56 protein-coding genes and 4 pseudogenes are annotated in these 55,485 nt (G+C 62.6%); 28 read left to right on the top strand and 32 right to left on the bottom strand.

Annotated features, from left to right (window positions below):
* Positions 1-206 precede the first annotated feature (206 nt).
* Genes AB433_RS00275 through glnE form a run of 3 tightly spaced genes read right to left on the bottom strand, consistent with a single transcriptional unit; the run spans position 207 to position 4,225 of the window.
* Entirely contained in the window at positions 207-1,007 is an 801-nt protein-coding gene (locus AB433_RS00275; protein ID WP_047819479.1) for a ferritin-like domain-containing protein, read from the bottom strand.
* 12 nt (positions 1,008-1,019) lie between these two features.
* Positions 1,020-1,499, bottom strand: coding sequence for a thioredoxin-dependent thiol peroxidase (gene bcp, locus AB433_RS00270; RefSeq protein ID WP_047819478.1), 480 nt, complete (start codon positions 1,497-1,499; stop codon positions 1,020-1,022).
* The gene (glnE, locus tag AB433_RS00265; protein WP_179944989.1) at positions 1,496-4,225 is read right to left on the bottom strand and encodes a bifunctional [glutamate--ammonia ligase]-adenylyl-L-tyrosine phosphorylase/[glutamate--ammonia-ligase] adenylyltransferase; all 2,730 of its coding nucleotides are present in this window, start codon (positions 4,223-4,225) and stop codon (positions 1,496-1,498) included. The genes bcp and glnE overlap by 4 nt, the downstream gene beginning before the upstream one ends.
* Positions 4,226-4,362: 137 nt before the next feature.
* Here glnE and AB433_RS00260 point away from each other — a divergent pair, with 137 nt between their 5' ends.
* The 4 genes from AB433_RS00260 to AB433_RS00245 are packed head-to-tail and all read left to right on the top strand — an operon-like array spanning position 4,363 to position 7,086.
* Entirely contained in the window at positions 4,363-5,070 is a 708-nt protein-coding gene (locus AB433_RS00260) for a CoA transferase subunit A (protein ID WP_047819477.1), read from the top strand.
* 5 nt (positions 5,071-5,075) lie between these two features.
* Complete coding sequence (locus AB433_RS19225) at positions 5,076-5,873, top strand: hypothetical protein (protein WP_053058903.1); 798 nt, start codon at positions 5,076-5,078, stop codon at positions 5,871-5,873.
* A 14-nt stretch (positions 5,874-5,887) separates the two neighbouring features.
* Positions 5,888-6,523: a CoA transferase subunit B gene (locus AB433_RS00250; protein ID WP_082134715.1), complete on the top strand. Its 636-nt coding sequence runs from the start codon at positions 5,888-5,890 to the stop codon at positions 6,521-6,523.
* A gap of 26 nt (positions 6,524-6,549) precedes the next feature.
* Positions 6,550-7,086, top strand: coding sequence for a glutathione peroxidase (locus AB433_RS00245; protein WP_047819475.1), 537 nt, complete (start codon positions 6,550-6,552; stop codon positions 7,084-7,086).
* A gap of 1 nt (position 7,087) precedes the next feature.
* On the opposite strand, the gene AB433_RS00240 is transcribed toward AB433_RS00245, so the two are convergent.
* The 8 genes from AB433_RS00240 to hisS form a co-directional block, all read right to left on the bottom strand.
* Positions 7,088-8,830: a bifunctional metallophosphatase/5'-nucleotidase gene (locus tag AB433_RS00240; protein ID WP_179944948.1), complete on the bottom strand. Its 1,743-nt coding sequence runs from the start codon at positions 8,828-8,830 to the stop codon at positions 7,088-7,090.
* Between the two features lie 33 nt (positions 8,831-8,863).
* Entirely contained in the window at positions 8,864-9,541 is a 678-nt protein-coding gene (locus AB433_RS19220; RefSeq protein ID WP_053058902.1) for a lysozyme, read from the bottom strand.
* A gap of 88 nt (positions 9,542-9,629) precedes the next feature.
* Complete coding sequence (gene metK / locus AB433_RS00230) at positions 9,630-10,877, bottom strand: methionine adenosyltransferase (RefSeq protein WP_047819474.1); 1,248 nt, start codon at positions 10,875-10,877, stop codon at positions 9,630-9,632.
* Between the two features lie 70 nt (positions 10,878-10,947).
* Positions 10,948-12,567, bottom strand: a complete 1,620-nt coding sequence (gene lnt, locus AB433_RS00225; protein ID WP_082134714.1) for an apolipoprotein N-acyltransferase — start codon at positions 12,565-12,567, stop codon at positions 10,948-10,950.
* A gap of 32 nt (positions 12,568-12,599) precedes the next feature.
* Complete coding sequence (locus tag AB433_RS00220) at positions 12,600-13,340, bottom strand: DUF4167 domain-containing protein (RefSeq protein ID WP_082134713.1); 741 nt, start codon at positions 13,338-13,340, stop codon at positions 12,600-12,602.
* 283 nt (positions 13,341-13,623) lie between these two features.
* On the bottom strand, positions 13,624-14,466 hold the full coding sequence (prmC, locus tag AB433_RS00215) for a peptide chain release factor N(5)-glutamine methyltransferase (protein WP_047822896.1): 843 nt from the start codon (positions 14,464-14,466) through the stop codon (positions 13,624-13,626).
* 6 nt (positions 14,467-14,472) lie between these two features.
* Positions 14,473-15,561, bottom strand: a complete 1,089-nt coding sequence (prfA, locus tag AB433_RS00210; RefSeq protein WP_053058901.1) for a peptide chain release factor 1 — start codon at positions 15,559-15,561, stop codon at positions 14,473-14,475.
* A gap of 3 nt (positions 15,562-15,564) precedes the next feature.
* On the bottom strand, positions 15,565-16,821 hold the full coding sequence (hisS, locus tag AB433_RS00205; RefSeq protein ID WP_245626536.1) for a histidine--tRNA ligase: 1,257 nt from the start codon (positions 16,819-16,821) through the stop codon (positions 15,565-15,567).
* Between the two features lie 146 nt (positions 16,822-16,967).
* Between hisS and ppa the strand changes: the two genes are divergently transcribed.
* Positions 16,968-17,507: an inorganic diphosphatase gene (gene ppa, locus AB433_RS00200; protein WP_047819473.1), complete on the top strand. Its 540-nt coding sequence runs from the start codon at positions 16,968-16,970 to the stop codon at positions 17,505-17,507.
* A 15-nt stretch (positions 17,508-17,522) separates the two neighbouring features.
* Here the strand turns inward: ppa and AB433_RS00195 are convergent, their stop codons facing one another.
* The 3 genes from AB433_RS00195 to AB433_RS00185 form a co-directional block, all read right to left on the bottom strand.
* Entirely contained in the window at positions 17,523-18,917 is a 1,395-nt protein-coding gene (locus AB433_RS00195; RefSeq protein WP_047819472.1) for a mechanosensitive ion channel family protein, read from the bottom strand.
* Positions 18,911-20,254, bottom strand: coding sequence for a TldD/PmbA family protein (locus tag AB433_RS00190; protein ID WP_047819471.1), 1,344 nt, complete (start codon positions 20,252-20,254; stop codon positions 18,911-18,913). Before AB433_RS00190 ends, AB433_RS00195 begins: the two co-directional genes overlap by 7 nt.
* 101 nt (positions 20,255-20,355) lie before the next feature.
* On the bottom strand, positions 20,356-20,754 hold the full coding sequence (locus AB433_RS00185; RefSeq protein WP_047822886.1) for a hypothetical protein: 399 nt from the start codon (positions 20,752-20,754) through the stop codon (positions 20,356-20,358).
* A gap of 207 nt (positions 20,755-20,961) precedes the next feature.
* Between AB433_RS00185 and lptB the strand changes: the two genes are divergently transcribed.
* The 5 genes from lptB (at position 20,962) to AB433_RS00155 (ending at position 24,838) form a co-directional block, all read left to right on the top strand.
* Positions 20,962-21,825 (top strand): LPS export ABC transporter ATP-binding protein, encoded by an 864-nt coding sequence (lptB, locus tag AB433_RS00180; protein ID WP_245626535.1) that lies wholly within the window; start codon positions 20,962-20,964, stop codon positions 21,823-21,825.
* Positions 21,826-21,857: 32 nt separating this feature from the next.
* Entirely contained in the window at positions 21,858-23,300 is a 1,443-nt protein-coding gene (gene rpoN / locus AB433_RS00175) for an RNA polymerase factor sigma-54 (protein WP_047819470.1), read from the top strand.
* Positions 23,301-23,311: 11 nt separating this feature from the next.
* Entirely contained in the window at positions 23,312-23,737 is a 426-nt protein-coding gene (locus AB433_RS00170; protein ID WP_053058900.1) for a class I SAM-dependent methyltransferase, read from the top strand.
* A 50-nt stretch (positions 23,738-23,787) separates the two neighbouring features.
* Positions 23,788-24,560 (top strand): IS5 family transposase gene (locus AB433_RS19745; RefSeq protein WP_156170621.1). Its coding sequence is split into 2 segments (ribosomal slippage): positions 23,788-24,106 and positions 24,106-24,560, totalling 774 coding nucleotides; the frame shifts between segments, so codons are not numbered across the junction.
* A 113-nt stretch (positions 24,561-24,673) separates the two neighbouring features.
* The gene (locus AB433_RS00155; RefSeq protein WP_156170620.1) at positions 24,674-24,838 is read left to right on the top strand and encodes a hypothetical protein; all 165 of its coding nucleotides are present in this window, start codon (positions 24,674-24,676) and stop codon (positions 24,836-24,838) included.
* Here the strand turns inward: AB433_RS00155 and AB433_RS00150 are convergent, their stop codons facing one another.
* From AB433_RS00150 to AB433_RS00135, 4 genes are read right to left on the bottom strand one after another with little or no spacing between them, the layout of a single operon-like run.
* Positions 24,839-25,690 carry a metallophosphoesterase gene (locus AB433_RS00150; protein WP_047822879.1) on the bottom strand — a complete coding sequence of 284 codons (852 nt, stop codon included), beginning with the start codon at positions 25,688-25,690 and terminating at the stop codon, positions 24,839-24,841.
* 5 nt (positions 25,691-25,695) lie between these two features.
* Positions 25,696-27,540, bottom strand: a complete 1,845-nt coding sequence (locus AB433_RS00145) for a cytochrome c3 family protein (protein WP_047819467.1) — start codon at positions 27,538-27,540, stop codon at positions 25,696-25,698.
* A 10-nt stretch (positions 27,541-27,550) separates the two neighbouring features.
* The gene (locus AB433_RS00140; RefSeq protein WP_245626534.1) at positions 27,551-28,519 is read right to left on the bottom strand and encodes a hypothetical protein; all 969 of its coding nucleotides are present in this window, start codon (positions 28,517-28,519) and stop codon (positions 27,551-27,553) included.
* A complete protein-coding gene (locus AB433_RS00135; protein WP_156170619.1) occupies positions 28,519-31,101 on the bottom strand; it encodes a cyclic nucleotide-binding domain-containing protein in 2,583 nt (860 codons plus the stop codon). Before AB433_RS00135 ends, AB433_RS00140 begins: the two co-directional genes overlap by 1 nt.
* A gap of 154 nt (positions 31,102-31,255) precedes the next feature.
* On the opposite strand from AB433_RS00135, the gene AB433_RS00130 reads away from it, so the two are divergent.
* From AB433_RS00130 to AB433_RS21125, 8 genes and pseudogenes are all read left to right on the top strand, one after another.
* The gene (locus tag AB433_RS00130) at positions 31,256-32,200 is read left to right on the top strand and encodes a tetratricopeptide repeat protein (protein ID WP_245626533.1); all 945 of its coding nucleotides are present in this window, start codon (positions 31,256-31,258) and stop codon (positions 32,198-32,200) included.
* A 216-nt stretch (positions 32,201-32,416) separates the two neighbouring features.
* Positions 32,417-33,112 (top strand): response regulator transcription factor CtrA, encoded by a 696-nt coding sequence (gene ctrA, locus AB433_RS00125; protein ID WP_047819465.1) that lies wholly within the window; start codon positions 32,417-32,419, stop codon positions 33,110-33,112.
* 392 nt (positions 33,113-33,504) lie between these two features.
* Entirely contained in the window at positions 33,505-33,798 is a 294-nt protein-coding gene (locus tag AB433_RS00120; protein WP_053058898.1) for a cold-shock protein, read from the top strand.
* The gene (locus AB433_RS00115) at positions 33,795-34,031 is read left to right on the top strand and encodes a hypothetical protein (RefSeq protein ID WP_156170618.1); all 237 of its coding nucleotides are present in this window, start codon (positions 33,795-33,797) and stop codon (positions 34,029-34,031) included. Before AB433_RS00120 ends, AB433_RS00115 begins: the two co-directional genes overlap by 4 nt.
* Before the next feature lie 202 nt (positions 34,032-34,233).
* Complete coding sequence (locus tag AB433_RS00110; RefSeq protein WP_218916899.1) at positions 34,234-34,404, top strand: hypothetical protein; 171 nt, start codon at positions 34,234-34,236, stop codon at positions 34,402-34,404.
* 86 nt (positions 34,405-34,490) lie between these two features.
* Positions 34,491-35,189, top strand: a pseudogene (gene trmB, locus AB433_RS00105) (tRNA (guanosine(46)-N7)-methyltransferase TrmB).
* A 127-nt stretch (positions 35,190-35,316) separates the two neighbouring features.
* On the top strand, positions 35,317-35,583 hold the full coding sequence (locus AB433_RS21130) for an integrase arm-type DNA-binding domain-containing protein (protein ID WP_245626532.1): 267 nt from the start codon (positions 35,317-35,319) through the stop codon (positions 35,581-35,583).
* Between the two features lie 745 nt (positions 35,584-36,328).
* Positions 36,329-36,541, top strand: a complete 213-nt coding sequence (locus AB433_RS21125) for a site-specific integrase (RefSeq protein ID WP_245626531.1) — start codon at positions 36,329-36,331, stop codon at positions 36,539-36,541.
* Between the two features lie 14 nt (positions 36,542-36,555).
* Here AB433_RS21125 and AB433_RS19215 read toward each other — a convergent pair.
* The 3 genes and pseudogenes from AB433_RS19215 to AB433_RS00085 all read right to left on the bottom strand — a co-directional run.
* Positions 36,556-37,122: pseudogene (locus AB433_RS19215) on the bottom strand (GntR family transcriptional regulator); the annotation flags it as partial.
* A gap of 33 nt (positions 37,123-37,155) precedes the next feature.
* A pseudogene (locus AB433_RS21720) lies at positions 37,156-38,018 on the bottom strand (phytanoyl-CoA dioxygenase family protein).
* Positions 38,015-38,671 carry an acyl-homoserine-lactone synthase gene (locus AB433_RS00085; RefSeq protein ID WP_245626530.1) on the bottom strand — a complete coding sequence of 219 codons (657 nt, stop codon included), beginning with the start codon at positions 38,669-38,671 and terminating at the stop codon, positions 38,015-38,017. The pseudogene AB433_RS21720 and the gene AB433_RS00085 overlap by 4 nt, the downstream one beginning before the upstream one ends.
* A gap of 608 nt (positions 38,672-39,279) precedes the next feature.
* Here AB433_RS00085 and AB433_RS21715 point away from each other — a divergent pair.
* Both AB433_RS21715 and AB433_RS19735 read left to right on the top strand, forming a co-directional pair.
* Positions 39,280-39,522 carry a sensor histidine kinase gene (locus tag AB433_RS21715; protein ID WP_169749279.1) on the top strand — a complete coding sequence of 81 codons (243 nt, stop codon included), beginning with the start codon at positions 39,280-39,282 and terminating at the stop codon, positions 39,520-39,522.
* On the top strand, positions 39,519-39,929 hold the full coding sequence (locus AB433_RS19735; protein WP_082134710.1) for a sensor histidine kinase: 411 nt from the start codon (positions 39,519-39,521) through the stop codon (positions 39,927-39,929). The genes AB433_RS21715 and AB433_RS19735 overlap by 4 nt, the downstream gene beginning before the upstream one ends.
* Before the next feature lie 82 nt (positions 39,930-40,011).
* Here AB433_RS19735 and AB433_RS20260 read toward each other — a convergent pair whose 3' ends face one another.
* Both AB433_RS20260 and AB433_RS21120 read right to left on the bottom strand, forming a co-directional pair.
* The gene (locus tag AB433_RS20260) at positions 40,012-40,323 is read right to left on the bottom strand and encodes a hypothetical protein (protein ID WP_156170616.1); all 312 of its coding nucleotides are present in this window, start codon (positions 40,321-40,323) and stop codon (positions 40,012-40,014) included.
* 288 nt (positions 40,324-40,611) lie between these two features.
* Positions 40,612-40,878: a MerR family DNA-binding transcriptional regulator gene (locus tag AB433_RS21120; protein ID WP_245626529.1), complete on the bottom strand. Its 267-nt coding sequence runs from the start codon at positions 40,876-40,878 to the stop codon at positions 40,612-40,614.
* On the opposite strand from AB433_RS21120, the gene AB433_RS19730 reads away from it, so the two are divergent.
* Positions 40,877-41,311 carry a mercuric transporter MerT family protein gene (locus tag AB433_RS19730; protein WP_245626528.1) on the top strand — a complete coding sequence of 145 codons (435 nt, stop codon included), beginning with the start codon at positions 40,877-40,879 and terminating at the stop codon, positions 41,309-41,311. The genes AB433_RS21120 and AB433_RS19730 overlap by 2 nt on opposite strands.
* Before the next feature lie 77 nt (positions 41,312-41,388).
* Here AB433_RS19730 and AB433_RS00065 read toward each other — a convergent pair.
* Positions 41,389-42,676: pseudogene (locus tag AB433_RS00065) on the bottom strand (IS1380 family transposase).
* Positions 42,677-42,945: 269 nt separating this feature from the next.
* Here AB433_RS00065 and AB433_RS00060 point away from each other — a divergent pair.
* The 3 genes from AB433_RS00060 to AB433_RS00055 are packed head-to-tail and all read left to right on the top strand — an operon-like array spanning position 42,946 to position 44,874.
* Complete coding sequence (locus tag AB433_RS00060) at positions 42,946-43,287, top strand: heavy-metal-associated domain-containing protein (RefSeq protein ID WP_047819462.1); 342 nt, start codon at positions 42,946-42,948, stop codon at positions 43,285-43,287.
* Positions 43,284-43,514 carry a GDCCVxC domain-containing (seleno)protein gene (locus AB433_RS21490; protein WP_082134709.1) on the top strand — a complete coding sequence of 77 codons (231 nt, stop codon included), beginning with the start codon at positions 43,284-43,286 and terminating at the stop codon, positions 43,512-43,514. Before AB433_RS00060 ends, AB433_RS21490 begins: the two co-directional genes overlap by 4 nt.
* A 1-nt stretch (position 43,515) precedes the next feature.
* Positions 43,516-44,874 (top strand): dihydrolipoyl dehydrogenase family protein, encoded by a 1,359-nt coding sequence (locus tag AB433_RS00055; RefSeq protein ID WP_047819461.1) that lies wholly within the window; start codon positions 43,516-43,518, stop codon positions 44,872-44,874.
* Between the two features lie 147 nt (positions 44,875-45,021).
* Here AB433_RS00055 and AB433_RS00050 read toward each other — a convergent pair whose 3' ends face one another.
* The 3 genes from AB433_RS00050 to AB433_RS20255 form a co-directional block, all read right to left on the bottom strand.
* A complete protein-coding gene (locus AB433_RS00050) occupies positions 45,022-45,774 on the bottom strand; it encodes a LuxR family transcriptional regulator (RefSeq protein WP_047819460.1) in 753 nt (250 codons plus the stop codon).
* 184 nt (positions 45,775-45,958) lie between these two features.
* Entirely contained in the window at positions 45,959-46,567 is a 609-nt protein-coding gene (locus AB433_RS19720; RefSeq protein WP_156170615.1) for a DUF2285 domain-containing protein, read from the bottom strand.
* Positions 46,551-46,742 (bottom strand): transcriptional regulator domain-containing protein, encoded by a 192-nt coding sequence (locus AB433_RS20255; RefSeq protein ID WP_047819459.1) that lies wholly within the window; start codon positions 46,740-46,742, stop codon positions 46,551-46,553. Before AB433_RS20255 ends, AB433_RS19720 begins: the two co-directional genes overlap by 17 nt.
* 368 nt (positions 46,743-47,110) lie before the next feature.
* On the opposite strand from AB433_RS20255, the gene AB433_RS00040 reads away from it, so the two are divergent.
* From AB433_RS00040 to AB433_RS00025, 4 genes are all read left to right on the top strand, one after another.
* A complete protein-coding gene (locus AB433_RS00040; RefSeq protein WP_082134707.1) occupies positions 47,111-47,731 on the top strand; it encodes a sigma-70 family RNA polymerase sigma factor in 621 nt (206 codons plus the stop codon).
* Between the two features lie 255 nt (positions 47,732-47,986).
* Positions 47,987-50,209 (top strand): TonB-dependent receptor domain-containing protein, encoded by a 2,223-nt coding sequence (locus AB433_RS00035; RefSeq protein WP_053058892.1) that lies wholly within the window; start codon positions 47,987-47,989, stop codon positions 50,207-50,209.
* On the top strand, positions 50,209-51,552 hold the full coding sequence (locus tag AB433_RS00030; protein WP_047819458.1) for a hypothetical protein: 1,344 nt from the start codon (positions 50,209-50,211) through the stop codon (positions 51,550-51,552). Before AB433_RS00035 ends, AB433_RS00030 begins: the two co-directional genes overlap by 1 nt.
* Before the next feature lie 5 nt (positions 51,553-51,557).
* Positions 51,558-52,397: a prolyl oligopeptidase family serine peptidase gene (locus tag AB433_RS00025; protein ID WP_047819457.1), complete on the top strand. Its 840-nt coding sequence runs from the start codon at positions 51,558-51,560 to the stop codon at positions 52,395-52,397.
* A 99-nt stretch (positions 52,398-52,496) separates the two neighbouring features.
* Here AB433_RS00025 and AB433_RS20250 read toward each other — a convergent pair whose 3' ends face one another.
* From AB433_RS20250 to AB433_RS21705, 5 genes are all read right to left on the bottom strand, one after another.
* Positions 52,497-52,847, bottom strand: coding sequence for an asparagine synthase-related protein (locus AB433_RS20250; RefSeq protein WP_218916898.1), 351 nt, complete (start codon positions 52,845-52,847; stop codon positions 52,497-52,499).
* Positions 52,813-54,060 (bottom strand): asparagine synthase-related protein, encoded by a 1,248-nt coding sequence (locus tag AB433_RS00015; protein ID WP_047819455.1) that lies wholly within the window; start codon positions 54,058-54,060, stop codon positions 52,813-52,815. The genes AB433_RS20250 and AB433_RS00015 overlap by 35 nt, the downstream gene beginning before the upstream one ends.
* Entirely contained in the window at positions 54,057-54,863 is an 807-nt protein-coding gene (locus AB433_RS19715; protein ID WP_082134705.1) for a lasso peptide biosynthesis B2 protein, read from the bottom strand. The genes AB433_RS00015 and AB433_RS19715 overlap by 4 nt, the downstream gene beginning before the upstream one ends.
* 331 nt (positions 54,864-55,194) lie before the next feature.
* Positions 55,195-55,272 carry a hypothetical protein gene (locus AB433_RS21710; RefSeq protein WP_425389115.1) on the bottom strand — a complete coding sequence of 26 codons (78 nt, stop codon included), beginning with the start codon at positions 55,270-55,272 and terminating at the stop codon, positions 55,195-55,197.
* An 8-nt stretch (positions 55,273-55,280) separates the two neighbouring features.
* Positions 55,281-55,430, bottom strand: a complete 150-nt coding sequence (locus tag AB433_RS21705) for a DUF2274 domain-containing protein (protein ID WP_425389105.1) — start codon at positions 55,428-55,430, stop codon at positions 55,281-55,283.
* Positions 55,431-55,485: the final 55 nt, after the last annotated feature.

Raw genomic sequence — 55,485 nt, 5'->3', positions numbered from 1 at the left:
AGAAACCCTTGCGAAACCCGTCATATTGCCAAGTACCTCGTTTCTCGGCGCCCTCGACCCCCCAAAAAGGTCCGATGAAACGCCGGGTGATCCCCCTCGGCACGGTGGTGGTGATGTCCGTCACACACCGCCGCTTCAATTTTTCGTAGAGATCGTCGGAACCCCCCGTCGCTCTCGTGAGTTATGGGTAAGGGCGAAAAGGTTAATCAGACAATACCGGCGCGGTAGTCCCGCGACAAACCGGCTGCCTCGCGCGCTGAGTCGTTGAATGGCGGCTTCAAACGCCCCCCGAAATGTTTTTTCAGCAATAAACGCCACGTTTCCTGCGGGATTTCGTCTCTGCCACGGCACAGTTCGTCGAAGTGTTTGGTGCCGAACGCGACATGGCGAATCTCGTCGTCAAGGATTCGTTGCAGGATTCGCGCCCCGTTGTGGTCGCCCTGCGCCGTAACGCGTTCCAGCATTGCTGGCGTCACATCCAGCCCGCGCGCCTCCAGCACCATCGGCACGATCCCGAGCCTTGCCGCCACGTCATGCCGCGTTTCATGCGCCGCTTCCCACAGGCCAGCGTGGGCGGGAAGGGCGCCGTAATGGCTGCCCAAGGTGCGCAATTTGCGGTCCAGAAGGGCGAAATGCATCGCCTCGTCCGCGGCGACCGACAGAAAATCGCTAACGAATCGCTTGCCCATCTCCGCGCCGAATCGACCTGCCATGTCCAGCGCGAGGTCGATGGCGACGAACTCGATATGCGCCAGCGCATGCCATAGCGCGATGCGACCGCGTTCGGACCCGCCTTTGCCGCGTTTCGGCATCCGGTTCGGTGGCAGCAGTTCGGGCCAGGTAGGCCGCGCCGGTTCGTCAGGCATTGCGCAATCGAAAACGAACGCCAGCCGCCCAAGCCGCCAGTCGCGCGCGATCTGCCGCGTTGCCATGACCTTGGCCTGAGCATCGCCCGTCAGCAGCGCGGAGCGGATCGCCGAGGCGACCGAAGGTTGGGCGTCAGGCATCGATGCGGGCGTTCAGAGGGCCTTTGCGGCTTCCAGCACTTTCGCCGCATGGTCCTTTACCCGGACCTTGCGCCAGACTTGCGCGATCTTGCCATCGGCGTCGATCAGAAAGGTCGACCGCTCGATCCCCATATAGGTGCGACCATAGTTCTTCTTCTCGGTCCAGACGCCCAGCGCGTCGGTCAGGCCGTCTTCCTCTGCGTCCGACGCGATGGGGACGGTCAGTTCCTGCTTGTCGATGAAGTTCTGCTGCCGCTTCAGCGAATCCTTGCTTGCCCCCAGCACTGCCACGCCTGCCTTTGCAAATTCGGGCAGCAGGGCGGAAAAGTCCTTCGCCTCGGTCGTGCAGCCCGGCGTGCTGGCTTTGGGGTAGAAAAACACGACGGCCTTTTGGCCCTTGAAGTCGGCGATGGACACGTTCTCGCCATCCGATCGGGTCATCGCAATATCGGGGAAGGCGTCGCCGACGTCGGGGCGATTGTCTGCGCTCATGGGGTTAGCTCCAGCGTTTCGTCGAATGTTTGGCTCCAAGCCCCTGCCACTTCGCCGCGCGCCTTGTCGAGGGCCGTGATCAGCGCGTCCCAGTCCGGCTGGCGGCAGCCACGCGCCAATACATCGCGCGCAGCGGGCGTTGGCTCCTCCGCATCGGGGGCGACCAGCCGCAGCAGAACCAGCAGGCGGGTCATCAGTTCGTAGGCCTGGAGCAGGGACGGCGGCACTTTGCCGCGATCGGCAAGGCATCGGATCGCAACGCTCAGATCGGGGGCGAGACAATCGCCGTCGCGCAGTTGCAGGAAATGGACGAGGAATTCGATATCGACCAGCCCGCCGCGTGCCAGCTTGATGTCCAGCGGGCTCTTCGCGGGTTTGTGCCGCGCCACGTCGCCGCGCATTTTCAGCACATCCTCACGCAGTTTCGCGGCGTCGCGCGGGGTGGATAGGGTGCGTTCGAAAATGCCGTCCACCGTGTCGCGCGCCGCCGGATGCGGCGACCGCAGCACCCGCGCGCGGGCGAGGGCCATGTGCTCCCACGTCCAGGCCGACTCCGCCTGATACTTGGCAAAACTGTCGACGTTGACGGCAAGGAGGCCCTGCGTGCCGGAAGGGCGCAGGCGGGTGTCGACTTCGTAAAGCGCGCCCTCTGCCGTCGGGACCGAAAGCGCGGCGCTGACCCTTTGAGCGAGACGGTTGAAATACTGCGTCGCGCCCAACGGACGCTCGCCATCGCTCTCCGCATCGAAAGGTCCGCTGAACAGGTAGACAAGGTCGAGATCGGACGCGTGGGTAAGCACCCCGCCGCCTAACCGCCCAAGGCCGAGGACGACCAGCCCCTCATCAGCGATCCTGCCATGCTTGCGCGCGAATTCGCCTGCGGCCGCATCGCAGGCGACGCGGATCGCCGCCTCTGCCACGCGCGACAGCCCCGCAGCGATTGCCAGCGGATCGTGCGCGTTATCTAGCAGTTGCACCCCAGCCGCAAAGCGCAAGTCGCCGACCTTGCGGCGCAAGCGGTCCAGCGTTTCTTCGTAATCCAGACCTTCTCCGGCGAAGTCGCGGACCAGTGCGTCGGTGTCGGGCGGCAGGTCGAAAGCAGTTCGATCGATCAGCGTGTCGAGCAGGTCCCCCCGTCGCCCCAGCGCATCGGCCAAGGCGGGCGAAAGGGCCAGCACCTGCGCCAGCGTATCCAGCAGCGCCGGGCGCGCCTCCAGCAAGTGGAAGATGTTGATCGCCGACGGAAGCCGCGCCAGCATCTGCTCCCACCGCGTGATCGCCCGTTCCGGCTCCGGCGCGTGGGCGAGCGCCTCCAGCAATTGCGGGCGGATCGCACCGAACGCCCTGCGTGCCGCATCGGACCGCAAGCATTTTACCCGCCCGGAATCCCATCCGGCAATGCGTTGAGCGAGTTCGGCGGGATCGGCGAAGCCCAGCTTTTCCAGCCGCTGTTCGGGGATCGGCGCGGGGATGGACGGTTTGCCGCCGTGCGCCTCGACCAGCTTGTCGAACCGGGCGCTGACCCTGCCGCAGATACCTTCCAGCTCCGCGATCAACGCATCCCCGTCGGCCAGCCCATCCAGCCGCGCAACATTGTCCAGCGCTTCGCCCGAAGGCAGTTCGTGCGTCTGCCGGTCGTTCACCATCTGCAAGCGGTGCTCGATCACGCGCAGCCGGTCATAGGCCTCGCCCATTTCGTGCGCATCGACCGCCCCGATGACCCCGGCGGCAGCCAGTGCATCCAGCGCGGCGCGTGTGCCCGATACCCGGAGCGATGGATTGCGCCCCCCGTGGATCAACTGATGCGTCTGGGCAAAGAACTCGACTTCGCGAATGCCGCCGCGCCCTTTCTTTACGTCAAAGCGCGGGCCGGGCAATTGCGGGCCGGAGTGATCGTCGCGGATGCGGTGGACCAAGCGGCCCACTTCGGAGATCGCGCCGAAATCCAGAGACTTGCGCCAGACGAAGGCTTCGATCGCGTCGAGGAACTTCTCGCCCGCTGCAACGTCACCGGCTACTGCCTTGGCGCGGATGAACGCTGCCCGTTCCCACGCCAGTGCCGAGCTTTCGTAATGCGTCAGAGCACCGTCGAAACTGATCGCCAGCGGGCTAACCTCGCTCGCCGGGCGCAGGCGAAGATCGATGCGGAAGACGTAACCCTCGGCGGTCTTCGCACTCATCGTCTGGACGACGCGGCGGGCGGCGATCTGCGCGGCCTCGCCCGGTTCGTCGCGTTCGCGCCGGGGCAGGGTGGCGGGGTCGAACAGCAAGATCGGGTCGATGTCCGACGAATAGTTCAACTCGCCCGCGCCGTGCTTGCCCAGCGCCAGCGCGGTCATGCCCCGGCTCTCGGCATCCTTCACCCGGTGGCTCAGCGCCTCGCCTATGGCGGCGTCCAGTGCGCGGCTGGCGAAATCGGACAGTTCGCGCGTCACCATCAGCAGCGGGAACGCCCCCGCCAGATCGCCGATGGCCAGCACCAGCGCCAGCGCCCGCTTTTCGCGCCGCAACGCGCTCGCCACATCGGGTGCGCCCTCGCCAGCCGATCGAGTCAGGGCGAGCGCCGCTTCTCCCTCGCCACGCGCCAACATGGCGGTCAGCTCCGGTTCGCGATCCAGCAAATCCGCCAGATAAGGGGCATAGGCTCGCGCGCGGTCTATCGCGCCTTGCCAATCCGCATTGGATCGAACGGCGGACGCCGTTGGGGTAATGCCATCGCTATCCATCCCATAGGCATGGGGCCGGGCGAAGGGCATGACAAGAGGTGCCTGCGTCGGCTCGAACATGCAGGTGACAGGCCGGAAAGTCGCGGCTAAGAGCGGCCCAATTCCCGACGCATTGCAGCATTGGAGTCCGCAAAGACATGAAAAAGCTCTACCCCGACGCCAAGACCGCCCTGGAAGATATCATCAAGGACGACATGCTGATCGCCAGCGGCGGATTCGGCCTTTGCGGCATCCCCGAACGCCTGATCGATGCAGTGGTGGAGAGTGGGGCCAAGGGCCTGACGGTCGCGTCCAACAACGCGGGCATCGATAACGAAGGGCTGGGCAAGCTGCTGCGGACCAAGCAGATCAAGAAGATGATCAGCAGCTACGTCGGCGAGAACAAGGAATTTGAACGTCAGTTCCTTGCCGGAGAGCTTGAAGTCGAATTCTGTCCGCAGGGCACGCTGGCCGAGCGCATGCGCGCCGGTGGCGCGGGCATTCCCGGTTTCTACACCAAGACCGGCGTCGGCACGCAGGTGGCCGAGGGTAAGGAAGTGAAAAACTTCGACGGTCAGGATTACATTCTGGAACAGGGCATTTTTGCCGATCTTGCGCTGGTAAAGGCGTGGAAGGCGGATGAAAGCGGCAACCTTGTCTTCCGCAAGACCGCTCGCAACTTCAACCTGCCTGCCGCGACCTGCGGCAAGGTTTGCGTTGTCGAAGTGGAAGAGATCGTGCCGACCGGATCGCTCGATGCCGACTGCATTCACCTGCCCGGCGTCTATGTTCAGCGCATGATCCTTGGCGCGCCCTATGACAAAAAGATCGAGTTTCGCACCGTTCGCGAGCGCGAGGCGGCCTGAACCCGATGCGGGCCATCCGCCTGCTCTTGCTGATACCCGCCGTCGCCGCCTTGTCCGGCTGCGTCGCAGCGGCTTTGCCGGTTCTCGCCACGACGGTGATGACCGGCGATGCCGTGCGCGATGGCAAGGTGACAGTACAGAAGGATGCGGTGGCCCCGGCGGCAGATGCTGCAACGCCGCCAGCAGCGCCGAATTATACCGAGCAGTTCGTGGCCGCCGCGATGTTTGCCGCAGACCGGGCGGGCACGGGCCAGTCGGTCGTGCCCGATCCGGCGGCGGAAGACGCGGATACGCTGGTGCGCGGTTGTAGCGAATCGCAGCAGCCTGCGCTTCTGGTCGATCTCGATCCGGGGGCTGCTGCCTTGCGCCCTCAGGTCGCCACACTTTCCGCTCCGCAAGGGCTGGCCCCCGCGCTGGCCGTGGCGCGCGGCAAGGGGCTGACCATCGCGTGGACCAGTGTGCTGGACGAGGCGGAGGCACCGCTGGTCCGCAATGCGCTGGCGGCCAGCGGGCTTGACCCGGCGGGCCGAGACGTCCTGTTGCTGACCCGCGATCCGGCGGAATCGAAGACGGACAGGCGCGATGCCGCCCTGTCCGAATATTGCTTCGTCGCGATGATCGGCGACCAACGCGGCGATTTCGACGAATTGATGGATTATCTGCGCGATTCCGACGGGCCCAGCCCGTTCGATCCGCTGTTCGGCAACGGCTGGTTCGAATTGCCGCCGCCCCTGATTGCGCGGGCCGATGTGCCCACAACCCAACCCGTCGCCCCGATGGCGACGCCCGAAGAAAACCCCTGAAGAGGAGATCGACCATGCCCTGGACTCGTGACGAAATGGCCGCCCGCGCCGCGCAGGAACTGGAAGACGGATTCTACGTCAACCTTGGCATCGGCATCCCGACGCTGGTCGCGAATCACATCCCCGATGGGATGGACGTGACGCTACAGTCGGAAAACGGCATGCTGGGGATCGGCCCGTTCCCCTTTTCTGGCGAAGAAGACGCCGACCTGATCAACGCGGGCAAGCAGACGATCAGCGAACTGGACAAGAGCGCCTATTTCGACAGCGCGGCCAGTTTTGCGATGATCCGTGGCGGGCACATCGATCTGACCGTGCTGGGCGCGATGGAAGTCGACCAGAATGGCGACATCGCCAACTGGATGATCCCGGGCAAGATGATCAAGGGCATGGGCGGCGCGATGGACCTTGTCGCGGGCGTCAAGAAGATCATCGTGGTGATGGAACACAACAGCAAGGCGGGCGCGCCGAAGTTCATCCCCGAGTGCACCCTGCCGCTGACCGGCAAGAACGTCGTCGACATGATCGTCACCGACCTTGCCGTGTTCCAGCGCCCCGATCACGACAGCCCTTTCAAGCTGATCGAACTGGCACCCGGCGTGACGGCAGACGAAGTTGCGGCCAAGACGACCGCGCACTACGTTTCCTGATTTAAGGCAACCACGGGAGAGGATGCATGGCCATTTCGGATATCGCACTGACACGCGGTGACGGTTCTGCCGACAGCTTTGCCGCGCACAAGGGCAAGGTTTTGCTGATCGTCAACGTCGCCTCGCAATGCGGGCTGACCCCGCAATATTCGGGGCTTCAGGCGCTGTACGACAAGTACAAGGATCGGGGCTTTGAAGTGCTGGGCTTTCCCGCGAACGACTTTGGCGCACAGGAACCGGGGACCGATGCCGAAATCGCCACGTTCTGTGAAACCAGCTTTAACGTAACCTTCCCGATTTTCGCCAAGGCGAGCGTCGTCGGGGCCGAGAAGCAGCCGCTTTATGCCGAGCTGGTCGAGGCCGCGCCGACAAAACAGGGTGATGCCGAGGGTTTTCGCGAAAAGCTGCGCGGTTTCGGAATGACGCCCAATCCCGACCCGGAAGTGCTGTGGAATTTCGAAAAATTCCTGATTGGCCGTGATGGCGAGGTGATCGCGCGCTTTGCACCGACGACCGCGCCCGACGATGCCGACCTGATCAAGGCGATAGAAGCCGCGCTTTGACCTAGCGCGGTGTCAGGTTCGTCACGCGGTCCGGTTCGGGCAGCTGGCGAAGCGGCACCGCCTTCAGCCACGCCTCGAACGCGTCAAGGTCGTTGCCGCCCGTCGTCGTCTGCGTCCCTTCGGTCAGAACGGTGAACCCGTCGCCGCCCGCGGCAAGGAAGCTGTTCATCGTCAGGCGATAGGATTTTAGCGGATTGATAGGGTCGCCGTTCAGCGTGGCGCTGACGATCCGGTCGCCCTTTGGCCGCGATCGGTCGTAGGCGAAGGCGAAGCCTGCGCTGGGGGCAAGGATCTGTTTCTTCGCGGCATCGTCGAATTGCTGTTCCAGCAAAGCCAGCACCTGATCGCCGGTAAAGGTCCGTGTGATCAGCGTATTGCCGAAGGGCTGCACCGCATAAATGTCGCCAAAGGTGAGGCTACCGTCATCGGCGGGCACGAGGCTGGCCCGCACGCCCGCGTTGTTCATCAGCGCGATCTGCGCCCCGGCTTCGCGCGTGGCGGCCAGTTGCGCATCGGCGATCATGTCGCCCAGCGCGGTCTCGACCTCGTCATCGTCGGTGATGATAGCCTGCCCTGAAATCTTGCCTGCGGGGCGCTTCGCCACCTCGGCCACGGCATCGACATAGCGCGCGACATAGGCCGCGATGGCGGGATCGGGCGTGATCTCGGGCAGCGCATCGCTGGTCTGCAGGGCGGAGCCATCCTTGGCCTTGCCCTCGCTTTGCACCGTGACGTTGTGCGCGGTCTTTGCGGTCACTTCGTTCCGTGCCGGATCGATGATCAGCGCGATGTCGGTCACCTGCGATGCGCCGTAACCAGCGCTGGTGACCAGGAATGGGCGTGTCGCGTCGATTGTGGCGTAATCGCAGACGTAGGCGCGGTGCGTATGACCCGAGACGACGAGATCGACCCGCGGGTCGAGACGGCCGAGGATCGGCAGCAACTCGCCCTCGACATTGCCGCAGCCGTTCGTGTCGGATTGCGGTTCGTTGTAAAGCCCCTGATGGATCGCGACGACGATGGCGTCCGCGCCCTGAGAGGCCAGTTCCTGCACGTAGACGTTGATCGCATCGGACTCGTCCCCGAACGTCAGATCCGCGACGCCGCTTGGCGTGACGAGATTGGGCACGTCGCGCAGCGGCAGGCCGATGACGCCGATAGTTACTGCGTTCTCGCCCTCTCCGAACGTTTTCAGGCCATAGGCGGGGAACAGCGTCTCGCCATTGTCGGTGACGACATTCGCTGACAGGAACGGGAAGTTCGCGCCGCCAAAGTCCGGCTCTACCGCGCAAGGCTGGCGAAGGGTGTGCTTCTCGCACCCGCCTTCGGCGATGCGCTTCAACTCGTGCCAGCCCTTGTCGAATTCGTGGTTGCCGACCGCGTTGAAGTCCACGCCAATGCGGTTCATCACGCCGATTGCCGGTTCGTCGAGGAAAGCGGCAGAGGCGAGCGGACTGGCCCCGATCATGTCGCCGGCCGAAATCACCATCGAATATTCGTTCTGTGCGCGGATGCCCGCGATGGCGCCGGCCAGCCACGCCGCGCCGCCAACGGGAACGCTGACGCCCTGCCCGTCGGGCGTCTGCACCTCTCGCGGGGAGGATAGCGGCATAAGGTTGCCGTGAAAGTCGTTGATCCCTGCGATCCGCACCGTGACGGGTGCTGGCGGCGGCGAGGCCTGCGGCACGGTTGCGCAGGCGGAAAGGAAGGTCAGGGCGGTGAGGGTGGGAAAGCGGCGAATCATGGTTTCCGCTGTTACCGCCCCCGCCGCCATTCGTCAGCAGGCGAAGAGGCGGGTAAACCAGTTGTCGCGTTGGCGGGTGGTTTGCGGCCGAACAGGCTGCAACGCTCCCGCTTCGGCCAAAGGCTCTCGCGCCGGACCCCCGCCCAGCAGCAGGGTCAGTGTGTCTATGATCGGCACGCGGCGGCCCTTCTTGGGGCGATAGGATGGTTTGGCGACTGAATAGATCAGCGCCGTCCCGTCGTTTGCCCAGCGCCCGTCGAAAAACAGCGCCTGTTCCCGCTTGCGGCGCAGGGCAAGGCTGGCCGGGCGGCACCAGTTGAGCATCGCGCGCTTGGCGCAATCACGGTCGCCCTCACGAAGCAGGCGCATCCAGTCGGCCCGGCGGATTGCGCCGGTGTTCCAGTGAAACGACAGCGCGGCGGCCAGCTCATGCTCCTCGGGCTGAACCGTTCCGAACGCCTCCAACACGGCGGGCAGGTATCGGTTCTGCAAGGCCCAGAGATAGATTTCGAGGCAGCGCGACAACGGCTGCGGCTGGTCGCGATAGCGGCTCACGCGGTGGCCGGAGGCATCGGTGATGCCAACGCTCCACGTCCAGACGCCCACCGAATCGCGATAGGCTTCGGGCACGATGCCCTCGTGATGGATCAGTTCGGCGGCGATGCGCGGGGTAATCGTGGGGCGCGCGGGATCGTAGGGCAGGGCGGGCATGGCGGGCGGGTCTCCGTTCGAAGGGAAACCGCCCCCATGATCGCGCCGCCGACCTGTAGGAAAATAAAAACCCGAGCTGACGGGCGCCTTACTTGGCGAGCGCGGCCTTCAATTCGTCCACCAGATCGGTCGCTTCCCACGGGAAGTAGCCGTCGTTCGCCGGACGCCCGAAATGGCCGTAGGCAGCGCTGGGGCGATAGATCGGGCGGTTCAGGTTGAGCCGGGTGCGAATGCCGCGCGGGGTCAACCCACCAAGGCTGTCGATGGACCGGATCGCGTTCTCCAGCCCCTCGTCGGTCACGCCATCGGCACAGGTGCCGTGGGTATCGACATAGAGCGAGAGAGGGTGCGACACGCCGATGGCGTAGGAGAGCTGTATCGTGCAGCGCTTGGCAAAGCCGCCCGCGACGATGTTCTTCGCCAAATAGCGCGCAATATAGGCGGCCGAACGGTCCACCTTCGTCGGGTCCTTGCCGCTGAACGCGCCGCCGCCGTGCGGGGCCGCACCGCCATAGGTGTCGACGATGATCTTGCGCCCGGTCAGGCCCGCATCCCCGTCCGGGCCGCCGATCTCGAAGCTGCCGGTCGGGTTGATGTGATACTCGGTCTCATCCGACAGCAGGTTGTGCGGCAAGATGTCGGCGATCACGCCTTTGACATAGCTCTTCAGCTCGGCATCGCGCTCACCCGTGTCGTATCCCGGCTTGTGCTGTGTGGAAACGACGATGGCGGTGCACGCTTCGGGTTGGCCGTCGCGGAAGCGCAGCGTGACCTGGCTTTTGGCGTCGGGTTCAAGGAACGGTGCCTTGCCCGAATGGCGGTCGTCCGACAGACGGTGCAGGATCTTGTGGCTGTAATCCAGCGTTGCGGGCATCAGGTCGGGCGTTTCGTCGCAGGCAAAACCGAACATGATGCCCTGATCGCCCGCGCCTTCATCCTTGGCGCTGGCTTCGTCCGAATCGACGCCCTGCGCGATGTGGGCCGACTGGCCGTGGAGGAAATTCTCGAACCGCAGGCGTTCCCAGTGGAAGCCGTCCTGCTCATACCCGATTTCGCGCACGACGTTGCGGACCGTGTCCTCGATCTCTTCCTTCGCGCCGGGGGCCCAGTATCCGTTTTCGGCCCAGTCCTCGCGGCTTTCGTCGTACATCGGCTTGCACCGGATTTCGCCCGACAGGACGACAAGCTGCGTTGTCGTCATCGTTTCGCAGGCGACGCGCGCTTCGGCATCTTTCGACAGCATCAGGTCGACGATGGCGTCCGAAATCTGGTCCGAGACCTTGTCTGGATGCCCCTCCGACACCGATTCGGAGGTGAAGAGATAGTTTGAGCGCATGGATCAGGCCTGTGCGATTGAGCCATCCGCCGGGTGGCGGATCAGGTATAAAGCTTTCTTTATATGTGCTCTAACCCCGGCGGCGGCGGCTGGCAACCATTGCTGCGACAAGCAGCAGCAGAGCCCAGCCCATCGCCAGCCAGTTGCCCATCCGTGCGAAGGGCGTGGGGGCCAGCGCAGGAGGTATCTTGCCGCTGATCGAGGCGGCTTCGTACTTCGGGATAGAGGCGCGAACCACGCCGCCCGCATCGATCAACGCGCTGATCCCGGTGGTGGTGGAGCGCAGGACCGGCAAACCCTCTTCGATTGCGCGCAGCCGGGCCTGCGCCAGATGCTGCGGCGGGCCCCACGCACCGAACCAGCCATCGTTCGAGGGGTTGAAGATATAGTCGGGCCGCACATCGGGATCGACGACCTGCCCAGAGAACACGATCTCGTAGCAGATCTGTACCCCTGCCTTGCCCCAGCGGCCAAGATCGATCGTGCGCGGCCCCGGACCGGGTCGGAAGTCCAGCGTGCCCGCCACCAGCCGCGACAGGCCGATGGGCTCAAGCAGGCTGCGCATCGGCAGGTACTCGCCATAGGGGACGAGGTGCGCCTTGGCATACCCACCCGCGATTTCGCCATCGGGTCCGACGGCGGTCACCACGTTCTCCGCCGCGATCGCGCGCTTGGCGGCGGGATCGATGACGAGGTCGACCGTGCCCGTCAGCAGCATCCCGCCCGGCCCGATGACGTCGGCAATCCGCTCTCGCGCCAGATCGGGATCGGCGGCAAAGGTCGTCGCGATGTAATAGCGGCTGGGATAGCCGCCGCGTAGATAGTCCGGCACCCCCGATTCGGGCCAGAGCACCAATTTGCGTTCGTTCGCGGGTGTTGGTTGGCCACTCAAGCGTGCGGTCTTGATGAAGTTCGGTTCGAAATGGCGCGGGTTGTTCAGGTCGTCCTGACGCACGTCGGGCTGAACCAGCGTGAAGTCGAGCGCGCCCTCGCGCTGGCCCGGCGGCGGGAAGGGCGCGAGCATCAGCGCGACCGGCAAGATCAGCACCACCCCGCCCGCTATGTACCGCCGCGCCGGGATCAGCACGGCGGCGGCAAGCCAGCATCCGGCCAGCAGCACGACGAGTCCCGACAAGGCATAAGTACCCAGAAACTGCGAAACCAGCGCCAGCCCGGGCCGGTCGAACCCGCCCAGTGTCACGATGCCCAGCGGGTTCCACGCGAAACCGGTGAACACCCAGCCGCGCATCCACTCGGTGACGATCCACGTCGCCGCAAAAGTCAGCACGAACGGCACTGGCCCCGGCAAACGCCGCCCGATGGCCCATGCGGCAAGTCCCGCCAGCATCGGATAGACCGCGAGATAGAGCGAAAGCAGGAAGATCGCGACCCAGCCCAGCCATGCCGGCATTTCCGCCTGATAGGTAAAGGCGGTGGCAATCCAGTTGTTGCCCAGCCAGAAATGCCCGACACCGAACAGCCAGCCGATCAGCGCCGCCCGCTTCGGCCCACTGGCCCCGCAAAGCAAGTGCATCAGCAGCGCGAACGCCGCCAAGGTCAGCGGCCAGAGCGCAAGCGGCTGGAACCCGGTGGCCGCGACGGCCCCGGCCAGAAACGCCGCAAGCGGCGCGGGCACCCTTGCAAGAAAGGTGCCCGGCCGCTTGCCGGAAATGCTGAGTGCGGTTGTCATGCGGGCGCGCTTACCCGCTCACCAACGTGATGTCAGCCGTTGACCGCCTGGGGCATGTCTTCGTCCGATGCCATTTCGTCCTCGGCCTTCACCTTGCGGGGGCGACCGCGACGCTTGGGGGCTTCTTCCTCACCCTCGGCCTCTACCTTGCGGGGGCGGCCACGGCGTTTCGGAGCTTCCTCTTCGCCGCTGGCTTCGGTATCTGCCTTACGAGGGCGGCCGCGACGCTTGGGCTTTTCCTCGGTATCGCCGATGGAAGGCGGCAGCGCCTGTGGATCGAGCCCGCCATCGTTGCCGACGGCCTTCTCCGTCTCTTCCCGGTCATCGCCGGAACGGTCGTCGTCATCGCGGCGCTGGTTGCGCTGGCGACGCTGGCGATTGTCGCGGGTAAAGGGATTTTCCTCCGACGCTTCGTTATGGCGGCGACGGCGGTTGCCCGAATTGTCGCTATCCTGCGAATCATCGGAATCGTTCTCGGACCCGCCGCGGTCGTCGTTGCGCTCATCATCGCGCTTTTGCCGTTGCTCGTCCTGACGGGCTTTGCCGTCGGCGATCACGCGAAAATAGTGGTCGGCAAACTGCAGGTAGTATTCCGCCTGCACCCGATCGCCGTTGCGATGTGCGTCTTCGGCCAGCTTTTTATACTTGTCGAGAAGCTGGGGCGCATTGCCGCGCGCCCGGCTGTCGATCCGGTTGAGATGCTGACCGCCACCCTGCTGCCGGTTGTTGTTGTTCCGGCCGCGACGGCGATTGTTGCCACGATTGTTGTTCAAGTCAGACTGTTCCCTATGTCCGGCGCCGGTCAAACTTCCTTCGCGCCACTCAGTCGGAACGCCCGGGCCACAATGGCTACGGGCCGCCTAGTTCAGGCTACCCCCCTAAAATCCAAATGCGGGCGATAGACCTTCCTGACCGTCCAGCATCGGCCCTGCCTTTGGCAGGCCACGAAAATTCGGGACGGGAGGATCGACAGGCTTGCGGGAATCTACGTCCGCCCCCCTGTCTGATTACAGGCCTATCGGCAAAAAACGCTGCTGCCAACCCCTTTTGCTGCGGTTATTCGGCGATATCTCGCAATAAAAGCGCGCGGGGGTTGTTTGCGAGGTCGTGCTTCAGTTCGACCGAAAGGCCCGTTGCGCGGGCAATTGCGGAGACCGTATCGGCTTGTCGTGAGCCTATTTCGATGATCACGATGCCGTCTTTTGCGAGAAGATCAGGAAATGCCGGGACCAGCTGGCGATAGTCGTCAAGCCCGTCTGCCCCGGCGAACAGCGCCTCTGGCGGTTCATAGGCGCGAACGTCGGGGGCAAGGTCGGGGTCGTCGGTCTCGACATAAGGCGGGTTCGACAGGATCAGGTCGAACGGGCCGAGATCGTCCGTCCATCCGGGCGCAGTCCAGTCGCCGGGTTGCATTGCAGCGCGGTCCGCCATGCCAAGTTCTGCCGCGTTTTCCTGTGCCACGGCAAGGGCGGCGGGGCTGCGTTCGATCCCGATGCCAGTTGATTCGGGCCAGATCGAGAGCGCGGCCAGCAACAACGCCCCCGTGCCAGTGCCGCAATCGAGGATACGCGTCGGGGCGCGATCGCCAAACGCCTGCTGCGCCGCGTCGATCAGCGTTTCGGTATCGGGGCGCGGAATCAGGACGGCGGGCGTGACCTTGAACGACAGGCCGTAGAATTCCTGATGCCCGATGATCTGCGCGACCGGCTGGCCTGCCATGCGCTTCTCCAGCAGGGGAGCGAAGACCTCGGGCACGTCGTCACGTCCATGGCGTAGCAACATTTCGGAACGGCCGGTGCCCAACGCATCCGCCATCAGCAGTTCGGCATCGAGCCGGGGCGATGGACTCACCCCTTCCAGCGCGCGGGCGGCGTTGCGCAGCGTATCGGCTACGCTCACCAAGGCTCAGGCCGCTTCGTTCTGGGCTGCAAGACGCGCGGCCTGATCTTCGGAAATCAGCGCATCGACCAGTTCGCCAAGGCCGGTGCCTTCGAGAATTTCGGGCAGCTTGTGCAGTGTCAGGCCGATGCGGTGATCGGTCACGCGGCCTTGCGGAAAGTTATAGGTGCGGATGCGTTCGGACCGGTCGCCGCTGCCGACCATCGCCTTGCGCGCCTCGGCCTCGGCCCCATGCGCCTCGTCGCGCATCTTTTCGTATAGGCGCGCGCGCAGGACCTGCATCGCCTTGGCCTTGTTCTTGTGCTGGCTGCGTTCGTCCTGCTGCGTCACCACGATGCCGCTGGGCAGGTGGGTGATGCGGACGGCGGAGTCGGTTGTATTGACGTGCTGCCCCCCCGCGCCTGACGCGCGGTAGATGTCGATTTTCAGGTCGTTGTCAGCGATCTGCACGTCGACCTCGTCCGGTTCGGGCAGGACGGCGACGGTGGCGGCGCTGGTGTGAATGCGGCCGCCCGATTCGGTGACCGGTACGCGCTGAACGCGGTGGACGCCGCTTTCGAACTTCAGCTTGGCGAACACGCCCGTGCCGGAAACGTTGGCGACCACTTCCTTGAAACCGCCGATGTCGCTGGCGTTGACGCTGATCGTCTCGACCTTCCAGCCCTGTTCGGCGGCAAAGCGTTCGTACATGCGAAACAGGTCGGCGGCGAACAGGGCGGCCTCGTCCCCGCCGGTCCCAGCGCGGATTTCCAGCATCGCGGGCCGCGCATCGGCGGAATCGCGTGGAAGCAGCGCAATGGCGAGCCGCTGTTCGGCATCGGGCAGGTCGGCTTCGATCCGCGCGATGTCTTCGGCGGCCATCGCCTTCATTTCGGGATCGGCCAGCATCTCCTGCAAGCCGGCCAGTTCGGCGCGCATGGCGGCAACGTCTGCCGCTTCGCGCGCGACACGCTCCAGTTCCGCATAGTCGCGGCTGGCCTGGATGAAGGCATCGCCCTCCAGCGTGCCCGATGCGAGCCGCGCTTCCAGTTCGGAAAAGCGCTGCGCGATCTGGGCGAGGCGTTCGTCGGAAATCTTGGTGGCGGAAACCTGCACGGATCAGTCGGCCAGTGCCGTCTCGATCATGGCGGCCATGTTATCCTCGGCCTTGATGCGGGTGGCCACCTGACCGTCGCGGATCGAGAGCGCATAGATCGCCTTCGCACCTTGTTTTACCGCCTTGTCGAAGCGTTTGCGCGGGGAACCGCTCGCGAACAGTTCGGCGCTGGTTCCGCTGCGGCGGAGGCGCGACACGGCGGCAACACCTTCGCCCATCGCGGCATCGTCTTCGACCACGACGATCACATCGGTGACATCTATTTCGCGTTCGCCCACCAGCATCGCCAGACGCTCGATCCCGGCAGCCCAGCCGACCGCCGGTGTCTCGGGCCCGCCCAGCGCCTCGATCAACCCGTCATAGCGCCCGCCGCCCAGCACGGTACCCTGCGCGCCCAGCCGGTCGGTTACGAACTCGAATGCGGTGTGGCGATAATAGTCGAGCCCGCGCACCAGCGAATCCATCCGCGTCCAAGCCACGCCAGCCGCGTCCAGCCCGCCGGTCACCGCGCCGAAAAAGTCCTGGGCCTCTCCCGAAAGGTAGTCGTCGATCTTCGGCCCATCGGCCACGAACGGCCGGTCGCGCGGATCTTTCGAATCGAGGATGCGCAGCGGATTGCGCTCCAGCCGATCCTGCGAATCCTCGGACAGCGACGATGCGTGATCGCGGAAATACTCGACCAACGCCGCGCGCCACGCCTCTCGGCTGTCGCCATCGCCCAGCGTGTTCATTTGCAAGGTCACGCCCTCTGCGATGCCCAGTTCGTGCAAAAGCTGATCCGCCATCACCAGTAGTTCGACATCCGCTTGCGGTTCGGCTGCGCCGATCACTTCGGCGTCGATCTGGTGGAACTGGCGATAGCGCCCTTTTTGCGGACGTTCGTACCGGAACAGCGGGCCGTGGGTCGCGATCTTGAGCGGTGCGTACTGTTTCCAGCCGTCGGTCAGGTAGGCGCGCGCCAACCCGGCGGTGAATTCGGGCCGCAGGGTCAGCGATTCCCCGCCGCGATCCTCGAACGAATACATCTCTTTCGACACGACATCGGTCGTCTCGCCAAGGCTGCGACTGAAAACGCTGGTCTTTTCGAACACCGGCATTTCAACCCGGCGAAAGCGATAGAGGCGGCGCACACGCTCGAACGTTTCGACGACGTGCGCGAACGCCTCGGCATCGGGGCCGAAGATGTCTTGCGTGCCGCGGATGGCCTGCGGGGTTTCGATGCGCTGTCCTGTCATGGCGCGCGCCTTAGCGTTGTTCATGGGCGCTGAAAAGCGGGCCGCCCGTCCAATGCGGGCCAATAATACCAAAGCGGGCCTTGGCGCGGTGCGCCGCCCGCGCTAATGGCCCACGCACAACCCACGTGCTGCAATGCGGCATAGCCAGAAGATACAGGACATAAAATTCGATGCGCATCGACCTGATCCCCACCGGGGACAATCCGCCCGAAAGCCTCAACGTCATCATCGAAGTGCCCGTCGGCGGTGAGCCGGTGAAGTACGAATTCGACAAGGCATCGGGCGCCTTGTTCGTCGACCGCATCCTGCACACGCCGATGCGCTATCCGGCGAACTATGGCTTTGTCCCGCATACGCTTTCGCCCGATGGCGACCCGCTGGACGCCCTGGTGGTCGCGCGCAGCCCGTTTGTGCCCGGATCGGTTGTGCGGGCCCGCCCGATTGCGGTGCTGAACCTGGAAGACGAACACGGGGGCGACGAAAAGCTGGTCTGCGTGCCGGTGGATTCGACCTTCCCGTACTATACCAACGTTTCGGAAAAGCATCACCTACCCGAAATCGTGATGCAGCAGATCGAGCACTTCTTCACCCACTACAAGGACCTTGAGACCGAGAAGTGGGTCCGCATCGGTAATTGGGGCGGGGCCGAGGAAGCTAAGCAGATCGTGCTGGAAGCGATCGAGCGCGCGAAGAACGACAAGGCGGCCTGATCCGGCCGGCCCACCCTATTCGATAGGGCGGTTCGAATCGAGCAGGTCGCGCTCGCCGCTCTGGCGGCGTTCCTGATCGACAAGGTCGGCGATGTGCCGTTCGGGCCGGGTGTCCGGTGTGGCGGGATCGCTGGCCTTTGGTCGTTGCAGCGCGGCGGCAGGCGGCGTCGATGCGGGGAGGGCAGTCGGCATCGGCGCGCTGCGCGGATCGATGCGCAGGCGGTAGATCGGTTCCGGCAGGGCGAATCCTTTTGCCTCCAGGGCGGTCTTAGCCGCCTGGATCGCGAGCGACCGCGCCTTGTAGAAATCCGTCTCCGACTGGTCGATCCAGCCGAGGAACTGCAGGACGATGTTCGAATCGCCGACCTGCTCGATCCGGGCGGCGGGTTCCGGGTCATTCAGCACGAAATCCAGCGCGGCCATCGCGGCAAGGCCCACGGCCATGCCCTCTACCGGATCGTCATCGGCATCGACCCCCAGTTCGAAGGCGAAGCGGCGCTGCGGGTTGCGGGTGTAGTTGAGGATGACGGATTTGAAGACGGTGGCGTTGGGAATGCGCAAGTGGTTGCCGTCGAGCGTCATCAGCACGGTCGCGCGGCTGGTCAGGCGAATGACGCGGCCTTCGTTTCCTTCGATCACGATATGGTCGTTGGCGCGGAACGGCTGACGCAGCGAAAGCATGACCGACGAGATGTAGTTGTCGATCGTATCGCGCACGGCAAAGCCGATAGCGATGCCGATCACCCCGCCAATACCCAGCAGCGCACCCAGCAAGGCGGTCGCGCCAAGGATCTTGAGCATCAGGTAAAGGCCCAGCAGCACCCCGATAAACCGCAGCGCGCTGGCGACCAGTTCGGCGATGAAGGGATTGGGCGTCAGCCTCTGCCACAATCCGCTTGCCCCGGCGAGGAGGCGGGCCAGGATGATGGCCACGGCGGCAATCGCCAAGGCGACAGCCAGCAAGGGCAGCGAACGCCAGAGGCGCGTGGCCTCGCCCGTGATCGTGTTCACTGTGGGCGCAAGGTTGCTGCCGACGTCGAGGTCGCGTTCTATCGAATTGTTGACCGTGACCACGCCTGCCACGCGCGAGGCAATAGTCTCGGCCTGATCGGCGGCAGAGGCGGAGGCGACGCTACCCGAGAGACTGACGACGCCCTCGCGGACATCGACTTCTACTGTGCGCAATCCTTCGATGGCGGCAAAAATTGCGCGGATGCGATTCGCGATGCGCTTGTCGGCCCCGGCATCGCGGTCGGTCTCTATCGCGGCCCCAGTTGCTGGGTCTTCGGTCGGTTCGGTGCTCTCCGGCGCGGTGGTCAGTGGGACCGCCGCCATCGCGCCGCCTGCCGGAAACAGGCAGGCGAACAGGATCGGAAACAGGATGCGGGGAAGACGTGTCAGCCTTAGCATCCCGCAACGGTCATCCCGTCCACCCGCAGCGTCGGTACGTTGACGGCGTGGGTCATCTCAAGGTCGTTGGCCGGACGCAGGTGCGCGAACATTTGCAGCAGGTTGCCCGCGATAGTGATGCCCGAAACCGGCCCGGCAATCTCTCCGCCCACGATGCGAAAGCCCGATGCACCACGGCTGTAATCGCCGGTCACGCCGTTGACCCCCTGTCCGATCAGGTCGGTGATATACACGCCATCGGCAATATCGGCGATCAGGTCCGAAACGCTTTCCGCCCCCGCTTGCAATACGACGTTCGATGTCGAAACGCTGGGCGCCGCCCCGCCTGAGCGCACCGCGTGGCCGGTGGGGCGGCGGCCCAGCTTGCGTGCGGAGGCAGCATCGAGCAGCCAGCCGGTCAGCACGCCATCGGCGATCAGCGTGGTCGGCGCGGTGGGCAGGCCCTCTCCGTCAAAGGGGTGCGAGGCCAGACCCTGCGGGCGCAATGGCTCGTCGATAATGGTTATGCCGGTATCGAAGACGGGCTTGCCTTCGTGATCCTGAAGAAAGCTGGCGCCGCGCGCGATCGCGGGGCCGGCCATTGCGCCGATCAGGTGGCCAATCAGGCTGCGCCCGACCAGCGGATCGAACACGACCGGCATCGGCCCGCTGCGCATGGATTCGGGATTGAGCCGCGCCACGGCCCGTTCCGCCGCACGGCGGCCCACGGCCGCGCCATCGGGCAATAGGCGGCTATGCCGCGCGACGCGCCATTCCGAGCCGCGCTCCATCTTGTTGCCCGTTCCGGCGACGACCGCCGCAGATCGGCTGTGCTGCGACTGGCGATATGCGCCCGCAAAGCCGTGGCTGGTGACCAGCGCGATTGTGCTGCGGCCGGTTCCGGCCCCAGCGCCCTCGCTATTGGTGATGCCGCCAACGGCACGCGCCGCGTCTTCGATCGCCAGCGCGGTTTCGCGCAACATTTCGGTCGGCGTCGGGTCTGACACGAGGTCCAGGTCCGGCAATTCGCCGCGCATCAACATGTCTTCGGGGGCCAGCCCCGCAGAGCTGTCCTCCGGCGCGATTGCGGCCATGGCACAGGCGCGCGAGGCCAGTTCGTCAAGGCTCGCGCTGTCGATGGCGCTGGACCCGATGGTCGCGCTGCGCTGCCCGATGAATACGCGCAGGCCGAAATGTTCGGATTCGGAGCGGTCGACCGCTTCCAGATTGCCGAGCCGGACGTTCACGTTCTCGCTCTGCGATCCGACGAAGACCGCGTCGGCGGCATCCGCGCCAAGGGAGCGCGCGTGTTTGACGAGGGCGTTGCAGCGATCGAGCGCCTCTGCCTGGTTCAGCATGGATTGGCCTGCGGCAAAGGGGGACTTTCGTTATATTTGTAACCAGTCCGGCAGGAATAGGCGATCGGTGTACGGCGGGCAAGCACCCGCCGGTTTTGGTTTCAGGTTAAGGAATGTAGCGCCTTGGCGATCAGTGCGAGCAAAAAGGGCAACCCGATCGCGGCGGCCCAGATAATGGCCCGGTCGCGCGCGAAACGGGGCGCTTCGGCCGGATCGAAGGCGTGAATGTCGTCCAGCTTGTCCCAATGGCGTTCCAGCATGCGCGCGGCGGGAATGATGCCGCCGACCAGCACGATCAGCGCCATGTAGGGCAGCATCGTGCCGCTCAATTCCTTAAGCTGCTTCATCGTCACGAAAATTTGCAGACCGGTGTAGACCAGCAATCCATAGGCGAGGTTGTCGCTGATCCGTTTGCGCCAGTCGCGCGGCTGCGCTGCCCTGCGCGGCGCGGGGTGAAGCGCGGTTCCAGTCCGTCCGTGGCGATTGCCGTTGGGGGTCATCGGCATTCCTCTGTCTGCTTTCTTTTTTCAGAGTAAATACCAAGGGCGAACCGGCGTCAAGCGGTCGGAATCCTCGGGATTGTGCCGTTCGCGAACAAGCCCACTCCGCGCTTTGGCCGATATTTCGCCGCGCGCCATGCACGAATCCTGCCAATTCATCGAACGAGGGGCTTCATCCTGCCCTCACAGATGCTATGTGCATGCGCAATGAGTGCGGTCGCCAAAGGCGGGGTTCCAGGCCCGGTCCTTGCGCGTTATCGCCAACATGCAGGAGCAAGCGTCATCGATATCGAGACGACCATCGATCCCGCCGTCGACCCGGCGGAGACCGCGTCGCCCCCCATTCCGCAGGGAGGGCTGGAAGTGGTCTCTATCGCGAAAAGCTATGACAAGCGCGCGATCCTGACTGACATTTCTCTATCGGTGGCCAAGGGCGAAGTGCTGGGTCTGCTTGGCCCCAACGGCGCGGGCAAGACGACCTGTTTCTATTCGATCATGGGGTTGGTGAAGCCCGATTCGGGTCGCATCCTGATGGACGGCACCGACGTGACCAAGCTGCCGATGTATCGCCGTGCGATTCTTGGTCTTGGCTATTTGCCGCAGGAAACCAGCATCTTTCGCGGCATGACCGTCGAACAGAACATCAACTGCGTGCTCGAACTGGTCGAACCCGATGCCGAAGTGCGCGAGCGGGAACTGAACCGCTTGCTCGACGAATTCGGCCTGACCCGGCTGCGCGAAAGTCCGGCGATGGCCCTGTCGGGCGGTGAACGTCGGCGCTGCGAAATCGCGCGGGCGCTGGCGGCGAGCCCGTCCATCATGCTGTTGGACGAGCCTTTCGCGGGCATCGATCCACTGTCCATCGGCGATATTCGCGATCTTGTGATCGACCTGAAGAATCGCGGTATCGGCGTGCTGATCACCGATCACAATGTGCGTGAAACGTTGGATATCGTGGATCGCGCCTGCATCATCTATGGTGGGCAAGTGCTGTTCGCGGGTAGCCCGGCGGACCTTGTTGCGAACGAGGATGTGCGGCGGCTCTATCTGGGTGAGGGCTTTACGCTCTGATCCATATGTGCGCGTTCTTCCGCATCTGACCGATGGCACTGGGTCCCCGTCTCGACCTGCGGCAGTCGCAATCGCTGGTGATGACGCCGCAGTTGCAGCAGGCGATCCGCCTGCTCGCGCTGTCGAACCTGGAACTGGAAGCCGCGATTGCCGAGGCGGTGGCGGACAATCCGCTAGTCGATCTTGCCCGTGAAGAGGGCGAGGCGGCAGCGCCCGCCGTATCGGAAGCGCCCGACGAAGCCGTTCCGGGCGAGGGCGGCGATGGTGAGGCCGCATTGGATATCGCGGGTGAGATGCTGGACCGCGATTACGACACCGGCTCCGGCAGCGTGGCGGGATCGGGCGACGAGCTGCCCGACATCGGCGAGCGTGCGGCTGGCGAAATGACGCTGGCCGAATACCTGCACGACCAGATCGGCGCGGCTGGCGGGACAGCGTCGCAGCAATTCGCAGCCCGCTGGATCATCGACCAGTTGGACGAAGCCGGATATCTGACCATCCCGCTGGGCGAGGTAGCCGAAACACTGGGCATCTCTCTGGCCGAGGCGGAGGCGGCGTTGCGTCTTGTGCAGTCGCTCGACCCGACCGGCGTGGGCGCGCGGGACTTGGCCGAATGCCTTGCGCTGCAGGCGATCGAGACTGACCGTTACGATCCGTGCATGAAGGCGTTGATCGCCAACCTCGATCTGCTTGCGCGCGGCAACCTGCCGCAACTGCGCCGCCTTTGCCGCGTCGATGACGAGGATCTGGCCGACATGATCGCCGAACTGCGCAGCTATGACCCCAAACCGGGTTGTCGCATCGGCGGCGGGGCGGCTGCCCCGGTCGTGCCCGATGTCTTCGTCGGCGGTGACGGCAGCGGCGGCTGGGCGATTTCATTGAACCGCCAGACCCTGCCGCGACTGGTGATCGATCGCGCCTATTACACCACGCTGAAAGCCGGGTGCGGCAAGGACAAGAGCGCGGCGGGCTGGCTGGGCGAGAAGCTCGCAGACGCGAACTGGCTGTTGAAGGCGCTGGACCAGCGGCAGAAGACCATCCTGAAAGTCTCGCGAGAGATCGTGCGGCGGCAGGAAGGGTTCTTCCGCCGCGGCGTCAGCGCGCTGATCCCGCTGACCCTGCGCGAGGTGGCAGAGGCGGTGGACTTGCACGAATCGACGGTCAGCCGCGTGACCAGCAACAAGTTCCTCAACTGCGGGCGCGGGACCTTCGAGCTAAAGTACTTTTTCTCGTCCGGTGTTGCAGCCAGCGGGGAGGCGGGAGCGGCCAGCGCAGAGGCGGTCAAGGCTGCGATCAAAGCGCTGATCGACGCGGAAAAGCCCGATGCGATCCTGTCGGACGACACGTTGGTCGACCTCTTGAAGGAAAAGGGCTTCGCCCTCGCGCGGCGGACCGTGGCGAAGTACCGCGAGGCGATCGGGCTGGGCAGTTCGGTTCAGCGGCGGCGGACGAAAAAGCTGGCCGGGGCGCGTTAGAAAGGCAAACTGTGGCAGCATTCGAAGGCCCCGAGTACGGCGAGATCGAGCACACTATCCCGACCGACGACGCGCGCGTGGCCCGCCTTTCCGACATGTTTCGCAAGGGAGTGTCCGGGGGCGTTGTCCTCGACCTTGGATGCGGCGACGGGCGTGCGGTCGACCTGATCCGCTCGACCGGGGCTTCATACGTCGGCATCGACATCGAACAATCGCCCGAAGTCGCATCGCGGACAAGAAGCGACGAACATTTTCTGACCTACGATGGTATCGAATTGCCTTTCGACCAGGGGCATTTCGATGCGATCTACAGCAATCAGGTGTTCGAACACGTCCGCCATCCCGACAGCTTGTTGCAGGAAATCTATCGCGTCCTGAAACCCGGCGGCACGTTCGTGGCGGCGCTGTCTTATCTAGGCCGTAAACTCATAAACTGACTTGCGCGGCGCGGGCGCGGTTGATTCAAGGCTTCGGGAAGGAGCTTTGGATGACGCGTCGTAGATTTGAACTGACCGATGATGAGTGGCTGGTGATCGAGCCGTTGTTGCCGAACAAGCCTCGCGGGGTTCCGCGTGTGGATGACCGGCGGGTCATCGACGGGATATTGTGGCGCTTTCGCACGGGCAGTCCTTGGGCTGATATTCCCGAGCGCTATGGCCCACATACCACCTGCTACAACCGTTTCGTGCGCTGGCGCAAAGCCGGTGTGTGGGACCGCCTTCTCGAAGCGGTGAGCCAAGCCTTCGACGGCGAGTTGGTCATGATCGACAGTTCTTCCATCCGGGTCCACCAGCACGGTGCGACCCTAAAAAGGGGGACCCAAATCGCTGCATGGGACGTTCCCGGGGCGGTTTGACAACCAAGATCCATGCCCTGGTTGATGGTCGCGGCCTGCCGATCCAACTGCATCTGTCCGAAGGCCAGGCGAGCGATTGCCGTGAGGCCGAGAGGCTGCTGGCCGCCGTGCCGAACGCCACCACCTTTCTCGCCGATAAGGCTTATGACAGCGATGCCATTCGCAGTCAGATCACCGCGCAGGGTGGCTTCGCCAACATCCCAGTCAAGCGCAATCGTCGCAAAGGCTTCGCGTTCAGCAGCTTCCTGTATCGCTACCGTAATCTGGTCGAGCGTTTCTTCGGGAAACTCAAAAACGCCAGAGGCTTGGCCACCAGATACGACAAACGAAGCGATAACTTCCTCGCTGCCATCAAGCTCTTCTGCACACGCCTATGGATCGCCGCTAATGAGTCTACGCCCTAGAGCCCTATCATTCCTATTCGATTTTCAACTACACCCCTTATGGCGTTTATCGGGTGCTGACCGACAATGGGTTCGCCCTTGAAGAAATGCGGCCCGGGCCGGAAGGATTGGGGATGATCGTACGGCAGATCACCGGGCGTCGGATCGCGGGGATGCGGTTCGTATATCCCGCCATCGATATCGCGCTGAAGTTGCGGAAGATCGATGTGCGCAAGGCCAATTACCTGAAGCTGCGCTTTGCCGGGCACATACTCTTCACGGCCAGAAAACCCGCTTGATTACCGCGGCGGGCGTTCCCCGAACATATGCGCGATCATCGGTTGAAGGTTCGCGTCGTAACGGGCGAGGACCGTGCGATGCTCCGCCGTATCCCAGTGCGTGACCAGTTCGCGCCCGTTCCAGAAGTGTAGTGCATAGGCGGGCGGATCGGCGACGATCAGAGGGCGCTGGTCCGGGGCGTCGGTATCGATAGCGGCAAATTCCAGCGCGACTTGCGGCGCGGTGGAGGGGGTGGTCACGACTTCCAGCCCGTTCCACGCGCTGGCCGAAGCGCGGTGGATGTGGCCGCAGACCATCGTGTGGACGTTGTCCCGTCCGGCCAGACAGGCGGCCAGGCGCTGGACCCACGGTTCTTCAGGGACGGTGTTCATCCACGGGATGCCGCATTCGAAGGGCGGGTGGTGCTGGACGATGATCGTCGGCGTGTCAGCGTCTTCGTCAAGCCGCGCATTCAACCACGCGGCGCGGGTATTGCAAAACCCGCCGCCGTGACGCCCGACTTCCAGCGTATCCAGCACCAACAACCGCATTGGGTTCGACGTGATCTCGTACTGCAGAAATCCTTCGGTGAAGGTATGCTCTGGGAAAACTTCCGCAAAGTTGGCGCGGTCGTCGTGGTTGCCCAACGCCATGTGCCACGGCACCGGAAAACCTTCCAGCGCTTCGCGCAGGCGGCGATAGGAATCGACGTCGCCCCGGTCGATCAGGTCGCCGGTCAGCAGCAGAAGCGAGGGCAGCGGGTCGAGGCTGGCCAACCGGTCCAGCGTGCGATCCAGCCGCTGGCGATTGAACTCGCCCGGCGAATCCGGTTCGAAGCCAAGGTGGATATCGGTGATCTGGGCTATCAGCACGGGCGTCACCTCACCGTTGCCCGGCTAGCAATCGTCTTCGGCTTTGTAGCCTTGAACGGCGGGCCGTCGTCGGCGTGATAGCTGTGACACATCGCGCAGTCGCTCTCGACCGGATGCTCCACCGGTATCAGCGCATTGCCGGTGCCGCCGACGTGGCAGGAGCGGCAGCCGCCATCGCCGCCAATGCCGGGGACCAGTACGCGGCTGGCGTCATTGCTCTTCAGCGCGTTTACGTGACAATCGGCGCATTCGTACTTCGCGTGGGCATCGTGCGTGAACCAGCCCTTGCGGAAATAGCGCGGGTTTTGCGACGCGGGCACAATGTTGAACCCGTTGGTGATCGCCGGGCCGTCGCGGGTCACGGTGTGGCAGTCGAAACAGGCCCCGCCCTTCGAGAAAACGCGCGTAACGGCCCCATCGGCGCGGGACGGATAAAACTGCACGGCGCGGGCGAAATCGCGCGCGGTCGCCTGTGCGGGGCCGTCGCCGGGCGCGCGGCGGGCCACGCCCGAGAGACTGGCGGGGCGCGGCGGATTGCCCGACCGAAAGTAGGCGCGCAGGTCGGCGGCGACCAGTTCGGGTTCGCCGTGGCGCAATGTGCGGGTCGTGCCGTCGATCATCTCCAGCCCCAACGCGTGGCAGGACTGGCAATCATTCTCCATCTCGACCGGCGCGAACCGGGTCTTCGTGGCATCGAGGCGATGACAGTCGGCGCATTCCATCGCGTCGCGACCGTCGTATTCGGCGGGGCGGCGGCGGACCATCTGCGCAACCCCGCCGGTCTTAGCCATATGCTCTGCGTGGGTGAACTTAAGGCCGTTGTTCTCATGCGCATCGGCGGTCAGCGCCATGCGGCGCAGCACCGGTTTCTCGGAAGTCCGATTGCCGGGCTTTACGATCAGGGCCGGGCGGAATTCGGGGTGTCCAGTCCCGAAATCGCTGGCGTCAGGAAGCTTGGTGTCCGGCAATCGCGCTTTCATCCCGTCGTGGCAATCGGTGCAGAATTTCTGGGGGGTGTCCTGCATAGCACCGGCGCCGGTATGCTCGATGTGACATTCGACACACCTGCCTTCGGGCCGGTTGAATCCGTCGGCCACCGCGCGCTCGAACTGTCCGAACAGGCCGGGCTCGCCGCGTGCCGCGACAAGGCGCTGCGTCGCATCGTTGGCGGCAAGGCCGGTGATGTGCGAATGCGCGTCGTCCTGATGACAGGTCAGGCAGGCCTGATCGCGCACCGCGACGAAGGCATCGACGTGGCAGGCTTGGCAATCGTCCTTCAGACCCTTGTGCGCCAGGGTCAGGTCGCCGGAGGACCAGATTTCATCCCCGTGATAGCCACCGCCGCGCTTTTCATCGTCCCTGTGGGTCAGATAGGCCCCGATTGGCCATGCAAGGCATGCGACGATGACCAATGCGGCGAAGATCCACGCAGACATCCGCTTTCCGGGAAGCAGGCCCTTCAACGTGTAAACGGTACCAAGGTCTTTCTCCTCGGCCACGTCGGAGATCGCCTCGACCCGGCGGACGGTGAAAGTCGGTCCGCCATCGCCGCGTTCGATATTTATGCGGTGGCCGCCGAAGGTCAGCTCCGCCCCGCGCGACAGGTCGATCGCCCGCCGCGTGACGCTGCGCCCGTTCACCTCGAACGGTTGCTGGCCGATGGATTCGACGAACAGTTCGCCATTCCGCATCACGGCCTGCGCATGGCGCGGATCGACGGCGAGGTCAGGCAGGTGAATATCGCAGGCGGCGTTGCGCCCGATGGTTAGGGTGTCGCCCTCTACGTTCGTGGAGCGGACGATTTCCTCGCCATTGGCCTTGAGCGAGATCTGGCGGACGATGAAGGTCATGCTGCCCGCCTCACCAGTAAAAGAACACGGAAACGATGTGCGCCGACAGCGCCGCAAGCAGCGCGAAAGTCGTCGGCACGTGGACGTAGAGCCATACCTGCAACAGCGATTTCAGCCGCAGGTGACGGCGCAGGCGGGCCAGCATCGCCTCTTTCCGCGAGAGCAGTGCATCGACCCGGTCGAGCGGGTCGTCGGCAACGCGGGGGCGGAAGGCACGGGCCTCGCGCAAGGTCGCGGCGGCGCGGCGGGTTTCGCAATTGGCATAGCGGCCCGTCATTCGGTTCCAAACCGATCCGTCGAACGGGTCCTGCTCTAGGCTGCGGTCGACCACAGCGGCGTCCTCGGGCGAGAGAGGCTGGGCCGCGTCGTGGATCTGGCGGTCGATCGAGCGCAATTGCTCGATCATCTGCTTTTCGGTGACCGCGCCATCCTCGTCATATCGGTTCTGCGACATCGCCTGCGGCAATGCCCAGTAGAACCAGATGCCGACCATGCCCGATGCGATGACGAGCATCATCAGACCCCACGCCAGCGTATGGACGTTCCAGCCAAGATCGAACCCGGTGTGGAGCGTGGCGACGACGATCAGCGACAGGCCGAGATAAACATGCGCGCTGGTCCAGGCCTTCAGACTCCACGTACCCGGTGTCATCGCGCGTTTGCGCACGCCCAGCAGCGTCAGCCACACGATCAGGCCCGCGCCGATGGTGCCCAGCGTATAGCCGAGCCACGTCCCGCCGAAATGCTGCGCGGGCAGAGGCGCGAATATATAGGCGAGCAGGCTGACAAGGCAGAGCAGCCCCGCAATCTTCCACCAACGTCCGCCCTTGTAGGACAGGAAACTGTCGTGGCTCGTCACCTTGTTGCGGCGCGTCTTGCGCCGAAAACGCCTGGACCGGGCTTTCGGCTTGTCGGTCGTGGTGGTGTGATCGGCGGTCGCCGCCGTTTCTGTTTGTTCGAGACCCGGAACGCTTGCCATCACAGCCCCTCCGTCTCGGAATCAAGCCGGGCGACGGTCAGGAATTCGTCGGGCGCGACGCGGATTGCGGCGCCGGTCGGGCAGGCGCGGACGCAGGCGGGGCCGCCGTCGATCCCGGCGCACATGTCGCACTTGATCGCCTTCTTGCGGTCCAGCGCCTCGTCATGCACTTGGTCGCCGTTATAGGGCATGTTCTTTTTCGACCACTTGGTCGGCGGCTCGCCGGGGCCGGGGCCTTTGCCAAAGAACAGCCACGACAGCAGCGAGGGTTTCTTCGGCGGCACCTTGTCCATGCGGATCACGCCATAGGGGCAGTTGCGCTGGCAATTGCCGCAGCCGATGCAGGTGTCGTCGATGAACACTTCGCCATCCGGCCCGCGATGGATCGCATTGGGTGGGCAGTCGGCCATGCAATGCGGATGCTCGCAGTGGCGGCACGAGGTCGGGACGTGGAGGCTGGCGAAGCTCTTTCCCGCCTCACGGTCGAGGCGGCTCAAGCCTTCATGCGCATCGGCACACGCTTTTTCGCAGTTGTCGCAGCCGACGCAGAGCTTTTCGTCAATCAGCAGCACGTCGGTCGCTTCGCCAAGCCCTTGCGCGACAAGGAACTTGGCCTGTTCGGAATAGAGATCGACGACGCCGGAAAAGCTGTCCTTCTTGGATTCGATCAGCGCGTTCGTCCGGCGGCGCACATCCATTTCGGCGCGGGCCTTCTCCATCAGCTGCGGCTTGGCGGAAAGGACGCGTTCGAACGCCTCGCCGTCGATCTCGATCACCTCGCTCTTGATCGCGGCGCGTACCGTGGCGGTGCGCTGACCACCGTCGATCAGGGCCATTTCACCGACATAGGAACCGGCGGGAAGGTAGGAGAGGAAGACCGGCTTTCCGCCGACCTCTTTCTCCACCACCATCGATCCGACGCGGATGACGAAGATGTTCTTGCCCTCTTCGCCCTCGGTGATGATTGCGGTGCCTGCGGGCACCGTGCGGATCTTGGCGGTGTCGACAACCTCGGCAATGTCGGCGGGCATCAGGCCCGAACCGAACATCTGCAGCAACTGCCGCTCTGTGCTGATCCGCTCGATCTCCCGCTTGGCGGGCGGGACCTGGCTCATCAGTTTCAGCGCGGCATTGCGGCTGATCTCGACGCAGATCGTGGGCTCTGCCGCGACGATGGTGGCCCCGCGTCGACGACCGGAAATCAGGCCGACTTCGCCGAAGATGGTGCCGGCATCGATGGGCACGATCTTCGATGGATCGTTCGCATCGACCTGCACGTGGACCTTGCCCTCGGCAATCGCGAAGAGCGACGATCCCGGCGCGTTCTTCTCGAACACGACTTCGCGTGGCGAATAGCTGCGCACATCGCTGTCGAGCATGAACTCGCGCATTTGCAGCGGGCTCATCTCTTTCAGGATCGAGATGTTGGTGCGCAGGAACTCAAGCCAGTCGTCCACGCTGCGCCCGCCGGGCAGGCCGGCGAACTTTTCGGCCAGCAACGGCTCGTCGGCGGGCTTAAGCTCGGTATTGCCGTTGATGAACTCGACGACGTCGTAGCCCTGATTCATGCAATGCTTGATCAGCGGGTATCCCGCCAAAGCGCCAATTACGAAGATACCGGGCGCGGTCGTTTCGAATACCGGCGACAATTGCGGAAACGCCAGCCGGTCCTCGCTGGTAAAGGCGATGCCGCACTGTTCGACAAAAGCGCGCGGTGGGGCCGATCCGATGCGGGCGATGATCCGGTCGCAGCGGATGCGTTCTTCACCGTCGCGGGTGGTCAGCGTGGCCCACTCGGGCTCGATTTCCTTGATCTCGGTCTCGTACCGGATCGTCAGTTTGCCCTCGGCATCGTCCTCGACCAGCGCCTTGGCGTTGGGTTCCTTGGCGTTGGCGAAACTTTCGCGGACGTTCGTGCTCTTTGGCTTGCGGTTGAGGATGGTGACGACGTTGCCTTGCGCCGCATCTTCGGCAAGGCCGCGCGCATTTTCGATCCCCGCGTCGCCCACGCCGACGACAATCACGTGTTCGTCCAGCACCTCGGTCGGATCGTCCAGCTGATAGGTCACATGCGGCAGGTTGCCGCCGGGACTGCGCACAAGGTTCGGGTTGCCCTGCGTGCCGATGGCGACGATCACGGTTTCGGCCATGACCTTTTCGCCACTGGTCAGCTCGATTTCGTACGGGCCCTCATGGCGCTGGATTTCCTTGACGTCTTTGGTGCCGTCGCGATTGCGCTTCACGATCTGCTGCACACTGCCGGGGATGGCCGGGCCGGTGCCGCGGATCGCTTTTACCTCGGCATTGTACTTGACGTTGATGCCCAGTTCGGCGGTGCGTGCGTTCCACTTGCCAAGGATGTCCTCGCGCTTGCCCGCGTCGAATTCTTGGTCGGAGCGAAGGATCAGCTGTGACGGCGTGGCCATCACGTGCTTGCCCTTCTGGTACTTGAAGATCGTGTCAGACAGGTGGTCGGTCTTTTCCAGCAGGACGTGATCCATGCCCAGCGCGGCCGCGCGGCTGGCCGCGCTCATTCCCGCAGGGCCGGAACCCACAATCGCTACCCGAAAGGTATCGGCCACCCCTGATTGTCCCCCATTGCCCGATCCGCGCAAAGCCTACAGACGGTTTCCATTCAGATAAAGCGCGGCTCGTGAAAAAATCCCCGTCAGCCCTTTGCCTGTGCAACGGGGCCGGTAAAGGAAATGCTGACATGGGATTAGCGGAAGGGCTGGCGTGAAAGAGCAATCGGGCAACAGGGCCGCGCGACTGACGTTGATGGGCGCGGTGGTTCTCGCCGGGGCGGCGGTCGGCTGGTCGGTGATGAACAAGGACAGCGCGCCCGCGACCGAACAGGCCGCCGATGCCGGGCAACCCCCGGTCGGCGAGGTGATCGCCCAGCTCGAGGCGAAGCTGGCCGACAACCCCGACGATGCGCAGGGCTGGCAGATGCTGGGCTGGTCGTACTTCCAGACCGGCCGTTTTGCCGAGGCCGCGACCGCGTTCAAGCGCGCCACCACGCTGGAGCCGGACAACGCCGAGTACCACTCTATGCTGGGCGAGGCGCTGGTGCTGGCCAGCAAGGATGGCGAAGGCCTGCCCGCAGACGCCCGCACCGCGTTCGACAAGGCGCTCTCCATCGATCCCGACGACCCCCGCGCCCGATACTTCCGCGCCGTCGCGCTGGACCTTGAAGGCAAGCACGCCGAAGCGATCGAGGCATGGTTCGCCCTTCTGGCCGACACGCCCGCCGATGCCCCGTGGGCGGGCGACGTGCGGCAGGTGATCGCCGACGTTGCCAGGGCCAACGACATCGACGTGGCCGACCGCCTTGCCAGCGCCCGGTTCGCCCCCGCCACCGGCGGCGTCACCACCGATGGGCCCGCCGTGGCCACCGGCGGCATCCCCGGCCCCACGCGCGACCAGATGCAGGCGGCCTCCTCGCTCTCTGCGTCTGAGCAACAGGACATGATCCGCGGCATGGTCGACGGTCTGGCCGCGCGGCTGGAGGCAAACCCCCGCAACGCCGACGGCTGGATCATGCTGATGCGCAGCCATGTCCAGCTGGGCGATCAGGCGGCGGCAAGGGCTGCGCTGGCCGACGGTCTGGCCGCCTTTCGCGGCGATGCCGCGACAACCCGGCGGTTGCAGGAAGCCGCGGGCGCCTTGGGCGTCCGCTGATCCGAATCGCGTTGCACATTTTCTTAACCTGTCATCCGCGCCCCTTGCACAAACCCCGCAGCAAAGTGTTGCAATTAAGACTCTATTTGGAATCGTTAACGTCTTGAGGGTTTATTAACCTTTCTAAACGAATCTGGTTTTGGTTAATGATTCTGACCGTGGGTTCCGGGGGAAGCACAGCGGAACCGATCGCAGGAAACAGCAGGGGGCATCACAATGCGTATCCTTTTGATCGAAGACGAACCGACGACGGCCAAGGCGATTGAGCTTATGCTCACGACCGAAGGCTTTAACGTGTACCAGACCGATCTTGGCGAAGAAGGCCTCGATCTGGGCAAGCTGTACGATTACGACATCATCCTTCTCGACCTGAACCTGCCCGACATGCACGGGTACGACGTGTTGAAGAAGCTGCGCGTCGCCAAGGTGCAGACGCCGGTCCTGATCCTTTCGGGCATTTCCGAAATGGATAGCAAGGTTCGCTCGTTCGGCTTTGGCGCGGACGATTATGTGACCAAGCCGTTCCACAAGGACGAACTGGTCGCCCGCATCCACGCTGTGGTCCGCCGTTCGAAGGGCCATTCGCAATCGGTGATCCGCACCGGCAAGCTTTCGGTCAACCTCGACACCAAGACGGTTGAAGTCGACGGCGCCCGCGTGCACCTGACCGGCAAGGAATATGCGATGCTGGAGCTGCTCAGCCTTCGCAAGGGCACCACGCTGACCAAGGAAATGTTCCTCAATCACCTGTATAACGGGATGGACGAGCCAGAGCTGAAGATTATCGACGTCTTCATCTGCAAGCTGCGCAAGAAGCTGGCGACTGCATGCGGCGGCGACAACTACATCGAAACCGTCTGGGGCCGCGGCTATGTGCTGCGCGATCCGGGCGCGGAGGCGCAGGCCGCGTAAACCGCGCCTTCCTCTCAACCGATACAGCAAGGGGCAGGCCCGCACGCACCGCGCGCCTGCCCTTTTTCGTGCGTGTGATTCGCGGCTTTGTAATCGGGTGGGCAATCGGGCGCGCGATCTGGAAGTTGACAAAGTTGACACACAGCTTTGAAAAATCGGATCGATCAGTGCGCCGCTATAGATCGGCTGGCTCGATGAAAGGGCGCGGTGGGCTGGCATGACCTACGCACGGTGGCAGGGCGGTGGTGAGTAGGACAGTTGCAATGGGGGGGGCTCGTCGCCTTGTATTTCGCGGGCTTCGTCACCATCTCTAACCGAGCTACCTGTCGCAATCGACGGTCTGGGCGTGCCGGCGCATGCCGTTCCTTCTCTTTCGCCAATTAGTCGCAGCCGTGGCCATTCCCGGCGCGCTGCATTTCGCGCGGAAGGAATGCCCGGTGTCCCAATTCGGCAAAATCAGATGGTATAACGGCAGCAAGGGATCGGGAACGATCATTCCCGATTCAGGAGGCGACGTACTTCCGTTCCGCCGGTCCGATTTGCAGGACAACGCAGAACCGAAGACCGACGAGCGCTATAGCTATGACACGAGCGACGCCATCGGCGGGCGCAAGCGCGCGATAAACCTGCGCCGTCAAAGCGAAAGCCAGACCGTAGAGCAGCAGGCGCGCGCCCAGCGCGGTTGAGCGAACTGTTCCCCGTCAGGCTCGCAACAGGAAGGGCTTTTCCGATGAACCTCAATCAATTGCTTCATAATCACCAGCTGGCCCAATTGAATGCCCAGCATGCGCAGTCGTGCAATGACCGCGAAACCTATTTCGATCTGGTCGGTCACTATGCCAAACGCATCACCGAATGGCGCCGCGCCAACGCGTTGTCGGTAGCGGGCTGGCCGCAAGACGAAAGGTCCGCACTGTGAACGATCGGCGGCGTCCCCTTCCGCGCCCTTACCTGACGGCATTACCGCGATCCAGGTCACGCATTACCGGGTCGGGCCGTACACCTACACCAATCTTCACGATGCGATGGCGGCCCATCGTCGGCAGCATCCAGTGACTGATGGTGCCGACGCGGTTGAGGCCATGGCATCACCGGGGCGCACGGGGCCAGTGCAAAGGTTCGTGCTTTTCCAACGCGGTGACAGCTCGCAGGTTGCCTGCCAGATTTCGCGGATCCTCTATGTGAGCACGGGCGATCACGGCGCAATCCTGCATTTCGGCGGCAATTCGCAGGTGAACGTGCAGCAGAGTTTCGATGAGGTTCTGGCCATGCTGAAAGCTATCGAAGAATAGCCGCACTGGGTTTCCCTTGGGCGACCTTGCGAAATGGGTTGCCGCCACTCGACTAACCGCCCTTCTGGCGTTATCCGCCCGCTCCCATGACGGCACACAAGGAAGGCGATCCGACTACGCTCAACCGGCTCTATGGCCGCGCCAAGGGTAAGGCCCTGCGCGCCGGGCAGCAGGAGCTGGTCGACAATCTCTTGCCGCAGATCGCGGTGCCACCGAAGGCCCGATCACGGCGGAGCGGTTGTTCGGATACGACAAACCGCTTCATTTCGAGATCGGCTTTGGCGGGGGCGAGCATATGGCGTTTCGCGCCGACCTGCTGCCCGATCACGGCTTCATCGGGGCCGAACCCTTCGTCAACGGTTGTGGCGCAGGCGCTGACCCATGTGCGCGAAGGCACGCTGGCCAATGTGCGTATCCATCATGGCGACGCGCTGGAGGTGCTGTCCCGCATTCCCGACGGGGCGCTCAGCTTTGTCTATCTGCTCCATCCCGACCCGTGGCCCAAGGCGCGCCATGCCAAGCGGCGGATGATGAACGACGGCCCGGTCGAGATCATCGCGGCGAAGCTGAAGACGGGCGGCGAATTCCGCTTCGGCACCGACCACCCGGTCTATGTCGAACACGCGCTGATGGTGATGCAGCGCCACGCCGATACGTTCGAATGGCTGTGCGAAAAACCCGCCGACTTTCTGTCCCGCCCCGGCGGCTGGCCCGAAACCCGGTACGAGGCGAAGGCGCGGCGCCTGGGGCATGAGGTCTGGTACTTTCGATTCAGGCGACGCTAGACTACGCTGATGTTGTAAAAACAACGACTTAGCCAAAAACATCTACGCCAGGATTGCCTCCAATTCGCCCCTTTTTCCGCTTGCGTGATTACCCGGTGATTGCCAGAAAAAGGCCACGAGGTATCGCATGGCAACAGGAAAAATCAGCAAGCGCACGGTCGATTCGCTCCCGGTTGGACCAAAGGAAAACTATCTTTGGGACACCGATCTTAAGGGCTTTGGCGTCAAGATTACAGCTGCTGGATCAATCAGTTACATAATCCAGTTCCGAATGGGCGGACGAGAAGCGAAGACCCGTCGTTTCACGATCGGATCACATGGATCGCCCTGGACACCGACTACTGCACGCTTGGAGGCTGGAGCGATTGTTGGTGATTGTTGCGCAGGGCATTGATCCGGTTGATGCGGAAAAGCAGCGCCGACGGGAAGCTGTCGACCTCGCCTTCTCGAATTACGCTGACCTCTTCACCCGCTCCTGCAAACGCGAGGGATGGCGGTCGCCTCGTGGAACGATCCATTCGCCTCTACCTCAAGCCCACATTCCGGAATGAAGGCGCTGCCAGCGATTACGAAGATCGACGTCGTATCGGTTCTCCGATCAGATGCCGCCAAGCAGGTGGCAAACCGGCGAAATGTCTTTGCCGTTATGCGCGCGCCTGTTTCGCTGGGCCGTGAGTCGCGGAGATATCGATCGCAGTCCGATGGAGGGCATGGAAACGCCGCCTCCGGTCAAGCCACGAGAGCGCTGGCTCAAGGATGGCGGAACTCCGCCATATCTGGGACGCGGCACCGGAATGTCATCGATGCTTTGGTCCAATTGTCAGACTTCTGATCGTGACCGGACAGCGCCGTGAAGAAGTCTCCGGGATGCAATGGCAGGAGCTCCAGTCGCAGCGAAAGATTGTGGACCCTGCCCGGATCTCGGACCAAGAACGGAGAACCAAACTCCATTCCGCTCAACGATCTTGCCAATCGCCGAGCTCGACCCGGGAGGCTCGCCGGCGAGAAGTGGCCACGCAAAGGCCGCGTCTTTGCGACAGCTAGTGGGGCGGGCTTTACGGGATACGCCAAGGGGAAGGTGAAGCTCGACAGCCTGATCGAGGAACGTCGCGAAGAGCCGCTCGACGCCTGGCGCCTTCATGATCTACGACGAACCCTCGCTACGAACTTTCAAGCGGCTTGGCGTTCGGTTTGAAGTCACCGAAGCCGTTCTCAACCACGTCGGCGGATCTCGTGCCGGAGTCGCCGGCATCTACCAGCGCCACGATTGGAAGGACGAGAAGCGCCAGGCACTCGATGCCTGGAATGATCACCTCGCGACGGTTCTGTCCGAGAGTGGAGAGACCACCTAACTCATTGGCGAGGGCTAGGCGGTCTGCTGGTTCAAACGTCCGACCAAAGCGGGTACCAGAGCCTCGATGTGTTGATGATATGCGCGTACCGCCCGGGTTGAGCCATCGAACCCCTGCTGAGCTGTTCGCTCAATTTGCTCAAGGGCATGCGACGCCCCAGGCCAAATCTCCGGCTCGAGTTCACGTATCGGGTGGAGTCTGTCGCTAATGCGTTCGACCAAATGTACGCGAAACCGATTGCCTGAGTTTGCCGCGATGTCTCTGAAGACATGCGCCAATCGGTCGGCATAAGCACCCTGAGTGACGTTGGATCCTTCGTCGATTTCCAGTGATTTGCGGTCGGTGTCGGAAGTGTGCTCCAAAAGCAGCGCGTTGACTTGCAGGATGTCGCGCAAGGCCTGTTCGGTAAGCAGCGGTACGCGAAATCCTTCGCCGGGCGTGAGGTCGACCAGCCCTTCGCCGACAAGCTGGTTCAGGCTGTCTCTTACCGGCGTCATGCTTACTCCGAAATCGTCAGCCAGTCGCATCGCCTCGAGCTTCGCACCGGCCCGGAAGCGCCCTTCCAGCAATGCATTTTTAAGCCGCCTATACGTAGGCTCGAGGACGTGAGGGACTCATCGCCCGCTGCGGCGCGTCTCGGCGAACTCACGAACCGCTTCTTTCTGGTCGGGGCGCAGACTATCGGTTGCCTGCGGGAATTCGGGCACCTTGTCGCTCAGCAGAACCGACGGGCATTGCCCTTCGAAATTACCCAGGTTCGGGCGGTGCTGCATAACCGGCCAGTTCGGCGAGTTCGGGCGAGAACTCTTTTGCTACTGCTGGCGGATAGGCCAGCCAGAGATTCTCGTAGGGTTTGAGCCAGCCGAGACTGTAGCCGATTACGACACCGCGGCGGACATCCTCGGTCTGGTTTGGTCCCGCTCCATGGACGGTGGAGCCAAGAAAGCAGATGGCATCGCCGGGCTTGCAAACTGCGACTATGGGATCGTCGAGACTTTCGAGATTGTCGACAGGCTTTCTGTGCGTCCCGGGGTAGATGCGTGTCGCGCCATTGAGGCGAGTAAATTCGGTCAGCGGCCAGATGACGTTGAAGATATTCGTGATCGCCCTTGCGGCCTGCCCACATATCCTGATCGCAATGCGGAAACTGTTCTATCTCGCCGGGATGGATCGCGATCGCCTGGGCGACATTGAGCTGTATCCGGTCGCAGGCGCTGCCGAGAATTGCGCGGGCGAGCGATAGGACTAGCGGCTGCAGGACCAGATCGCCCGCGACCTGCGAGCGGCGAAGGAGGCTTCCAAACCGTTTGGTCCGATGCCCATAGAAGTCTCCCTTGCCGAGTGGCGCCTGCGCAAACGCAGCTTCCAGGTCCGCATCGAGTGCGGCGATCTGTTGCTCGGCGACAAGCTGCGGAATGATGCAATAGCCATCCTCTTGCAGCTGATCGAGCCAATACGCCTCGCTCGGCGCAGTCATGCTGCCAGCTCCATACCACCATAGGCTTCCGGCTGAGGATTGCGGCAGTAGATCCCTGCGTTGGCGAGTTGCGCGTGTATCCTGATCGATGTCGATGCGAAGAGCGACAAGCTGCTGCCCATCGATAGAAACGCACGGTCCAAGCTGCTGGCAGCGCCAGCCGAACTGGGCGATCTGACGGAACCAGGGCACTGGGCGACCGCCGAATAACCAGAGATCCCTTCCGATATTGCAAAATCGGCGAGTGCGGAGACGAGCTGGTTGCGGACACTCCGGCGATCAGCGCGCGGCAACGTGGGATCGATACAGAATCGGGTAATCTCGCGAAATGCCTCATCCTGCGGAACAGGTCCGGTGCACAGCTGCGGAAAGAGATCGCGTAAGATATGAGGTCCATCAGAACGCAGGAGCCGGGCCGATGCGCGATGCTCGCACTTTTCGCCGGTGAGGACGAGATAGGCGGCCGAGGGCGTATCGAACTGGTCGATTTCAAAGGTCCCGTCGAGCACCGGAACGTCCCACCCAAGAAGATCCACGAACACGCGCTTGCGCGCCTCGAACATGGCGCGAAGTGCCGATCGACCAGGTTTGCACCATTTATACCGCTGCTTTGCTGCATGAAGATTACCTGTGAACTTGATGACTGCTCGCATCTCATCAAATCCGGATAGGCAGCGACATACCAAGAACTGGGGAGGGCCCCGTCTGGCGCAATACAGGGCCAGTTTACTGACCGCCTTACCTGTGCGATGAGCTTCAGCGATTGAAAATCAACAAGATACGACAGGTATCCTATCGGTCCGATTCTGTTCATCCCGAGAAGGTCACAAGCTGGCTATGAATGCAAAAGTCATCACGAACTTCCAGCTTGGCAGCCGCGAATCCTCTTCGGCGCCTGATGTCTTGCCCCTGGCTACAGAGCATCGCTGCAATCCGCCGGAGCTGCTTTCCATGCGCTCGCCGACACCATGCCGCAGATGGTATGGTCGACTCTTCCCGACGGCTCCACGATTATTACAATGCCGCTGGTATGAATTCACGGGTGTCCCTGTCGGATCAACCGACGGCGGAAGGATGGGCCGGGATGTTCCATGAGGAGACCAGGCCGACGCATGGAAGAAATGGAACCACAGCCTCGCTACCGGCGAACCGTACGAGGTTGAATATCGCCTGAGGCATCACGCGGTGATTATCGCTGGATGATCGGTCGTGCGCTGCCGATCCTCAACGAGGAGGGTGAGATCCAGCGCTGGATCGGCACTTGTACGGATATCGACGAGCAGAAGCGCACCGCCTCCAAAACGAAATCCTGAGTCAAGAGCTCAGCCATCGCATCAAGAACATCTTCGCGATTGTTTCCGGTTTGATCAGCCTGACAGCGCGCGCAAATGAAGCGTTCGGTGAAGCGTCGCGCGACCTGCTGGGCCGGATTTCGCGCTGGGGCGCGCGCACGAATTCGTCCGGCCCCACAGCGAAAAGTCCCAGCCCGAGGGCAAGGAAGTGACCCTCGCCACGCTGCTTGCGACGATCTTCGAGACCTATCCTGCCTTTTCCGAAAGAAGGATTGCTATTTCCGGCCCCGATATCGCGGTCGAAAGCCGCGCCGCCACGCCGGTTGCATTGGTGTTCCACGAGCTGGCTACCAACGCGATGAAGTACGGAGCTCTGTCCAATCCCGAGGGAAGGATTTCGCTGGACCTTTCAACCGAGGACGAGATGGTCCGCTTCCGCTGGAGGGAACACGGAGCTCACATCGACAAGGCGAGTGAGCCTCAAACGGGTTTCGGAAGTCGCCTCATCGAGTTGGCCGTGAAGCAACAGCTAGGAGGCAATTACGAGAGAACCTGGCATGACGATGGCGTTGAACTCGTCATGGATGTCCGAAAAAGCAGGTTGCAGGAGCCTAGTTAAAGAAGAGCCTAAGACGGGCTGGCGGATCGATTTTTCGCCCTTCCGGACCGCAATGACATAGTCGAGAACCTGCTTGAGAATGCTAAGATCGACCGGTTTTTCCAGCGCGCCCAGCGTTCCGCTCACCCCTTCGCCGAGTTGTGCGGGATTGGCGGTTACGAAAATAACCTCGATCCCGAAATCCGCAGCAAGCTTCTCGCCGATCCTCGACCAGTGGCTCATCGGCCAGATTGACATCGACGAGCGCCACATCGATCGCGTCTGAAGCCTTTGCCAATGCCGATTGCATGTCGTCGGCTATGCCTGCGGATTCATGACCGAGATCGTGAACCACCGCCTCCATTTCGACAGCTATGAGGAATTCGTCTTCGACAATCAGAATGGTGGTCGGCATGGAAGGCTATCAAAGTTAAATGACAAGGCTCTGTAGTGAGGGACGGACAGGGCGCATATTCGTTCCTCGCCTCGTCGCATCCGGCTTCGATCGAAATAGCTTCAAGACGCGCACCCGTTCCGACGCATTGCGTCACTATCGGCGCCAGGACCACGACCAAAGAGCGTATCTATGATGGGGCATTCCGGAACATCACCGCCTTCGCAGCGGGCTGATACATCGGCTAGCGTGCGCTCCAACCTAGTCAAATCAGCAATTTTAGCTCGCACGCTGGCCAGATGGTTATTGTCAGATCCCGAACCTCGCCGCAGCTGTAGGGGTGCGAATCAACGAGGCTGAGGCAGGCTTTTGAGCTCCTCGATCGAAAAACCCAGATCGCGGCCTGCGCAAGATAAAGCCGAGCCGCGCCTGGTCGCCGGTGATAGAGCCTGTGCCCGCTTGCCGTACGCTCGGAGGCTGAAGCAGACCGATGTTCTCGTAGTAGCGGATTGTCTCAAGGTTGCAGCCCGACCGTCTGGCCAGTTCTCCCCGTTTGATCACTTGCGATGCTGTCATGACCATATGCCAATTAGTGCTTGAACCTGTAGTTACACAGGGAGTACATTGGTTTCCATGGTCGATCAAATGCACAAGAACGCGCAGCGCTTATGGGCGAGCGCGGGACCGCTCGCGCCGATACTCGCCTCGTCCTGCTGTATTGCCCGCTGTTATTGCTGAGCCTTGCATCAGCGGCGCGTGGATCGGCAATCTCACTGCGCTCGAACCGTACAAATGGGTATTTATCGCCATTGCGGTTGTCTTTTTGGCCCTTGGATTCCGGCACGTCTATTTTCGGCAAGCCGAACCTGCGAAGACGGAACATATTGCGCGCGGCCCGGAGCAAACCTGCTCGTCAAAAGCTCCCTGTGGCTGGCGACCGTATTGGTCGCTGCCTCGTCCACGGTCGAGTGGTGGGCGCCGCAATTCTACTAGCCCGGTTTATTCATGAGGCCGCAGCAGCGAAGTGGATGGGCCTTGATCTGACGTTGGCGGCGTAGTCCGGGCGAGCGTCTTCGACGGCATTTTTCACCGCGTCAGGATCAATGGGCTTTTCGAGGTTGATGGAATGGAGCTCGGAGTTCGGCGCACAGCCGCACCGCCTAAGTAGGTGCAGGCCTGAGATTGTGGCGATGGCTTTCCAAACGGAGGCATCGGACAGGCCTGACGCGAAGGCGACACGGATGCGAGTGGCGCTCTCAACTGACGGCGGGCAGCGACCTTGAGCAGCCTGAGGCGCAACGTTGCGAACTCGGCGGTCGCGAGCGAGGCTGCTTGGGATTTCCTGCTGAATGCGCCACAGAGCCAGTATGCGGCGGTGTGCAGGATGAGGCGCATCTGATTGGCGTTGGGAGAGCGGCACGAGGTGCGATCGTGGCCAGCTGGGTCTTGTGCAGCTTGATCAGGTTTTCGGCCTGACCGCGCGCGCAGGTAGAGCGTATCATAGATGTGCTCGGCCGAGCCTTCGGTCAGCGAAGTGACGACATAGCGGATGTCCATGCCCATCGTACTGGCCTCGATCCGGGCGACGACGCGGCGCTGGCACTTCCAGCTTTTGGCCCGTAGCGGGTCTCGGCATAGGTGCGCAGGACCGGGTACTGGCGCTGAGCGCGTTTGACCGCACAGGCATCGGCGGCAACGACGATTTCGGGATCGGCGCGTAGCACGGCGTTGGTCGGCAGGCCGAAACACGTAGTCGACGCCGCAACCCTCGCAGACGGCCATGACCTCGGGCCGCCATAGTGCCCGTCGCCGCGGATGGTGATGTGCGTTTCGGGCCATTGCCGGCGGATGTGGCGCACGAGGCGCCGGATGTGACCGGCAGCTTCAACACCAGACGGTGTCTTGCCGGTGCGCAGCAGCATCGCCACCGGCGGCCAGTGGCGGTGTCGTAGACATGGATCGGCAGGAAGCAACGCTCGCCATGATGACCATTCCAGAACGACAACTGCTGATAGCCATGGACGACATCGCAGGTATCATCGATATCCAGCGTCACCGCCGCCGGCGGGGCCGGATAGCTGGCGCAGTAATGTCGATCATCGCGGCCAGCATCTTCGCCAACTCGCGCGTGATCGTGCATTCTCCCACCGGCTCATCGTCGGTTGGCTGGCCAGCCCCGCGCCCGATCCCGGCAGCTTGCCCAGGCCAGGCGGAAGCCCGGATCGTCGCGCAGGGCATCGAGATCGTCGGCATCCTCATAGCCGCAGGCGATCGCGAACACGCGGGCACGCAGGATGTCGTCGAGGCGATGGATCACCCGCGCAGGATCGCGCGGATCGGCAATGCAAGTCGCAAGCCGCTGGCAGATACCCATCGCCGCTCGGCCTGCGACAGCAACAGAACGCCGCCGTCCGAAGTGAGCCGACCACCGTCGAACGCGGCTGTGACTTTCTTGGCGGTCGACCGCTGGGAATCGGAAGGGGCTTGCGATATCGTCGTTCATGGCGGGTGTGGCCTGTGGCATTTTCTGCCCTGCAGCAGGCCGGTGTAGACACCCAGTTCCTAATTCAGATCAGAGGCTTATGCCACTCCGCCACCCTTCGTAGCCAACCCCGTGAATAAGACGGGCTAGGAGTTCGAAAGATGAAGAAGACGATGATCGTCGCAGTTGCGATACTGGGACTGGCCGGAGCGGGTATCTGGGCAGCGACCTTGTTTCCGCCAAACTCCGACGAACGGGTTCAACAAAATTCCGCGCATCTGCAATCGGCAAGTTTTGCGGTCGAGAATATGACCTGCGCGACCTGCCCGATAACGGTTCGGCGCGCGATGGAAGGCGTGGCAGGCGTGCACGAGGTGACTATCGATTACGAGACCAGGACGGCGACTGCGCAGTTCGATCCTGAGCGAACAACCACAAGCGCGATCGCCGCGGCGTCGACCGAGGCCGGATATCCGGCGATCCTTTCAGAGAGCGCGCTATGATCAAACTGAAGTCCGAGATCACATGCCCTACTTGCGGGTACAAAAAGCTCGAAAGAATGCCGACGGATGCCTGCTGGTTTTTCTACGATTGCAATGGTTGCGGTGTGAAACTCCGCCCCAATGCGGGCGATTGCTGTGTCTTCTGCTCATTCGGCACCATCCCCTGCCCGCCGATCCAGGAAACGCGTGCCGATCGCAAGGGCGCCACATGTTGCGGAGGGCGGTGAGATGAGTACGCGAAACTTCGATCTTATAGTGCTGGGTGTTGGTATGGCGGCCGTAAATGCCGCCAACAAATGCGCCTCAGCCGGTTGGTCGGTCGCGGTAGTCGACGAACTGCCTTATGGCGGCACCTGCGCCCTGCGCGGCTGCGATCCGAAGAAAATGCTCCGCCGCGGGGCGGAAATCATCGACGCAGCGCGGCTCATGCACGGCAAGGGCATCGAACCGAACGACATCGCCATCAACTGGCCCGATCTGGTCGCCTTCACGCAGACGTTCACCGACAAAATGCCCGGTCGGATCGAAAACGGTCTGGAGAGCAACGGCGTCACTACCCTTCACGGGAAAGCGCGCTTCGTCGGCGAAGATACCGTCGAAATCGACGGCGAGGGGCAGTTTCAGGCAAACCATTTCCTGATCGCAACGGGTGCCAAGCCGCGGACGATAGATGTTCCCGGCTCCGAACACCTTACCGACAGCACCGAGTTCATGCGGCTCGATGCGCTGCCCGAACGCATCCTGTTCATCGGCGGCGGCTTCATCTCGTTCGAGTTTGGCCATATCGCAGCACGCGCGGGCAGCAAGGTGTGCATCATCGACCGTGGCGAGAGACCGCTCAAGGGTTTCGATGCCGATCTTGTCGAAAGACTCGTTGCGCGGGGCGAGGAAGTCGGCGTCCAACTGCGACGACGCACGTCACTCAAAGCGATCGAGAAGGACGGGACGGGTTTTCTTGTCACGGTAGAAACTGACAGCGGCACGAAAGATTTGCGCGCCGATCTCGTCGTCCACGGCGCGGGCCGCGTCCCGGCAATTGGCCGGCTTGACCTGGCCGCAGCCAATGTCGAGGCAGGTGACAAGGGCGTTGAGGTCAACGCCTACCTGCAAAGCACCTCCAACCCCAAGATCTATGCTGCCGGCGACGCGGCCGACACGCAAGGCGCGCCGCTTACGCCTGTCGCAGTTTTCGAGGGCAAGGTAGCTGCGTCCAATATGCTCAACGGCAATCGGACAAAGCCGGATTATGCAGGCGTACCGAGCGCTGTATTTACGGTACCAGAGCTCAGCCGTGTTGGCATGCTCGAAGAGGAAGCACGAGAGGCCAGACATGATATCCGCGTCGTCGAAAATGACACCGGCGACTGGTATTCCAACCTTCGCGTTGGCGAAAGCTGCGCTGCAACCAAGGTCATAATCGATAACGAATGCGACACTATCCTGGGCGCTCATTTGCTCGGACCGGAGCATGGCGAGATCATCAATTTCTTCGGTTTGGCCGTCCGACTTGGACTGACAACAAGCGATCTCAAGAAAATGGTTTCGGCCTACCCTAGCGTGGGATCGGACCTTGGCTCGATGGTGTGATTGTGTTGAAGAAGCGGTTGAATAAGGAATTCGGCATATTCTGATCTGGCGACGCAGAGAGATGCCTGCACCGTAACACTGCATGCTCGAGTTTAATCGACGAAGCTGAGGTCGATTAACTGAAACGTTTCGACGCATCTGGTGCGTCTATCCGACGTCGCGCCAACGGATGATGTCGGCAAACCCGATCAACCCGTCGAACAGCGCCGCGACGACGAGGGACTGCTTACAATGGACCTGGTAGCGTTCGCGGGCCATCTTGAGATGCTGAATGACGGTTTCGGTGCTGATTTCGAGAATCATGGCCGTTTCAGCTGCAGTCTTCCCTCTTGCAACCCAGAGCAGACACTCCCGCTGCCGATCGGTCAGGGAGGGAACCTTCTCATCGAGTCTTTCTGAGCTCAGTCCCAGTGCACAGCTCAAAGCCAGCGTCCCGATCACTTCCGCGACGGCGAAACGCCGTCGGGGCAGTTCTCGATCGGGTCGAACAGCAAAGGTGCAGGTACCGCGCCCTATCCCGGGTAAGTGCCGCGGAACGGTATAGCCATTGCCAATTCCGCATTCCCGGCCAACATTGAGCATCTGACGGTCGCCGCGCGTGAGAGGGACGAGTTCGTCAATCCAGTCCCAGGCGAAACCGATGATGGTCTTGTCGCAGGCTCTTCGCACCGGATCCTGCCCTGCGAGGTCGAAGGCGATATAGACTTTCGCCCATTCGTCGGGATAGTCGTGCAATAGCAAGCCCGGTGCCTCGCACGATGTCGAACGCATCTCCAGGCTAAGTGCGAAGTGGTCGAAGCCAAGGCGCCGGGAAACCTGTTTAAGGGCGCCATCGAGTTCAGTGTCCGAACGAACATTGATAAGCTCAGTTGCGAATTCCTCCGCGAGATATGCGTACATAGACCTGCCGTTCGATCGGCAGCACGCAATCCAACACGCCGCCACCCGACCGCCTGCTCGGTGCCTGATCAGACGGTTCCATTCCACCTGTTCCGGCAGTTGCAGTTGCGACCCTGAAGGTCTGGTTCCAATCCGGGCGCGCCACAAAATTCAGCGGCTTGCCCAAGGAAAAACCATAGTGCATTCAGTGCGTTTGAAAAGGTCGGAACCGGCTTTGACGAAGCAGGTCGAGATAGCCGTGCGACGCCATCTTCCGTGCTTCGGCGACAAGACGCTGGGTCTGTCGGCGTTGCGATGACGATTTCCAGTCTATGGCGCGTTGCGCGGATAATCCGCGATAGACGAGGGTTCCCGCAATCTCTCGGAGGGTGACACCCTCAGGCGCTCTGGCCTGATTATCGAGTATGGCGAGCAGCAAGTGGAGGCGTCTGGACTGATAGGTGGTGGGCCGTAAGGGGTATCGCTTGGTGGGCACAGCGGAGCCAGCAACGCAGCGGTGAAACGCATCGAGCGCCGCTAGCCTGATCGGAACCGACTGGTCTTGAGGGATCAGATAATTGTCTCCACCCAACCGGGCTGAGGCCATAACGAGCAGCCGGTGACGAGCGCCAGTATCGGCGAGGACCAGATGATCTCCCGCATTGCTCGCTCGTTTGGCGATCAGGTCGCACGCTGCGCGCGCCGCCTTGACTCCGCCGCTACCGCTGAGAATTACAACATTGGGGTTTTCCTCAGCTCGCCAGATCGCCGGATCGCTGCGAGCCGAAAGGTCGGGATCAATCGGGAAATTCAAGGCCCCATGAACGCGCCATTCGGCGGCAAGCTGGGGATTGCGCGTCGAAGCCGCTTGCGCCGGCGATCCGGGCGTATTGTTGCCGGTAAGCGGAATTGCGGCGCAAGAATTCCTGCGCGAAATCCGAAAAGTCGTATCCGGCGGTCCGGTCGTTGCTGTCGAATGGTCGAGCCATGAAGCACCTCCTTTCTCGCCGATTGGGCTAGTGGCGCCAGCACCGCGCCGACATTCCAAGACCAAGGTATCCACTTCCCCAATATTGGGCATATTTGATCAGGCGCTCCCCGAGACCGGAGCATTTTTTTGGAAGATGATGCTGGCCGCCAAAAGCGGGTCCAAAATGGCTCTACTTACCTCTTGCCAGCCACTCCTATGTTGGGCAGATTGACTGCGCGCGGATTGATATTCTGGCACCGTCCGCGTGGATATTTCCGCCGGACATCATGCACGCCGGTCCGTCGCAGGCCCGGCGGCCGAACCGATCAAGGGGCGTAAATCAGGCCCCGGACGGCGGCACAGACCTGGAACCCGCACCAGTTCGCCATGGCGAACTCAGGTGGCGGTCGCCTCCAAGTTCGAAGCATGACTCAAGCTGTCGCCGAAATCCGGCACCAAGCTCCCCAGTGCGTGGGTCCCGCATATTGCTCTGCAAAAGTAAGCCGAACGGTCGACCGCCGCCGTACACTCGACGCCCTCTACCGCGAGGAACGGGCTGGACTGATCGCCTATCTTGCGCGCCGCGTGGGCTCCGAACGCGCCCGCGACCTGGCACAGGACGTGTTTCTGCGTGCAGCGACCAGCAAGCAGCTAACGGAACTCGTTAATCCTGCAGGCTTTCTGAGGCGGATTGCATTCAACTTGCTGGTGGACGAGGCGCGGCGGCAAAAGTGCCGCGTCAGGACCCAGCCACTTCTGGAGAACGCAGATGCGCCAAGCCGCGCCGCGCAGGAAGATGCCGTGCACGTTCGTGAAGCCCGGCACGTGCTGGAAATCGCGCTCGCGGAGCTCCCGCAAAAGACCGCGCGTATCTTCGCGATGAATCGCATCGAGAAGAAATCCTACCGTCAGATACATCTCGAGCTAGGCATCGCGCTGCCCACGGTCGACTATCATATGATGAAAGCTCTAGCGCATTTGCGCCAAGCGCTGGGTCACAGTTGGTGACTGCAACCACCCGGCACAAAAAGACCCCCCAAACTTTAATTTCAAATGAAACTAAGGTGTTCGAAAAAGTGAGCGTCATTCCCTGTAGCGGCCCGACCGCGCCAGAACAGGGAGACCCCAATGTCATTGAGAAATCGCACACTTTTCGTCCTTCTAACCGGGACAGCATTCGCAAGTGCCGCTCCTCCTCTTTTCGCCCAAGACAGTCCAGGCGAACAGGCACAAGATGACGCTGCCGAGGTTGGCGATACGGCTTTGGACGACGAAAGTTCTGCGATCGTTGTCACGGGAACGCGAATCCGAGGCGCACGGGTTGTCGGTGAAGTCATCGAGCTTGATCGCGAGACGATCGTCGAGGCTGGCCAGGTGGATCTGGGTGAAGCGATCCGCAGCCTACCCCAGAATTTCTCGGGCGGTCAGAACCCCGGAGTGGGTTCGGGTGCCGGGCTCATCAACAGCAACGTGAACTCTGCGGCCACTCCGAACCTGCGCGGTCTGGGTCCCGATGCGACACTTACGCTCCTCAATGGCCATCGCCTTCCGTACGATTCCGCCTTCGCAGGGGTCGATATTTCGGCAATCCCGCTCGCGGCGGTAGACCGGATCGAGGTCGTCCCGGACGGCGCGTCGGCGCTATACGGGTCCGACGCTGTCGCCGGCGTGGTCAATGTAATCCTGCGCCGTGATTTCGAAGGCGTGGAAACATCGGCGCAGATCGGCGCGAGCACCGGTGGCGGATATTTTCGCCAGCAGGCCGATATCGTCGGTGGAAGCCGGTGGGATGGCGGCGGATTTTTCCTCGCCTACGATTTCACCAACAACTCCGATATCGAGGCGGGCCAGCGATCTTATGCGGCCGCGCTCGACCCCGAGACCACGCTGTTTCCGTCGCAGGAACGGCATGCCGTCACGCTTTCCGGACATCACGAAATATCACCCGGTATCGAGGCAAGCGTCGATGCACTTTATTCGCGGCGCAGTTCGGTTCGCATCACCGGGTCTTCCACGCTCCGTCAGACCGCGGATCCAGTGGTCGAATCCTATACGCTCGCACCGTCGCTCAGGGTCGATATCGGAGCTTCGTGGCAGCTGTCTGTGCTCGGCGTTTTTGGACGCGACAGGACGCGCTACCGCACTACGTTTACACGGCCGTCCGCCCCGACAAGCGTGACCGAAGGCTGCTTCTGCAACGAGGTGCTATCGCTCGAAGCAGGTGCGGAAGGGCCACTCTTTTCGTTGCCGGGAGGCGATGCGCGCCTCGCAATTGGTGCTGGCTTGCGCGATAATTCGCTCGATTTCTCCCGCTCGGAAGGCGGCAATCTCGTTATCGCTTTCGACGAAACGCAGCGGGCCCGCTTTGCCTATGGGGAGCTGTTCCTCCCGTTGGTGTCGTCGCGCAATGCGATTGGAGGTATCGACGAGCTAGGCCTCTCGCTGGCCGCACGGCACGAAAGCTATCCCGGTCTCGACAGCCAGACCACGCCGCGCATGGGCTTGGTCTACGCACCCGTCCCCGGCTTGACCCTGCGGGGAAGCTGGGCGAGATCGTTCAAGGCTCCAACGCTTTACCAGAGGTTCATTCCGTACCAGACCATCGTGCTGCCAGCGTCGATCTTCGGCGCGGGTACGGCTCCGGAAACCGTCTTTATAGCAAGCGGCGGCAACCCGGATGTCACCTCGGAACGCGCGCACAGCTGGACAGCCGGTTTCGAATATCGTCCGCCGTCAGTGCCGGGTTTGCTCGTATCGGCCACCTGGTATGACATTCGCTATCGCGACCGGGTGGTTCGCCCGATTGCGGGATCGGTTGTCGCCGGTTTTCGCGATCCGGGTTATGCAAGCCTGATCGATTTCTCGCCCGATCCCGCAATCTTTTCCGGGCTGATCGACAATTCTTTGTTCGGCCTCGAAAATTTTTCCGGCTCGCCTTATGATCCGGCCAATGTCGTAGCCTTCATCGACAACCGCAATCGCAATGTCGCCGTCTGGGCAGTCGAAGGGATCGATGCGCGGATTTCGTGGGACCACGACCTCGGCAATCAGCGCAGACTGGGTCTGGAAGTCGCTGGCAGCTGGCTCGACAGCAACCAGCGCCTGAATTCCGACCTACCGCAGGTTCAGCTCGCCGGGACGATTTTTAATCCGCCGCAATACCGCGCACGCGGCGTGGCCCGCTTCGAAGCCGGCACTTTCAAGGCCAATGCGGCAGTCAATTATATAGGAGCACTGGAAGATCCACGTTTCGGCGTGGCGGAACGTCTGTCGCCAAGCGCCACACTCGATCTTGGCGTGAGCTACGATGTGATCGGTGGCGAAGGACGCAACCCCGGACTCACACTGTCGCTGACCGTGCAAAACGTGTTCGATGACGAACCCGAGATCATTGGACAGACGGGCCCGACCGATACGCCTTTTGATTCGACGAACTACTCCCCGATCGGACGGTTTGTCGCATTCGGAATCCGGAGGCACTGGTGATGTCGCTGGCACTCGCTGCAGCGCTGTCCCAATCCATCGTTCCGCACGTGGACCTGCCGCCGCCGCAAGAGGATCCGTGTGCAGGTTTCGAAGAGGCGGAGGGTCTATCGGGCATTGGCCAGCGGGCCTTTACGCTCGATGACCAGGTCAGGATGGCGGACATCGGACGCGCCAATCCGGTCGGCGCTGCGCGGGCCATCGGCGTAGCGCCCGACGGCGAGCACATCGCTTTCGTCGTAAAACGCGCAAATCCGGAAGCCAACGTCTACTGCCAGAGGCTTATGATTGCGGCGATGGACGGAAGCGGTGCCGCCGTCGAGGTCGACCGGGGCGGCGAATTCATCCGCGATGATTTCCGATTGCGCGACTTTCCCGCGATTATGGCCGGATGGGACAGGCCCAACCCGCCCCGCTGGTCTTCGGACGGCTCCCGGATCGGCTATCTCAAGAGGTTGAACGGTTCGACCCAGGTATGGCTGGTCGATCCTGACCGAACGGTACCACCGCGACAGGCAACCGCCCTTCCCGATAATGTCGATAGTTTCGCATGGACGAACGACGGAACTGCACTGATAGTCGCGACGCGTCCCGGCATACGCATCCAGTCAGAGGCTATCGCACGCGAAGCGGCCGAAGGATTTTTGTTCGACGAGCGTTTCTCGCCGCAATTCGCCGATCGGCCAATCCCGACCGGACAGCTTGAAACGCACTATAGCTACGTGTCGCTGGCGGATGGCGAAGTGTGGGTCGCGAGTTCGGAAGAAGCGCGCCTGCTCTCGGGCGAAGCGCCAGAGGGCCTCCCGGCTAGAGCCCGCGCCTATGCCGAGAATGACTCGGGGATTGCGGCCTGGCTCGAGCCGAGCGAGCCCACTCGGCTGATCAGCCCCACCAGGCTTGTCGTCGGGTGGCCTGACGGCAATCAGATAGTCTGCGAACAAAAAGCTTGCGAAGGGATCCGCGAGCTGTGGTGGTCGAGCGATGGAACCGCGCTACTCGCCCTCCAAGCGACGGGCTGGGCAAACAGTCAGACGGCCATTTTGCGATGGGAGCTTGGCGAGGCGCAGCCGCGCCAGATCCTGCTTACCGAAGATGCGTTGGTCGGATGCACAGTGGCCGGCGGCGAATTGCTGTGCGGCCGCGAAGGGTTCGGTCAGCCTCGCCGTCTGGTTGCAATCGATGTCGTCACCGGAGCAGACCGGCTCATACACGATCCCAATCCACGGCTTGAAGAAAGGACCTTCGGGACCGTTGAGCGCCTCAGGTTCCGCAACGCCTTCGGGCCGAAAGCTATGCGGATCTTGTCCTGCCACCGGACCACCAGGCCGGGCAACGTCATCCCCTGATCGTCGTGCAATATACAAGTGTAGGGTTCCTGCGCGGCGGTACCGGGGACGAGGTCCCCATCCATCCGCTTGCCAACCGCGGTTTCGCCGTGCTCAGTTTCGATCGCCCGGACTTCTCTGCCGCGGCGCTTGGCGCGACCACCGAAGAGGAACTGACCCGCGCCAACCGCGCAGACTGGATTGACCGTCGCCGAGTCCAATCCTCGCTCGAGACTGCGATCTCGCTCGCCATCGATACCGGTTCGGTCGATCGCGCACGGATGGGCATCAGCGGCTTCAGCGATGGCGGATCGACCGTCCAGTGGGCGTTGATCAATTCGGACCTCTTCCAGGTCGCGTCGATGGGCTCATGCTGCGAAGACATGTATTCTTACCCACTCGCCGCGGGTCCGCGCTTTACAGATTTCGTACGCGCGATGGGATACCGCCATTTCGAGCCTGGCACCGAAGAGTTCTGGAAACCGATGTCGCTCATTCTCAATGTCGATGATGTCGATGTGCCGATCCTGATTCAGACCGGCGACAGCGAATATGAAGCGGGCCTCGATGTCTTCGAGACCTACTCGTACCGGCGGCAGACCGATCGAACTCTACGTCCTGGAAGACGAGACCACATCAAGTGGCAGCCCGCACACCGTCAGGCAATCTACCGGCGATCGGTGGAATGGTTCGAATTTTGGTTGATGAAGCGGATGGACTGCGACCCGGCAAAGGTCGGGCAATATGCACGGTGGCTTGCAATGGATGGCGCGCCGCCCGAAAGGACCTACGATGCTCGGATGGTCGCAGCTCGCTCCCATGAGCGCGACCAGTTCTCGGCCTCGACGAGGTCGAGCAGGCGGTAAACCAGCGATCCGCGCCGCGATGTTTCGAGCGTGAAAGCCTGCTCGACAGCTGCGCGATCAATCACACCTTGTTCCGCCAGTTGGCCATCGAGAAGCAGATCACGAAGCACGGCGCGGATGACGGTCGAAGGCACTTCGAATGAAACTGTCGGGTCCCGCCTTGGACGTGCGATCGAGAACGCTGCGAGGAAGCAGGTCCGCGAAGGCGGCGCGGGCGAGCGCACGGTTCTGACCGCCTGTCACCCAGGTCCAGGTGGGGACGCCGAGGCAGAATTCGAGCAGGGGCTGGCTCATCAGCGGAGAGAAGCGCGCTGGCCGGGACCGAAGCCGTGTACATGATGCTGCGCGCGCATGATCAGCGCGAAGTGATCGTGTTTGCCTGGGTGGCGCCAGGTCGACAGGCGATGCCACGGCGTCAACGGTACGGGTGAGTCCTCCAAGATGGCGCATCGGCAAGCAATCGGCTGTCTGGCGCCAATTCTGTTTCGAATGGCCTCCCATCAGACGCTTGCCGGTCGCGCGCAGCATGGTCGGAAATCGCAACCTGTGACACGCACATGTCTGGCAGAGTTTCGAAAGCGCCGCCCTTGGCCCCTCGTTCCGCAGCCCGGTCTACGATCGGTGCTGCGGAATGGAGAAAACAGAAGAGATTATCACCGCCATTGCCATCTAGGACGGTGGCTTTTCCCAGCTCTGCAGAACCCGCGGCGAGCAGGGCGTCGACCGCCGTCAGAAACCCCTTTCGACCGGGCCGCGAACGACCCGCGGAGGCACATGCGGTGGGACGGTAACAGGTCGTATCATAAACCCGCCGTGTGAAATCCGCACCCAGATGCTCGGCAAGTAGCCGAGCATACTCGCTTTCGTCGCCGCTGCTGTCAGAGGTCGCCAGCGTGATGCATCCAAAATCACTGTGCCCGGCGGCTAGCGCGGCGCACAGAAAGGAAGAGTCGACCCCGCCAGAGGTTGCGACAGCCACGGGTCCGAACCGGTCTGTCCATGCTGCGCAAGTCCGGATTGCCAGCTCTCTCAGTTCTGCGGCAGCATCGCTGAATGAAGGTTCGGTTCCTCGCGGAAGATAATCGGCAGCGCGCCAGACGGGCAGCTCGGATTCCTGATCGCCGGCGGTCACCATGAGCGTACCCGGGGTGAGCTCCTCCACGCCCGCGAGGCACGCTTGCTTCTGCCGCAATTCCGGATAACGAAGGAACAACGCGAGCGCGCCCCAGTCGACCTTGAGGCGATCTCCGACAGCTTCTCCGACCAGACAGGCATCGGAAGAGAACACCACATGCGTCTGGCTCATTCCGCGGTAGACCGGAAACAGGCCAGAGGGATCGACCAGCAACGCAAGAGTGCGGCGCCCCGGATCAGGCAGGATCGCGACGTAGGCACCCCAATAATTCCGAACAAGCCGCTTGGCGGCGGCCTGGACGGACTCGGATTCAGGTAGCGGGACAGCGTCGACCGTTCGGGCGGTTTGTGCAGAGAAGACGCACCCGATCAGGTACCCGTGCGTTCCCAGACTGGCTTCGGGAGTGTCATCGCTGGTCCAGAATGAAGCATTGTCACCGCAAACATCGTCAGGACTTGCGCTTCTGCGAACGACCGGCGGGACGCCACGCCGACGCGGGACGGCAAGCACGAAGCGGCCCTGTTTCAAATTATCAGTATCGGCGTGTAGCGCCGAACTTCTTCCAAGCTGTCATTCAGCACAATGTCGCGATGCTGGACCCAGGCGTGGGCACCGAACGGCCGGTCCTTCACGCCAATAACAAGATGCGTGCGCAGTCTCAGCTTGGCGAGGCGTAATTTCAACGCGATCGAACGCGGGAGACAGCGGTCTGCGGCCGAACGCAGAAGGCGGGCTTGCTCGAAAGCACGTACTGTGGGACCCGACCGGGATTTGGTGGAATGGCCCTGCGTGCGTTGCTCGGTCAGGTGGCGAAGTTCAACGAGGACCGTCTGGAATGATGTCCGCGCAAGGCGATGTTCGATCCGGCGCTGCGACCAGACAGCTGCGGCCACATCGGCCAGCCGGAAAGGTCCTTCACCAATATCATGGGAAACACGCTGTGGGACGAGCCAGTCCGCAGGGCGCGCAGTGGTGGCGGCTGATGCCAGGACACCGTGGCTTCGATGCCGAGCCTTTCGAGAAACACGTGCTGCACTCCGTCCGCCAACGCAAAATAGCGGTCCCGCGCGATGTCCAGAAAGATGAAACGTTCGCTCACCTTGCACCACGCGAGAGCCTCGGGATCCGGATTGACCATGAAGTTTGTACGAGGAGAAGGGGCGCGGCCAGGTCCGGCACGCGCCCTCGCGAGGTTCAGTCGTCAGCCATGCGGTGGCATAGGACAAACGACCGCCGCTCACATCGATGTCGAACAGGGCGTCGCCCTTGGTCTCCTCGGATGCGCTGCCGAGATCGATGATCTCTCTCTGGATTGTGTCGAGTTCCTTCATTGATCACTCCTCTGCTTTGATCGCGACTCCAATCGTCGCGGTCAGAGCATGAAGAGCATGGCCAGATGGGGCCAACTTATAATGGAATTATAAACAGATAGTCCGACAAATGAGGTGCGACCGGGTGATGGAAGCACTCGTTGGCAAGTGCATCGATGGTTTAGCGAGGAGCCTGGACATGAGCATCGCCACCCGGTCGCGAGGAACCTGAATTCCCGATCGACAGTAGAGCCGATCATGTACAGGAATACAGAGCAATTCTACCTATTGGCACATTTCTTTTCTAATACTGGTTAAGAGAAACCAGAAAAAGTCCGGACAGTCTCAGAACTTATCGACTTGATGATGCATGCGTTCTTCTGCGTGCCTTGGCGAAATCCCGGTCACTGGCGACGAAGCGCTCGATCATTGGTGGGATCAGAGCTGCGGGCTCGGGTGCACCTCTGAAACGCCGCCATTGAGCACGACCCCATATTCGACCAGCCGGCGATGGAGCCGCGCAGGGATCTCTATCGTCAGCTTGACGGGCTTGCCATCGGTAATGTCGGAGAGCTTGAGCCGGGTCATGCTCCACCCTCCAGCACAATATCGCGCGTCACCAGAACGCGTACGGGAAAGCCGG

The organism is Croceicoccus naphthovorans (assembly GCF_001028705.1).
Taxonomy (GTDB): Bacteria; Pseudomonadota; Alphaproteobacteria; order Sphingomonadales; family Sphingomonadaceae; genus Croceicoccus; species Croceicoccus naphthovorans.
This window is presented reverse-complemented; position numbering and strand designations above follow the sequence as displayed.

What these genes read in the sequence shown, in the direction of transcription:
- AB433_RS21710 (WP_425389115.1), bottom strand. Translation starts at nt 55,272, where the DNA reads ATGATCGAGCGCTTCGTCGCCAGTGACCGGGATTTCGCCAAGGCACGC.
- AB433_RS19730 (WP_245626528.1), top strand. Translation starts at nt 40,877, where the DNA reads ATGACCATATGCCAATTAGTGCTTGAACCTGTAGTTACACAGGGAGTA.
- lnt (WP_082134714.1), bottom strand. Translation starts at nt 12,567, where the DNA reads ATGACAACCGCACTCAGCATTTCCGGCAAGCGGCCGGGCACCTTTCTT.
- AB433_RS00085 (WP_245626530.1), bottom strand. Translation starts at nt 38,671, where the DNA reads ATGCGAGCAGTCATCAAGTTCACAGGTAATCTTCATGCAGCAAAGCAG.
- AB433_RS20260 (WP_156170616.1), bottom strand. Translation starts at nt 40,323, where the DNA reads ATGCCGACCACCATTCTGATTGTCGAAGACGAATTCCTCATAGCTGTC.
- AB433_RS00030 (WP_047819458.1), top strand. Translation starts at nt 50,209, where the DNA reads ATGTCGCTGGCACTCGCTGCAGCGCTGTCCCAATCCATCGTTCCGCAC.
- AB433_RS00190 (WP_047819471.1), bottom strand. Translation starts at nt 20,254, where the DNA reads ATGCTGAACCAGGCAGAGGCGCTCGATCGCTGCAACGCCCTCGTCAAA.
- metK (WP_047819474.1), bottom strand. Translation starts at nt 10,877, where the DNA reads ATGCGCTCAAACTATCTCTTCACCTCCGAATCGGTGTCGGAGGGGCAT.
- AB433_RS00240 (WP_179944948.1), bottom strand. Translation starts at nt 8,830, where the DNA reads ATGATTCGCCGCTTTCCCACCCTCACCGCCCTGACCTTCCTTTCCGCC.
- AB433_RS19225 (WP_053058903.1), top strand. Translation starts at nt 5,076, where the DNA reads ATGCGGGCCATCCGCCTGCTCTTGCTGATACCCGCCGTCGCCGCCTTG.
- AB433_RS21490 (WP_082134709.1), top strand. Translation starts at nt 43,284, where the DNA reads ATGATCAAACTGAAGTCCGAGATCACATGCCCTACTTGCGGGTACAAA.
- AB433_RS00250 (WP_082134715.1), top strand. Translation starts at nt 5,888, where the DNA reads ATGCCCTGGACTCGTGACGAAATGGCCGCCCGCGCCGCGCAGGAACTG.
- AB433_RS00040 (WP_082134707.1), top strand. Translation starts at nt 47,111, where the DNA reads ATGGCGAACTCAGGTGGCGGTCGCCTCCAAGTTCGAAGCATGACTCAA.
- AB433_RS20250 (WP_218916898.1), bottom strand. Translation starts at nt 52,847, where the DNA reads ATGCGCCATCTTGGAGGACTCACCCGTACCGTTGACGCCGTGGCATCG.
- AB433_RS21125 (WP_245626531.1), top strand. Translation starts at nt 36,329, where the DNA reads ATGATCTACGACGAACCCTCGCTACGAACTTTCAAGCGGCTTGGCGTT.
- glnE (WP_179944989.1), bottom strand. Translation starts at nt 4,225, where the DNA reads ATGGATAGCGATGGCATTACCCCAACGGCGTCCGCCGTTCGATCCAAT.
- AB433_RS00060 (WP_047819462.1), top strand. Translation starts at nt 42,946, where the DNA reads ATGAAGAAGACGATGATCGTCGCAGTTGCGATACTGGGACTGGCCGGA.
- AB433_RS21120 (WP_245626529.1), bottom strand. Translation starts at nt 40,878, where the DNA reads ATGACAGCATCGCAAGTGATCAAACGGGGAGAACTGGCCAGACGGTCG.
- AB433_RS00195 (WP_047819472.1), bottom strand. Translation starts at nt 18,917, where the DNA reads ATGCTAAGGCTGACACGTCTTCCCCGCATCCTGTTTCCGATCCTGTTC.
- AB433_RS00260 (WP_047819477.1), top strand. Translation starts at nt 4,363, where the DNA reads ATGAAAAAGCTCTACCCCGACGCCAAGACCGCCCTGGAAGATATCATC.
- ctrA (WP_047819465.1), top strand. Translation starts at nt 32,417, where the DNA reads ATGCGTATCCTTTTGATCGAAGACGAACCGACGACGGCCAAGGCGATT.
- AB433_RS00245 (WP_047819475.1), top strand. Translation starts at nt 6,550, where the DNA reads ATGGCCATTTCGGATATCGCACTGACACGCGGTGACGGTTCTGCCGAC.
- AB433_RS00185 (WP_047822886.1), bottom strand. Translation starts at nt 20,754, where the DNA reads ATGACCCCCAACGGCAATCGCCACGGACGGACTGGAACCGCGCTTCAC.
- AB433_RS19715 (WP_082134705.1), bottom strand. Translation starts at nt 54,863, where the DNA reads ATGAAGGAACTCGACACAATCCAGAGAGAGATCATCGATCTCGGCAGC.
- rpoN (WP_047819470.1), top strand. Translation starts at nt 21,858, where the DNA reads ATGGCACTGGGTCCCCGTCTCGACCTGCGGCAGTCGCAATCGCTGGTG.
- AB433_RS00145 (WP_047819467.1), bottom strand. Translation starts at nt 27,540, where the DNA reads ATGACCTTCATCGTCCGCCAGATCTCGCTCAAGGCCAATGGCGAGGAA.
- AB433_RS19220 (WP_053058902.1), bottom strand. Translation starts at nt 9,541, where the DNA reads ATGCCCGCCCTGCCCTACGATCCCGCGCGCCCCACGATTACCCCGCGC.
- lptB (WP_245626535.1), top strand. Translation starts at nt 20,962, where the DNA reads ATGAGTGCGGTCGCCAAAGGCGGGGTTCCAGGCCCGGTCCTTGCGCGT.
- AB433_RS00055 (WP_047819461.1), top strand. Translation starts at nt 43,516, where the DNA reads ATGAGTACGCGAAACTTCGATCTTATAGTGCTGGGTGTTGGTATGGCG.
- AB433_RS00275 (WP_047819479.1), bottom strand. Translation starts at nt 1,007, where the DNA reads ATGCCTGACGCCCAACCTTCGGTCGCCTCGGCGATCCGCTCCGCGCTG.
- ppa (WP_047819473.1), top strand. Translation starts at nt 16,968, where the DNA reads ATGCGCATCGACCTGATCCCCACCGGGGACAATCCGCCCGAAAGCCTC.
- AB433_RS00140 (WP_245626534.1), bottom strand. Translation starts at nt 28,519, where the DNA reads ATGGCAAGCGTTCCGGGTCTCGAACAAACAGAAACGGCGGCGACCGCC.
- AB433_RS21705 (WP_425389105.1), bottom strand. Translation starts at nt 55,430, where the DNA reads ATGACCCGGCTCAAGCTCTCCGACATTACCGATGGCAAGCCCGTCAAG.
- AB433_RS00050 (WP_047819460.1), bottom strand. Translation starts at nt 45,774, where the DNA reads ATGTACGCATATCTCGCGGAGGAATTCGCAACTGAGCTTATCAATGTT.
- hisS (WP_245626536.1), bottom strand. Translation starts at nt 16,821, where the DNA reads ATGAACAACGCTAAGGCGCGCGCCATGACAGGACAGCGCATCGAAACC.
- AB433_RS21130 (WP_245626532.1), top strand. Translation starts at nt 35,317, where the DNA reads ATGGCAACAGGAAAAATCAGCAAGCGCACGGTCGATTCGCTCCCGGTT.
- bcp (WP_047819478.1), bottom strand. Translation starts at nt 1,499, where the DNA reads ATGAGCGCAGACAATCGCCCCGACGTCGGCGACGCCTTCCCCGATATT.
- AB433_RS00155 (WP_156170620.1), top strand. Translation starts at nt 24,674, where the DNA reads ATGATCGTACGGCAGATCACCGGGCGTCGGATCGCGGGGATGCGGTTC.
- AB433_RS20255 (WP_047819459.1), bottom strand. Translation starts at nt 46,742, where the DNA reads ATGGCTCGACCATTCGACAGCAACGACCGGACCGCCGGATACGACTTT.